This window comes from Nocardioides jensenii JCM 1364 = NBRC 14755, assembly GCF_001552535.1.
Lineage (GTDB): Bacteria > Actinomycetota > Actinomycetes > Propionibacteriales > Nocardioidaceae > Nocardioides > Nocardioides jensenii.
Map to the genome: position 1 here is coordinate 1 of NZ_BCRJ01000075.1, position 57,127 is coordinate 57,127.

At 69.2% G+C, this 57,127-nt stretch carries 51 protein-coding genes (1 of these 51 cut by a window edge); 24 read left to right on the top strand and 27 right to left on the bottom strand.

The window, feature by feature from the left end:
- Positions 1 to 32: 32 nt before the first annotated feature.
- Positions 33 to 800: a sigma-70 family RNA polymerase sigma factor gene (locus NJ4_RS16590; RefSeq protein ID WP_067437640.1), complete on the top strand. Its 768-nt coding sequence runs from the start codon at positions 33 to 35 to the stop codon at positions 798 to 800.
- 121 nt (positions 801 to 921) lie between these two features.
- On the top strand, positions 922 to 2,043 hold the full coding sequence (locus NJ4_RS16595) for a DUF5667 domain-containing protein (RefSeq protein WP_067437644.1): 1,122 nt from the start codon (positions 922 to 924) through the stop codon (positions 2,041 to 2,043).
- A 20-nt stretch (positions 2,044 to 2,063) separates the two neighbouring features.
- On the opposite strand, the gene NJ4_RS16600 is transcribed toward NJ4_RS16595, so the two are convergent.
- From NJ4_RS16600 to NJ4_RS16610, 4 genes are all read right to left on the bottom strand, one after another.
- The gene (locus NJ4_RS16600; RefSeq protein WP_067437646.1) at positions 2,064 to 3,182 is read right to left on the bottom strand and encodes a lysophospholipid acyltransferase family protein; all 1,119 of its coding nucleotides are present in this window, start codon (positions 3,180 to 3,182) and stop codon (positions 2,064 to 2,066) included.
- On the bottom strand, positions 3,175 to 4,212 hold the full coding sequence (locus NJ4_RS16605) for an NAD-dependent epimerase/dehydratase family protein (protein WP_067437648.1): 1,038 nt from the start codon (positions 4,210 to 4,212) through the stop codon (positions 3,175 to 3,177). Before NJ4_RS16605 ends, NJ4_RS16600 begins: the two co-directional genes overlap by 8 nt.
- A 15-nt stretch (positions 4,213 to 4,227) precedes the next feature.
- Entirely contained in the window at positions 4,228 to 4,329 is a 102-nt protein-coding gene (locus NJ4_RS25260; protein WP_008356322.1) for a 30S ribosomal protein bS22, read from the bottom strand.
- 149 nt (positions 4,330 to 4,478) lie between these two features.
- Positions 4,479 to 4,679, bottom strand: coding sequence for a helix-turn-helix domain-containing protein (locus NJ4_RS16610; RefSeq protein ID WP_056688692.1), 201 nt, complete (start codon positions 4,677 to 4,679; stop codon positions 4,479 to 4,481).
- Between the two features lie 392 nt (positions 4,680 to 5,071).
- Between NJ4_RS16610 and trpS the strand changes: the two genes are divergently transcribed.
- Both trpS and NJ4_RS16620 read left to right on the top strand, forming a co-directional pair.
- Positions 5,072 to 6,025 (top strand): tryptophan--tRNA ligase, encoded by a 954-nt coding sequence (gene trpS, locus NJ4_RS16615; protein WP_067437650.1) that lies wholly within the window; start codon positions 5,072 to 5,074, stop codon positions 6,023 to 6,025.
- A 190-nt stretch (positions 6,026 to 6,215) separates the two neighbouring features.
- Positions 6,216 to 6,935 (top strand): lipoate--protein ligase family protein, encoded by a 720-nt coding sequence (locus tag NJ4_RS16620; RefSeq protein WP_157551181.1) that lies wholly within the window; start codon positions 6,216 to 6,218, stop codon positions 6,933 to 6,935.
- A gap of 78 nt (positions 6,936 to 7,013) precedes the next feature.
- Here the strand turns inward: NJ4_RS16620 and proC are convergent, their stop codons facing one another.
- The 7 genes from proC to NJ4_RS16655 form a co-directional block, all read right to left on the bottom strand.
- A complete protein-coding gene (proC, locus tag NJ4_RS16625) occupies positions 7,014 to 7,817 on the bottom strand; it encodes a pyrroline-5-carboxylate reductase (RefSeq protein WP_067437752.1) in 804 nt (267 codons plus the stop codon).
- A 24-nt stretch (positions 7,818 to 7,841) separates the two neighbouring features.
- Positions 7,842 to 8,777, bottom strand: a complete 936-nt coding sequence (locus NJ4_RS16630; protein WP_217996899.1) for a proline dehydrogenase family protein — start codon at positions 8,775 to 8,777, stop codon at positions 7,842 to 7,844.
- Between the two features lie 93 nt (positions 8,778 to 8,870).
- Positions 8,871 to 9,608: an ABC transporter permease gene (locus tag NJ4_RS16635; protein ID WP_067437654.1), complete on the bottom strand. Its 738-nt coding sequence runs from the start codon at positions 9,606 to 9,608 to the stop codon at positions 8,871 to 8,873.
- Positions 9,605 to 10,318: an ABC transporter ATP-binding protein gene (locus NJ4_RS16640; RefSeq protein ID WP_067437656.1), complete on the bottom strand. Its 714-nt coding sequence runs from the start codon at positions 10,316 to 10,318 to the stop codon at positions 9,605 to 9,607. The genes NJ4_RS16635 and NJ4_RS16640 overlap by 4 nt, the downstream gene beginning before the upstream one ends.
- Before the next feature lie 84 nt (positions 10,319 to 10,402).
- Positions 10,403 to 11,011, bottom strand: a complete 609-nt coding sequence (locus NJ4_RS16645; protein ID WP_067437658.1) for a TetR/AcrR family transcriptional regulator — start codon at positions 11,009 to 11,011, stop codon at positions 10,403 to 10,405.
- Entirely contained in the window at positions 11,008 to 11,814 is an 807-nt protein-coding gene (locus tag NJ4_RS16650) for a sugar phosphate isomerase/epimerase family protein (RefSeq protein WP_067437660.1), read from the bottom strand. Before NJ4_RS16650 ends, NJ4_RS16645 begins: the two co-directional genes overlap by 4 nt.
- A 4-nt stretch (positions 11,815 to 11,818) precedes the next feature.
- A complete protein-coding gene (locus NJ4_RS16655) occupies positions 11,819 to 12,784 on the bottom strand; it encodes a Ppx/GppA phosphatase family protein (RefSeq protein WP_067437662.1) in 966 nt (321 codons plus the stop codon).
- A 39-nt stretch (positions 12,785 to 12,823) separates the two neighbouring features.
- On the opposite strand from NJ4_RS16655, the gene NJ4_RS16660 reads away from it, so the two are divergent.
- The 6 genes from NJ4_RS16660 to disA all read left to right on the top strand — a co-directional run bounded on the left by NJ4_RS16660 (position 12,824) and on the right by disA (position 19,216).
- Positions 12,824 to 13,600: a hypothetical protein gene (locus NJ4_RS16660; RefSeq protein ID WP_067437664.1), complete on the top strand. Its 777-nt coding sequence runs from the start codon at positions 12,824 to 12,826 to the stop codon at positions 13,598 to 13,600.
- An 80-nt stretch (positions 13,601 to 13,680) separates the two neighbouring features.
- Positions 13,681 to 14,319, top strand: coding sequence for a VOC family protein (locus NJ4_RS16665; protein WP_067437759.1), 639 nt, complete (start codon positions 13,681 to 13,683; stop codon positions 14,317 to 14,319).
- A 163-nt stretch (positions 14,320 to 14,482) separates the two neighbouring features.
- Positions 14,483 to 15,181 carry a class I SAM-dependent methyltransferase gene (locus NJ4_RS16670; RefSeq protein ID WP_067437667.1) on the top strand — a complete coding sequence of 233 codons (699 nt, stop codon included), beginning with the start codon at positions 14,483 to 14,485 and terminating at the stop codon, positions 15,179 to 15,181.
- A 237-nt stretch (positions 15,182 to 15,418) separates the two neighbouring features.
- Positions 15,419 to 16,486: a 3-deoxy-7-phosphoheptulonate synthase gene (locus tag NJ4_RS16675; RefSeq protein WP_067437670.1), complete on the top strand. Its 1,068-nt coding sequence runs from the start codon at positions 15,419 to 15,421 to the stop codon at positions 16,484 to 16,486.
- A 35-nt stretch (positions 16,487 to 16,521) separates the two neighbouring features.
- Positions 16,522 to 17,931 carry a DNA repair protein RadA gene (gene radA / locus NJ4_RS16680; protein ID WP_067437672.1) on the top strand — a complete coding sequence of 470 codons (1,410 nt, stop codon included), beginning with the start codon at positions 16,522 to 16,524 and terminating at the stop codon, positions 17,929 to 17,931.
- A 205-nt stretch (positions 17,932 to 18,136) separates the two neighbouring features.
- Positions 18,137 to 19,216 (top strand): DNA integrity scanning diadenylate cyclase DisA, encoded by a 1,080-nt coding sequence (gene disA, locus NJ4_RS16685; RefSeq protein WP_067437675.1) that lies wholly within the window; start codon positions 18,137 to 18,139, stop codon positions 19,214 to 19,216.
- 178 nt (positions 19,217 to 19,394) lie between these two features.
- Here disA and NJ4_RS16690 read toward each other — a convergent pair whose 3' ends face one another.
- Positions 19,395 to 20,168 carry a hypothetical protein gene (locus NJ4_RS16690; RefSeq protein ID WP_067437677.1) on the bottom strand — a complete coding sequence of 258 codons (774 nt, stop codon included), beginning with the start codon at positions 20,166 to 20,168 and terminating at the stop codon, positions 19,395 to 19,397.
- A gap of 71 nt (positions 20,169 to 20,239) precedes the next feature.
- On the opposite strand from NJ4_RS16690, the gene NJ4_RS16695 reads away from it, so the two are divergent.
- Positions 20,240 to 21,115 carry an HhH-GPD family protein gene (locus NJ4_RS16695; RefSeq protein ID WP_067437679.1) on the top strand — a complete coding sequence of 292 codons (876 nt, stop codon included), beginning with the start codon at positions 20,240 to 20,242 and terminating at the stop codon, positions 21,113 to 21,115.
- 69 nt (positions 21,116 to 21,184) lie between these two features.
- Here the strand turns inward: NJ4_RS16695 and NJ4_RS16700 are convergent, their stop codons facing one another.
- Together NJ4_RS16700 and NJ4_RS16705 are read right to left on the bottom strand one after the other, a co-directional pair.
- Entirely contained in the window at positions 21,185 to 23,770 is a 2,586-nt protein-coding gene (locus tag NJ4_RS16700) for an ATP-dependent Clp protease ATP-binding subunit (RefSeq protein ID WP_067437681.1), read from the bottom strand.
- Positions 23,771 to 23,950: 180 nt separating this feature from the next.
- The gene (locus NJ4_RS16705; protein WP_456093719.1) at positions 23,951 to 24,265 is read right to left on the bottom strand and encodes a histone-like nucleoid-structuring protein Lsr2; all 315 of its coding nucleotides are present in this window, start codon (positions 24,263 to 24,265) and stop codon (positions 23,951 to 23,953) included.
- A gap of 178 nt (positions 24,266 to 24,443) precedes the next feature.
- On the opposite strand from NJ4_RS16705, the gene NJ4_RS16710 reads away from it, so the two are divergent.
- The 5 genes from NJ4_RS16710 (at position 24,444) to NJ4_RS16730 (ending at position 32,866) form a co-directional block, all read left to right on the top strand.
- Positions 24,444 to 25,685, top strand: a complete 1,242-nt coding sequence (locus NJ4_RS16710; RefSeq protein ID WP_067437685.1) for a hypothetical protein — start codon at positions 24,444 to 24,446, stop codon at positions 25,683 to 25,685.
- 109 nt (positions 25,686 to 25,794) lie between these two features.
- Entirely contained in the window at positions 25,795 to 28,428 is a 2,634-nt protein-coding gene (locus tag NJ4_RS16715; RefSeq protein WP_067437687.1) for a bifunctional glycosyltransferase/CDP-glycerol:glycerophosphate glycerophosphotransferase, read from the top strand.
- Positions 28,425 to 29,585: a DUF6270 domain-containing protein gene (locus NJ4_RS16720; protein ID WP_067437689.1), complete on the top strand. Its 1,161-nt coding sequence runs from the start codon at positions 28,425 to 28,427 to the stop codon at positions 29,583 to 29,585. Before NJ4_RS16715 ends, NJ4_RS16720 begins: the two co-directional genes overlap by 4 nt.
- Positions 29,582 to 30,865 (top strand): nucleotide sugar dehydrogenase, encoded by a 1,284-nt coding sequence (locus NJ4_RS16725; protein WP_217996900.1) that lies wholly within the window; start codon positions 29,582 to 29,584, stop codon positions 30,863 to 30,865. Before NJ4_RS16720 ends, NJ4_RS16725 begins: the two co-directional genes overlap by 4 nt.
- A 63-nt stretch (positions 30,866 to 30,928) precedes the next feature.
- Positions 30,929 to 32,866, top strand: coding sequence for a glycosyltransferase family 2 protein (locus NJ4_RS16730; RefSeq protein ID WP_157551182.1), 1,938 nt, complete (start codon positions 30,929 to 30,931; stop codon positions 32,864 to 32,866).
- Positions 32,867 to 32,918: 52 nt separating this feature from the next.
- Here the strand turns inward: NJ4_RS16730 and NJ4_RS16735 are convergent, their stop codons facing one another.
- From NJ4_RS16735 to NJ4_RS16765, 7 genes are read right to left on the bottom strand one after another with little or no spacing between them, the layout of a single operon-like run.
- The gene (locus NJ4_RS16735) at positions 32,919 to 33,968 is read right to left on the bottom strand and encodes a sulfotransferase family 2 domain-containing protein (protein WP_169799283.1); all 1,050 of its coding nucleotides are present in this window, start codon (positions 33,966 to 33,968) and stop codon (positions 32,919 to 32,921) included.
- Between the two features lie 31 nt (positions 33,969 to 33,999).
- Positions 34,000 to 34,782 (bottom strand): type III pantothenate kinase, encoded by a 783-nt coding sequence (locus NJ4_RS16740; protein WP_067437695.1) that lies wholly within the window; start codon positions 34,780 to 34,782, stop codon positions 34,000 to 34,002.
- A complete protein-coding gene (nadC, locus tag NJ4_RS16745; RefSeq protein WP_067437697.1) occupies positions 34,779 to 35,693 on the bottom strand; it encodes a carboxylating nicotinate-nucleotide diphosphorylase in 915 nt (304 codons plus the stop codon). The genes NJ4_RS16740 and nadC overlap by 4 nt, the downstream gene beginning before the upstream one ends.
- Positions 35,690 to 37,447: an L-aspartate oxidase gene (locus NJ4_RS16750; RefSeq protein ID WP_082748793.1), complete on the bottom strand. Its 1,758-nt coding sequence runs from the start codon at positions 37,445 to 37,447 to the stop codon at positions 35,690 to 35,692. Before NJ4_RS16750 ends, nadC begins: the two co-directional genes overlap by 4 nt.
- Positions 37,448 to 37,456: 9 nt before the next feature.
- A complete protein-coding gene (gene panD / locus NJ4_RS16755; protein WP_067437699.1) occupies positions 37,457 to 37,876 on the bottom strand; it encodes an aspartate 1-decarboxylase in 420 nt (139 codons plus the stop codon).
- Between the two features lie 19 nt (positions 37,877 to 37,895).
- Positions 37,896 to 38,822, bottom strand: a complete 927-nt coding sequence (gene panC, locus NJ4_RS16760) for a pantoate--beta-alanine ligase (RefSeq protein WP_067437702.1) — start codon at positions 38,820 to 38,822, stop codon at positions 37,896 to 37,898.
- A complete protein-coding gene (locus NJ4_RS16765) occupies positions 38,819 to 39,727 on the bottom strand; it encodes a Rossmann-like and DUF2520 domain-containing protein (RefSeq protein ID WP_067437706.1) in 909 nt (302 codons plus the stop codon). The genes panC and NJ4_RS16765 overlap by 4 nt, the downstream gene beginning before the upstream one ends.
- A gap of 184 nt (positions 39,728 to 39,911) precedes the next feature.
- Between NJ4_RS16765 and NJ4_RS16770 the strand changes: the two genes are divergently transcribed.
- From NJ4_RS16770 to NJ4_RS16790, 5 genes are all read left to right on the top strand, one after another.
- Positions 39,912 to 40,667 carry a hypothetical protein gene (locus NJ4_RS16770; RefSeq protein ID WP_067437709.1) on the top strand — a complete coding sequence of 252 codons (756 nt, stop codon included), beginning with the start codon at positions 39,912 to 39,914 and terminating at the stop codon, positions 40,665 to 40,667.
- A complete protein-coding gene (locus NJ4_RS16775) occupies positions 40,660 to 42,630 on the top strand; it encodes a glycosyltransferase family 2 protein (protein ID WP_169799284.1) in 1,971 nt (656 codons plus the stop codon). The genes NJ4_RS16770 and NJ4_RS16775 overlap by 8 nt, the downstream gene beginning before the upstream one ends.
- Before the next feature lie 338 nt (positions 42,631 to 42,968).
- Positions 42,969 to 43,373, top strand: coding sequence for a hypothetical protein (locus NJ4_RS16780; RefSeq protein WP_067437711.1), 405 nt, complete (start codon positions 42,969 to 42,971; stop codon positions 43,371 to 43,373).
- Positions 43,374 to 43,813: 440 nt separating this feature from the next.
- The gene (locus tag NJ4_RS16785) at positions 43,814 to 44,902 is read left to right on the top strand and encodes a hypothetical protein (RefSeq protein ID WP_067437714.1); all 1,089 of its coding nucleotides are present in this window, start codon (positions 43,814 to 43,816) and stop codon (positions 44,900 to 44,902) included.
- Positions 44,895 to 45,326 (top strand): HNH endonuclease signature motif containing protein, encoded by a 432-nt coding sequence (locus NJ4_RS16790; protein ID WP_067437716.1) that lies wholly within the window; start codon positions 44,895 to 44,897, stop codon positions 45,324 to 45,326. The genes NJ4_RS16785 and NJ4_RS16790 overlap by 8 nt, the downstream gene beginning before the upstream one ends.
- Positions 45,327 to 45,447: 121 nt before the next feature.
- Here NJ4_RS16790 and NJ4_RS16795 read toward each other — a convergent pair whose 3' ends face one another.
- Entirely contained in the window at positions 45,448 to 47,586 is a 2,139-nt protein-coding gene (locus tag NJ4_RS16795) for an acyltransferase family protein (protein ID WP_067437719.1), read from the bottom strand.
- Positions 47,587 to 47,659: 73 nt separating this feature from the next.
- Between NJ4_RS16795 and NJ4_RS16800 the strand changes: the two genes are divergently transcribed.
- Both NJ4_RS16800 and NJ4_RS16805 read left to right on the top strand, forming a co-directional pair.
- Positions 47,660 to 48,754 (top strand): sulfotransferase family protein, encoded by a 1,095-nt coding sequence (locus NJ4_RS16800; protein ID WP_067437721.1) that lies wholly within the window; start codon positions 47,660 to 47,662, stop codon positions 48,752 to 48,754.
- A 91-nt stretch (positions 48,755 to 48,845) separates the two neighbouring features.
- Positions 48,846 to 50,246 (top strand): bifunctional cytidylyltransferase/SDR family oxidoreductase, encoded by a 1,401-nt coding sequence (locus NJ4_RS16805; protein ID WP_245644600.1) that lies wholly within the window; start codon positions 48,846 to 48,848, stop codon positions 50,244 to 50,246.
- Between the two features lie 3 nt (positions 50,247 to 50,249).
- Here the strand turns inward: NJ4_RS16805 and NJ4_RS16810 are convergent, their stop codons facing one another.
- The 4 genes from NJ4_RS16810 to NJ4_RS16825 form a co-directional block, all read right to left on the bottom strand.
- Positions 50,250 to 53,135, bottom strand: coding sequence for a CDP-glycerol glycerophosphotransferase family protein (locus NJ4_RS16810; protein WP_067437725.1), 2,886 nt, complete (start codon positions 53,133 to 53,135; stop codon positions 50,250 to 50,252).
- A 90-nt stretch (positions 53,136 to 53,225) separates the two neighbouring features.
- The gene (locus tag NJ4_RS16815; RefSeq protein WP_169799285.1) at positions 53,226 to 54,209 is read right to left on the bottom strand and encodes an ABC transporter substrate-binding protein; all 984 of its coding nucleotides are present in this window, start codon (positions 54,207 to 54,209) and stop codon (positions 53,226 to 53,228) included.
- On the bottom strand, positions 54,136 to 54,936 hold the full coding sequence (locus tag NJ4_RS16820) for an ABC transporter permease (RefSeq protein WP_082748801.1): 801 nt from the start codon (positions 54,934 to 54,936) through the stop codon (positions 54,136 to 54,138). The genes NJ4_RS16815 and NJ4_RS16820 overlap by 74 nt, the downstream gene beginning before the upstream one ends.
- Positions 54,933 to 55,631 (bottom strand): ABC transporter permease, encoded by a 699-nt coding sequence (locus NJ4_RS16825; protein WP_067437729.1) that lies wholly within the window; start codon positions 55,629 to 55,631, stop codon positions 54,933 to 54,935. The genes NJ4_RS16820 and NJ4_RS16825 overlap by 4 nt, the downstream gene beginning before the upstream one ends.
- Positions 55,632 to 55,634: 3 nt before the next feature.
- Between NJ4_RS16825 and NJ4_RS16830 the strand changes: the two genes are divergently transcribed.
- Entirely contained in the window at positions 55,635 to 56,630 is a 996-nt protein-coding gene (locus NJ4_RS16830; protein WP_407668074.1) for an ABC transporter ATP-binding protein, read from the top strand.
- 107 nt (positions 56,631 to 56,737) lie between these two features.
- Here NJ4_RS16830 and NJ4_RS16835 read toward each other — a convergent pair whose 3' ends face one another.
- Positions 56,738 to 57,127: the 3' portion of a hypothetical protein gene (locus NJ4_RS16835; RefSeq protein ID WP_067437731.1), read on the bottom strand. 198 nt of this gene lie beyond the right edge of the window; only the last 390 of its 588 coding nucleotides appear in the window; the start codon falls outside the window, past its right edge; the stop codon is at positions 56,738 to 56,740.

Sequence of the window (57,127 nt, forward strand, 5' to 3'; positions counted from 1 at the left end):
CAGGGAGAGGCTCCGCAGGAGGGTGCAACGGAATGGCTTGGGGAGAACGGGAATTCGCGCGCGGCATCGCCGCGCTACGTTCCGCGGTTCTCGCGACCCTTGCCGCCGAACCCGTCCTGGCCACCGCCGACGGCATCAGGCTCACCCAGGAGGTCCTGCCGGACGCCCGGGTCGAGAGCGGCCACGGCAGCCCCGGCGGCCCGTACGACGACGCCGACCAGGCCGCCTCCTCGGCCGAGAACGAGGCCGACCGCGAGCGCCTGATCGCGCTGGTGGAGCTGGCCCGTGGCGGTGACAAGGAGGCCTTCGGGCAGCTCTTCGACCACTACCACCCGGCGGTCTACCGGTTCCTCTATTACCGAACCCGGTCCCAGACCCTGGCCGAGGACCTCGCCTCGGAGACGTTCTTCCGGGCTCTGCGGTCGATGAACAACTTCCGGTGGCAGGGCAAGGACTTCGGCGCCTGGTTGATGACCATCGCGCGGAACCTGACCACCGACCACTTCAAGGCCGGTCGCACGCGCCTCGAGATGACCACCGAGGACATGGGCGCCCACGACGACGCCACCGAAGGTCCGGAGTCGGCGGTCCTGGCCTCACTGAACAACGAGTCTCTGCTCAACGCCCTGCACAAGCTGCCCAAGGAGCAGCAGGAGTGCCTGATCATGCGGTTCCTCCAGGGCATGAGCATTGCCGAGACCGCCCAGGTGCTGGCCCGCTCCGACGGCGCGGTCAAGCAGCTGCAGCTGCGTGGCGTCCGCAACCTCGCGAAGCTGCTACCGGCGGGGATGAGGGACTGATGTCGCCTGTGTCTCACCCCGTAACCTCCCTTCCTCCCGCGTCGTTGCTCCTGTCGACGGGGTCACTGCCGGCGGCCAACGCCGCCCGGCGTGACATGGACGAGCTGACGGGAAGCACACGATGATCTCGGTTCTTCCGGCACACCGGCGTGCCGAGGAATTCGCGGCCCAGGTCGAAGGACGGGGCGGCGCACACGACGCACGCCATGCCGACCTCCTCGAGGTGGTCTCGGCGATGCGTGAGATCCGGGCTCCGTCGGCCCGACCCGAGTTCGTCTCCGACCTCCGCGACGCCCTCATGGCCGAGGCCGACACCGTGCTCAAGCCGGTCAACAGCAAGCTCGCTCTCCCGTCGCACCCGCGGAGCCGCCGCGACCGGCGCATCGCCGTGGTCGCCGGCACCGCCGCCCTTCTCGGCGCCACGACCTCGGTGGCCGTGGCCGCGCAGGGAGCCCTGCCGGGGGACACCCTCTACCCGGTCAAGCGCGCGATCGAGGGCGTCCACACCTCGCTCACGTTCGACGACAGTGCCCGCGCCGAGACGGTTCTCGACCAGGCGACCGGGCGGCTCGAGGAGATCGAGCTGCTCGCCCGGCGCATCGACTCGACGAAGGCCGACCAGCTGCCCGAGACGCTCGACGACTTCTCCAGCCAGGCCGACAAGGCCGCCGACCTGATGATCGGCGAATACAACGACACCGGTCGCACCGAGCCGCTGACCGAGCTGCGCGGCTTCGTCGAGGACAGCATGAAGACGCTGATCAACCTCGATGCACTGCTCCCCTCCACGGTCACCGACTCCCTGAAGAACGCCGCCTCGGTGCTGACCGACATCGACGACCGCATCGGAGAGCTCTGCCCCCAGTGCGCCGGAGGCATCCTCGAGCTGCCGGCCCGGCTGACCACGGCTCTGGGCAGCGCCGCCCCCGGCGCCGTTGTCACCCCCACCCAGCAGCAGTCAACGAGCGGCGGCGACACCGCTCCGCCGAAGTCCAACGATCCCGTGCCCACCGGGCAGGAGCCTCCGGCCGATCTCAACCCGCCGAAGATCGACGACCCGGTCAAGAAGATCACCGAAGAGGCGCCCACGACGATCAAGAAGACGACCAAGACGGTCGACTCCACGATCAAGAAGGGCAACAAGGTTCTGCTCGGCGACGGCGGGCTGCTCGATCCGGTGACCGAGCCACTCGACCCGCTGCTGGGCCCCCTGCTCGGCGACGGCGGCCTGCTCAGCGACTGACGGATCGCCCCGCCGGGGGGTCAGTGGAAGACCGACTTGCGCTCCATGAGGAGCTTGTAGAGCGACTGCTGGATGGTCTCGCGCACCTGGTCGGTCACGTTGAAGACCAGCATCGGGTCGTCGGCGGCGAACTCGTCGTACTCGTCGGTGCGGATCGGCTCGCCGAACTCCAGCAGCCACTTCGACGGCAGCGGCACCAGCCCCAGCGGTCCGAGCAGCGGGAAGAACGGCGTGATCGGGATGTAGGGGATGCCGAGCAGCCGGGCCAGTGACGGCACGTTGCCGACCAGCGGGTAGATCTCCTCGGCGCCGACCACGGAGAGCGGGATGATCGGGACACCGGTGCGCAGCGCCGCCGAGACGAAGCCGCCGCGACCGAAGCGCTGGAGCTTGTAGCGGTCGGCGAAGGGTTTGCCGATGCCCTTGAACCCCTCGGGCCACACGCCGACGAGCTCACCTTGACGCAGCATGCGCTCGGCGTCCTCGCTGCAGGCCAGAGTGGCGCCGCCCTTGCGGGCCAGGCCGCCGACCACGGGGAGCTGGAAGACCAGGTCGGCACCGAGCGGGCGCAGGAAGCGGCCGGCGCGGTCGTGGGTGGTGACCATGGTCATCAGCCCGTCGACCGGGATCGTGCCGGAGTGGTTGGAGACCACCAGGGCTCCGCCCTCGGTGGGGATGTTCTCCAGACCGCGCACCTCGATGCGGAACCACTTCTCAGCGATCGGACGCAGTGCGGCCATGAAGAAGCGCTCGGTGACCTCGGCGTCGAAGCCGTACTCGTCGATCACGTAGTCACCGGTGACCCGGCGTCGCAGGAAGGCCAGGAACTGGGCAAGCCGGGGCTCCCAGTCGGTACCGAAGACCTCGAGCGCCGCCTGGTTGATCGCGGCCAGCCAGTCCCCGACTGGGATGCCCCCACCGGGTGCCCGGTCGACCGCACTGACCGACGACGTCTCGCGGGGCGCCACCGCCGGCTGCTCGATCACCGGACGCTCCGGCGTCTGCGGGGTGCCCTTGGACGTGGCTGCGGGCTTGCGGGTGGGGGCGAGGCCGCGCGCGGCGGCCGAGGGACGCAGGGTGCCGTTGCCGCGGCCGGGCCGACCCCGGGTACCGATCGGAATGATGTCCGCGTCACCCACGGGCGTCTCCTCGCGTGAGTTGGTGGGCGAGACCGGCCAGAACGGTGTCCGGGGAGGCCAGGCGGCCAGGGGACTGGACGCCGGGGGCCAGGGTGGAGGCGAAGTCAGCGAACGCCTCGGCCGTGGTGTGGCGCGGCTCGAAGCCGAGGTCGGTGCGCATGCGGGTCGTGTCGACGCCGCGACCGAAGGTGAGGAACGTGACCTGCTCGGGCGAGAAGTCGGCGCGGCCGGCCTTGCGCAGTGCGGAGCCGAGGCTCCCCAGAGCGACGGCGGGCAGCGGCAGCGTCGGGCGGCCCAGCCGACGGGACGCCTGGGAGAGCATGATGACGCCGTCGCCGGCCACGTTGAACGTGCCCCCGGCCTCGGAGAAGACGGTGTGGCGCAGCACGGCCATCAGGTCGTCGACGTGCAGGAACTGCAGGCGCGGGTCGAAGCCGAGCACCGTCGGCAGCATCGGCAGCCGGAAGTACTGCGTGATCGGCGACTGCACGCCGGGGCCGATGATGTTGGCCGCGCGCAGCGTCGCCACGCGAACGTCGGGACGCCGTCGGGCGAATCCACGGACGTAGCCCTCGACCTCGTAGGCGTCACGGGAGTAGCCCGTGCGTGGAGTTCGCTTGGGGTCCATCTCCTCGGTGAACATCGCCGGGTCGCGGCTGCTGGCGCCGTACACGGTGGTGGTCGACTTGACCACGAGGTGCTGCAACCCCGGGGCGCGCTGGCACGCCGCCAGGAGCTGCATCGTCCCGATGACGTTGAGTTCCTTCATGGTCGCCCGTCCGCCGACGCCACCGGGGGTGGCGATGACGCTCATGTGGACGACGGTGTCGACGTCTTCCTTGGCGATCACCTTGGCGATCACGGGCGTACGGATGTCCGTACGGATGAAGTCGACACCTGCCGTGTCACCACGAGGCGGGACGATGTCCACGCCGATGACGCGGTCGACGTCGGGGTCGTCGGCAAGCTCGCGCGCGAGCCGTCGACCGAGGTCCCTCGAGACCCCGGTGACCAGGACGACCCTGCCCATGACCCCGACCGAGCCCTACTTGCCGAGCTTGCGGCGCTGGACGCGCGTCTTCTTCAGCAGCTTGCGGTGCTTCTTCTTCGCCATACGCTTACGGCGCTTCTTGATGACTGAACCCACTGTGTTCCTTCCAGAGCGTGTGGTCGCACCCGACAGATCGGCCGGGGCGACCGGCACAGCCTATCCGGCAATGGGCAGGCTGCCGAAACCGGCGGTCGATTGCCCACGATCCGACTCTGGACGGCGGTGGCCGTCACTGAGCCCGAGGTTCAGCCGGCGTCGAAGAAACTACGCTCCAGATAGGCGTTGACGTCCTTCTCGGTGACCCGGAACGAACGACCGACGCGGACGGCGGGGAGCTCCCCGTTGTGCACGAGGCGGTAGACGGTCATCTTGGAGACACGCATCGTCGCTGCGACCTCTGCGATCGTCAGGAACTTCACCTCGGAGATGTCACCCGAGTTTGCCATGGCACACCACAACTTTCCTCAGACACGTCACCCACTTCCCCGCAGGTGATCTTCGTGCCTTGCTTCCGTGAGAATAGGGCCTGAAGTGACTCGTGGGGAAGAGTGGACGCAAAATTAGTCCTGATGTCTCGGCGTGTCGAATTGAAGTACCCAATTTTCGCCCTCGCTCCGGCGGTCGGGTCGTGCGGCGGAGCCATGCGGGTTCCCCGTTTGCCCCGGCCCCGCTTCGTGGCATCATGGGCGGGTGCTGACGAACCGCTCCACCCAGTGGTGGCCCGCCTGACCGGCGGACCATCCTTCGACGCACGCATCGAAATCGGCCGCCCTCGGGCGGCCGTTCCTGGATTTCGGGACCGTGGCCGCCCGCGGGCTCTCACCTCCCAGGAGTCACCATGATCAAGCTGTCCCTGTTCAAGCCCACCGGCCACCTGACCCTCGGCAACCACCTCGGCGCGTTGCGTCCGATGGTGGCCGGGCAGTCGGAAGGTCGCGGCTTCTACGGCATCGCCGACCTGCACGCACTGACCGTCCCACATGATCCGGCCACGCTGCGATCCCTCAGCGTCGAGATGGCCCGCCTACTGATCAGTGTCGGCCTCGACCAGAGCACGCTGTTCGTGCAGAGCCGGGTGCCCGCGCACTCGGAGCTGTCGTTCCTGCTCGAGTCGACGGTCCACACCGGCGAGCTGAACCGGATGATCCAGTTCAAGGAGAAGGGGCGCGACCAGCCCTCCACCCGCGCCTCGCTCTACACCTACCCGGCCCTGATGGCCGCAGACATCCTGCTCTATCGCCCCGAGCAGGTTCCGGTCGGCGACGACCAGCGCCAGCACGTCGAACTGACCCGCGACCTGGCTCTGCGGTTCAACCGCCTCTACGGCGAGGTGTTCACCGTGCCCGAGATCGTCACTCCCCCGTCGGGAGCGCGGGTGATGGACCTCCAGGACCCGACGACCAAGATGGGCAAGTCTCACGCCGACGGTGCCGGCATCGTCTATCTGCTGGACCCGCCCGATGTCATCCGGCGCAAGATCGCCCGTGCCGTCACGGACTCCGAAGTGGGCGCGACCGCCGTACGACCTGATCGGGACGCGAAGCCCGGTGTCACCAACCTGCTCGACATCCTGGTCGCGTGTGGCGGTTCGACCGACGGGATCACGACGTACGGCGCACTCAAGGCGGCGGTCACCGACGCGGTGGTGGCCGAGCTCGAGCCGATCCAGAAGCGGTACGCCGACCTCGACGACGCGTCCGTCTCGGCCGAGTTCGAGGCGGGTGCCGAACGTTGTCGGCACGTCACCGCGCCGGTGCTGGCCGCCGCCCGCACCGCCATGGGCCTCTCCTGACCCACGAGTTGTTGATTCTCGCGCGTCGAGTTGTTGATTCCTGTCCGTCGAGTCGTGCGGTTTCGACGGCCAGGCCGCTCCCGTGATCCGTGCGGCTGTTCGACCTCGACGTCACACAGCCGTGGATTGCAGTCACCTGGTGACTGCTGTCCACGGCTATGTTGCTGGAGTGGATCTCCTCCGTGGCCCCGTGACCGAGAACGACCCAGCCCTCGAGATGGCCGCCACGCACGCTCTGCTCCGGCGCGCCAGTCGGGGCGAGATCGACGCCGCTCTGCGCGTCTTCCGACCGACCCCGATGGTGGCCTTCGGGCGACGCGACACCAACCGACCCGGGTTCCCCGCCGCCGCGCAGGCCTGTCGCGACGCCGGGTTCACACCCGTCGTCCGCGCGTCTGGCGGCCGCGCCGTGGCGTGTACGACGAACGCGCTGATCATCGATCACGTGCAACGTGACCCCGGGTCGTTGGGCGGGATGGACGCCAGGTTCGAGGACTACGGCGCGATGCTGGCCGGCGTACTCGCCGACCTCGGGATCGATGCACGGGTCGGCGAGGTGCCCGGGGAGTACTGCCCCGGCGCGCACTCCGTCAACGCTCGGGGCGAGGTGAAGCTGATCGGCACGGCCCAGCGCATGGTGCGCGACGCGTGGCTGTTCAGCTCGGTGGTCATGGTCGGCGACGCACCGCTCCTGCAGCCCCTGCTGGTCCGGATCTACGACGCCCTGGAGCTTCAGTTCGACCCCGCGTCCGTCGGAGCGGTCACCACGGAGTCTCCGGCGGCCAGGATCGACGTACTCGAGGAGGCCTTCATCGGTGCGTACGACGACCGCTTCGGACTCGTTGAGGCACGCTTCGACGCCTCGGTGATCGACCTGGCGGAGACGATGCGCCTCGACCACGAGTCGTAAGTCCTCGGGGCGGCGAAAACCCCCGACTCGACCGACGAGAATCAACAACTCGCGGCGCCACACCCAACAAGTCGTGGGTCAGGAACCGGCGGCGAGCTCCTGGGAGCGGTTCCGTGCCGCCTCCATCGCGGAGAGGAACGCGGCGCGGACCCGGTGCACCTCGAGCTCGCGGATTGCGGCGGCGGTGGTGCCGGCCGGGGAGGTGACCTGCTCGCGCAGGACGGTCGGGTGGGTGCCGGTCTCGCGCAGCATCTTCGCCGAGCCGAACAGGGTCTGGATGACCAGCTCGGTGGCCGTGGCCCGGGGCAGACCGAGGTGCACACCCGCCTCGACCATCGACTCGACCACGTAGAAGATGTAGGCCGGTCCGGAGCCGGAGATCGCCGTGACGGCGTCCTGGTGCTTCTCGGGCACCCGGAGCACGTGGCCGGTGGCGCTCAGCAGCTGCTCGGCCTCGGCGAGGTGCTCCTCGTCGCAGTGCGACCCGGGCGAGATGGCGGCCATCCCCTCGTCGACCAGCGCCGGCGTGTTCGGCATGACCCGGACCACGGCGATGCCGTCGGGGATGCGCGACTCGATGAACGCGGTGGTGATCCCGGCGGCCAGCGAGACGATCAGCTGGCCGGGGCGCAGGTGCGGCTCGAGCTCGTCGAGCACCGCACCCATGTCCTGGGGCTTGACCACCAGGGCCAGGGTGTCGGCCTTCTGCGCGGCCTCGATGTTGGAGACCACCGTGACGGCGTACTTCTCCTCGAGCTCGCGGGCCCGGGCCTGGCGCTTCTCGCCGACGAGCAGCGTGTCAGCAGACACACCGGAACGCAGCAGCCCGGAGAGCAGGGTCTCACCCATGACGCCGGCGCCGATGATGGCGGTCTGTGCCATGCGGTCCACCTCTTCTTCGCAGACTTACTTCTTGGAAACCAGGGACTTCACGAAGAATGACAGGTTCTGCGGTCGCTCCGCGAGACGTCTCATGAGGTAGCCGTACCACTCCTGGCCGTAGGGCAGGTAGACCCGCATCGTCTCCCCGGAGGCGGCCAGACGCTTCTGCTCCTCGGGCCGGATGCCGTAGAGCATCTGGAACTCGTAGGTGCCCTTCTCGCGGCCGGCCTCGGCGGCGATCGACGAGGCGATCGCGACCATGCGCGGGTCGTGCGTGGCGATCATCGGGTAGCCGCTGCCGCGCAACAGCACCTTGAGGCACCGCACGTAGGACTTGTCGACGTCGAGCTTGTCCTGGAAGGCGACCGACTCGGGCTCGCTGTAGGCACCCTTGCACAGCCGCACGCGCGAACCCTGGTGCGCCAACGCACGGCAGTCGGCCTCGGTGCGGTGCAGGTAGGCCTGGAGCACGGCGCCGGTCTCGGGGAAGTCCTGGCGCAGCTCGGCCAGGATCGCCAACGTCGAGTCGGTGGTGGTGTGGTCCTCCATGTCGAGGGTCACGGTCGTTCCCGCGTTGCGCGCCGCGTGGCAGATGGTGCGGGCGTTCTCCAGTGCGGTCTTGTGACCCACCCCCGGCAGCGCCTGACCGATCGCGCTGAGCTTGACCGAGACCTCGGCCCTGCGGGCCAGCCCGCGCGCCGAGAGCTGCCCCAGCAGGTCGAGGTAGGCCTCGACCGTGGCGTCCGCCTGGGCCGCGTCGAGGGTGTCCTCGCCGAGGAAGTCGAGCGTCACGGTGAGGCCGTCGTCGACCAGCCGGGCGGTGGCGTCGACGGCGTCGCCGGTGCCCTCACCGGGGACGTAGCTGTGCACGATGCCCGCGGAGACCGGCATGGTGGAGACGAGTTTCTTGATCCGCTCGCTCCGGGCAAGGAGCAGCAGCGGTTGGCGCAACAACGACATGGCGTCAGGCTACGCCGTACGCCGGCCCGCGACCCAGTTGGTGTGCCGACCAGTCGGGCCGATGGGCCTTACCCCTGGCCCGCACACGAGACGTCAGGTCGTACGCCGGCTCAGGGTCGCCGCACCGAGTGCCAGTGCGGCGAGCGCGAACGCCACGACCACGGCGAGATCACTCCACACGTCACCGGTCGCGCTGGTCGTGGTCAGCGTGCCCATGGCGTCGACCGCGTAGGAGAGCGGCAGCACGTCGCTGATCGCTCCGAGCAGGTCGGGCAGCCGGTCACGGGCGACGAAGAGGCCGCAGAGCAGGATCTGCGGGATGACCAGGGCCGGCATGAACTGCACGGCCTGGAACTCGGTCTGCGCGAAGGCACTGACGAAGAGGCCGAGCGCGGTGCCGAGCACGGCGTCGGCGACCGCGACCACGGTGAGCAGCCAGACCGGGCCCTCGACGTCGAGGCCGAGCAGCCCGACGCTCAGCGCCACGGCGAGGATCGACTGGAGGGTGGCGATGGCACCGAAGGCCAGTGCGTAGCCGACCAGGAAGTCGCCCTTGCCCATCGGCATCGACAGCAGCCGCTCGAGGGTGCCACTGGTCCGCTCGCGCAGTGTGGTGACACTGGTGACCAGGAACATGATGATGAACGGGAACATCGCCAGCAGCGCCGGACCGAGGCGGTCGAAGGTGTTGCCGGGCAGGTCGTCGAACATCCACCACAGCAGCGACATCAGCAGGCAGGGCAGCACCAGCAGCATGGCCAGGGTGCGGTGGTCGCGGCGAATCTGGGTGAGCACCCGACCGGCCACGGCGAACGTGATGCGGGGATTCATTCGGCACCTCTCACGATGGTCAGGAAGGCCTGCTCGATGTCGTCGGCACCGGCCTTCGCGCGGATCTCGTCGGGGGTGCCGTCGGCGATGAACACCCCGTCACGCATCAGCAGCAGGCGGTCGCAGCGCTCGGCCTCGTCCATGACATGGCTGGAGACCAGCACCGCGGTGCCGTCGCCGGCGAGCCGGTGGAACATCGACCAGAGGTCCTCGCGCAGCACGGGGTCGAGGCCGACCGTCGGCTCGTCGAGCACCAGCAGGTCGGGCGTGCCCAGCAACGCCACGGCCAGGCTGGCCCGGGAGCGCTGCCCGCCGCTGAGGTTGCCGACGACCGCGTCGGCGTGCGACCCGAGGTCGACGGACTCGATGACCCGGTCGACATGCTCGGCGCCGACCCCGAGCACCTTGGCGAAGAAGCGCAGGTTCTCGCGCACACTGAGGTCGTCGTACACGCTCGCGGCCTGGGTGACGTAGCCGATCCGGTCGCGCAGGGCACGCGATCCGGCCTTCGCGCCGAACACGGTGACCTCGCCCGTCACTCCGGCTTGCACGCCGACCAGCACGCGCATCAGCGTGGACTTGCCGCAGCCGGAGGGGCCCAGCAGTCCGGTCACCTGACCCACGGGGATCGTGAAGTCGAGCCCGTGGAGGACCTCCTTGGAGCCGCGGACCACCTCGAGCCCGTGCACCTCAACCGCGTTATTCATCATCTGTTGAATTATGCGCGACGAGAGCGCACCGCACAACCCCTGCTCCGGATTTCCGGGTCGGGCGGGACAGTGGGGGCGCCAGAATCAGGGGAGGTCGCCGGTGAAGTAGCGCTGCAGCGTCGGGGCGTACGTCGCCACCACCTGCTCGGCAGGCATCGACGCCAACGGCTCCACCCGCAGCACGTAGCGCATGATGATGAACCCGAACACCTGCGAGGCCACCAACGGCATCCGCACGTCCGCACGATCAAGATCGAGCCCCTTCCCGACCGGACCGAGCACCAGGCCGAGGAACCCGTCACGAACCAAGGACTGGGTGTCGGAGTCGAAGACACCGCGGGCAATCCCCAACAGGGACAGGCGAATCTCGGGGTCGTCCCACACCTGCACGGCCACCCGCATGAGATTCTCACCGGCCGCGTCGGCACCGCCCGCGACCACCGGGGCCATCGCGGCACGCGGGTCGACCTTGATCTGCATCGCGGCCAGGAACAGGTCGTCCTTGGCCCCGAAGTAGTGGTGCACGAGCGCCGGGTCGACCCCGGCGGCCGCGGCCACGGCGCGGATCGTGGTGCCCTTCAGGCCGCGTTCGGCGAACAGGCTCCGGGCGGCGGACAGGATTCCGGCCCGGGTGTCGGGCGAGCCCGGACGCCGACCCGGACCACGCACGGCACCCGTGGGCTCATCGGTCATGTCGGGTCCCCCGCCTCATCACGAGCCACGAAGTGATCACGGACGAACTGCAGGGACTCGACGAGATCGGCGGTGCGGGCGGCCGTCGTACCCGACCGGCGGGTGTTGATCTCCACGACGATGTGGCCATCGAAGCCGACCTCGGCCAGGTGTCCCAGCAGCTCGGCGGCGGGCTGGTTGCCCCGCCCCGGCACGAGATGCTCGTCCTTGGGTGATCCGCTCCCATCGGTGAGGTGCAGGTGCCGCAGGCGCGGGCCCAGCCGCTTGGCCATCGCCAGCGGATCCGACTGCGCGGTCGCCGCGTGGGAGAGGTCGAGTGTGGTGTTCGCGTAGTCCTCCTCCGACGGGTCCCACCCCGGGGAGTAGACCTCGACCCCGCGCCGCGACGTGGCCCGCCAGGGATACATGTTCTCCACCGCGAACTTGATGCCCGTGGCCTGCTCCAGGCCCTCGATGCCCCACGCGAACTCGCGGGCGTAGTCCTTCTGCCAGCGGAACGGTGGGTGTACGACGACCACGTCGGCGCCCACTTCCAGCGCCATCTCGGCCGATCGTTCGAGCTTGCCCCACGGGTCGGATCCCCAGACCCGCTGCGTGATTAGCAGGCACGGCGCATGCACGGCACAGACCGGGATCGCGTGGTGGGCCGAGAGCTGCCGGATCGCCGAGACCTGCTGACTGAGCGAGTCGATGCCGACCATCACCTCGACCGCGTCGTAGCCCAGCTTCGCCGCATGGGCGAAGGCGTGCGCGGTCGACTCGGGGTAGACCGAGGCCGTGGACAGTCCGACGAGAGGAGACATGGCCTCAGACTGGTTCCGACCGGCCTGGCCAGACCCCTTCGAGCACGGAGATCTGGTCGAAGCGCTCGAGGATGACGCCCTCGCGCAACGCCCACGGGCACACCTCGAGCGCGGTCAGGTCGAAGATGTCCATGACCGCCTCGGCGACCAGGGCACCGGGCACGATCTGGTGTGATCGGCTCGGTGAGACACCGGGCAGCACGGCCAGCTCCTCGGGGGACATCGCGATCAGCTTCGGCAGCCACTCGGCCAACGCCGCGGCCGGGAGCTGGCGCGGCACGAGCGGACCGTCGGCGGACGGCGCGGCACCGCAGATGCGGGCCAGCGAGCGGAACGTCTTCGAGGTGGCCGCGGCCCGGTCGGGGGCTCCTGATCGGAGCAGGTTGCCGGCATCGCGGGCGATCTCGGCACGAATCTGGCGTCGCAGCGCGCGGATGGAGTCCTCGTCGGGGACCCCGGAGTCGAACCAGTCCTTGGCCAGGCGGGCCGCGCCGAGCGGCAGCGACCAGGCCACGTCGGGCGCCTCGTCCTGGCCGCCGGCGATCTCCAGGGACCCGCCGCCGATGTCGAAGACGGCCAGTCGACCGGCCGACCAGCCGAACCAGCGGCGTACGGCGAGGAAGGTCAGCCGCGCCTCGTCCTCACCGGGCAACACTTCGAGATCGACACCGGTGACCGATCGCACGTGCTCCAGCACGGTGTCGGAGTTCACCGCGTCGCGCACCGCCGACGTCGCGAACCCGAGCATCTCCTCGCAGCCCTTGTCCTCGGCGACCACCAGGGCCTGCCGGCAGAACTCGGTCAACGCGTCGATGCCGGCCTGCGTGACCGCGCCGTCCTCGTCGAGGTGCTCGGCCAGGCGGAGCGGCTCCTTGTAGGAGTACGCGGGCAACGGCGCTGCCCCGCCGTGGGCGTCCACGACGAGCAGGTGACCGGTGTTGGAACCGATGTCGAGCACTCCCAGCCTCATGGGGCAACGGTATCCCCGTCGGGCACGTAGGGTTGTGCAGTGCCCGAAGTACCCCTCGACTTTCCCCGCGCCTGGGTCGAGTTCCCCGACCCCACCGACGAGGACCAGGTCTTCCGTTGCGACCTGACCTGGCTGACCTCGAACTACACCTGCATCTTCGGGTCCGGGTGCTCCGGGATCTACCGCGACTCCCCCGACGTCGGCTGCTGCACGCTCGGCGCGCACTTCTCCGACGAGGACGACGAGAACCGCGTGGCGGCGTACGTCGACCAGCTCGACGAGACCAGGTGGCAGTTCCATCCGGGCCGCAAGGTGCGCAAGAAGGACTGGGTCGAGAAGGACGACGAGGGGGCCCGCAAGACACTGGCCATCGAGGTCGACGGCCAGAGCGCGTGCATCTTCCACAACCGCGCCGACTTCACGACCGAGAACTGGACCATCGGCGCCGGCTGCGCCCTGCACGGGCTGGCCCTCGCCCAGGGCAGGAACCCGCTGGAGACCAAGCCCGACGTGTGCTGGCAGCTGCCGATCCGGCGCACCTACCGCGATGTCGAGCGTCCGGACGGAACGACGTACTCCGAGGTGACCGTCACCGAGTACGACCGCCGCGGCTGGGGCCCGGGCGGGCATGACCTCGACTGGTACTGCACGGGCAACACCGAGGCCCACGTGGCGATGGAGCCGTTCTACGTCACCAACGCCGCCGAGCTCGTCGAGCTGATGGGCCAGGCGGCGTACGACGAGCTCGTGCGTCACTGCGAGCACCACCTGCGATCACGATCGCTGCTGGCGATCCATCCGGCCGACCCACGCTGACCGGCACACAAGCCTCTCGACGTCAAGAGACAGCACCCCCGATGTGACCGACGGATCATCGAGAGACCAGAATGCTGGGCATGCGCCTGGACCACCTCTCTTTCGCGGCCGGACCCGACGGTCTCGCGGCCACAGCTCAGCGGCTGGGGGATCTGCTCGGCAAGGAGTTCACCGATGGCGGGATCCATCCCCGCTTCGGCACCCGGAACCGCATCCTTCCACTCGCTGAGAACACCTATCTCGAAGTCGTGGAGGTCCTCGACCACCCGGCCTCCGACAAGGCTCCGTTCGGCCAGGCCGTCCGTGCCCGCTCCGCCCTCGGCGGCGGCTGGCTCGGCTGGGTCGTCGCGGTCGACGACATCGCCCCGGTCGAGCAGCGCCTGGGTCGTGCGGCCGTTGACGGCTCGCGTCACCGCCCCGACGGCAAGGCACTGTCGTGGAAGCAGATCGGCATCAACGGCCTGATCTCCGACCCGCAGCTGCCGTTCTTCGTGCAGTGGCTCTCCCCCACCGAGGACCACCCCAGCGCGGGCGCCTCCGGCGACTTCTCCCTTGCCTGTCTGGAGATCGCCGGCGACCCGCACCGCGTCAGCGAGTGGCTCGGCGAGACCGTCGAGTCTCCTCTCGAGGACGTCAAGGTCGAGTGGGTCGCCCCGCACGGCACCCCCGGTGTGATCGCCGCCCAGTTCCAGACCCCCAACGGCCTCGTCCGGATTTGAGGCGGCCAGCCCGGCGCGAGGAACGAGCGCCGGGAGTGGGGCCGACCAGGTCGAGTCTCGATACGCCCGGCTCGTCCCTCGCCGGGCTACTCGACCACCGAAAGCCTGACGTGACTGAGGAACGAAGTCACGCAAGCGCATCGAGACCAGGACCCGTGGGCCGGTGACCAAGCCCAGCCGGGGCGCGGTGCCCAGTCCGAACATCTGGCACCACCCGGCGACCTACGAGCTCGAGAACCACGCCGCCGACCCCGACGGTCTGATCGAGTCGGCCATGCGGTCCGTCGCGGACTGGTCCGGGCGCACGCTCCTCGACCTGGGCTGCGGCTCCGGCTTCCACCTGGCCCGGTGGGCCGAGACCTCTCGCCAGGTCATCGGTGTGGAGCCGCACCCCGACCTGGTCTCGATCGCACGACGCCGGACACGCCGGCTCGACAACGTGGTCGTGCACCAGGGCACCGCCCAGGAGATCCCGCTGCCCGACGCCTCGGTCGACGTGATGCAGGCCAGGTGGGCCTACTTCTTCGGGCCGGGATGCGAGCCGGGGTTGGCGGAGCTCGACCGCGTGATGCGCCGCGGGGGCACCGCGTTCGTCATCGACAACGACGCCTCCCGTTCCACGTTCGGCGGCTGGTTCCGTCGCGGCTACCCGATGATCGACCCCGATGAGGTCGAGCGGTTCTGGTCGCGGCACGGCTGGCACCGCCAGCCCCTCGACATCCGCTGGTCCTTCGCGAACCGCGCCGACTTCGAGGCCGTCGTACGCATCGAGTTCGACAAGGAGACCGCCGCGCACGTCCTCTCGACGTACGACGGGTTCGAGGTGGACTACGCCGTCAACCTCTGGAGTCGCACCTACTGAGCGTGCCTGCGGCGCGACCTCGATGCGACCGCCTGCCGTCGCGGTTGACGCCATGTCGTAGGCTGCTGCGCATGAACACCCGTTGGTATGCGTATTTTGCGTTGGCTCTGGAGGAGCCCGCGTTCGACTGACGCGCACCAACACCTTCAGAGCCACAGGGCGGAGAGCGATCTCTGCCCTTTCGCCATTTCATGGCGGGTTCTGACCGGATCCGCCTCCACCGGACAGGAACCCAGCATGAGCACCACACCAGTCACGAGCAGCGCCACCGCCGACCTGCGGGTCCGCCGCTTCGAGGCGCTGCCCACTCCCCGGGAGATCGCCGACGCGATCCCGTTGACCGCACAGCGCGCCGACGTCGTCGCTCGCGGACGCGAGGAGATCCGCGCGATCCTCGATGGCGTCGACGACCGCCTGCTGGTGGTCGTCGGCCCGTGCTCCATCCATGACACCGAAGCCGGCCTGGAGTACGCCGCCCGCCTGGCCGAGCAGGCCGAGCTCCACCGCGACCGCCTGCTCATCGTGATGCGCACCTACTTCGAGAAGCCGCGCACCACGGTCGGGTGGAAGGGCCTGGTCAACGACCCTCACCTGGACGGCAGCCACGACATCGCGACCGGGCTGAGCTCCGCGCGCCAGTTCCTCGCCGACGTGACCGACCTCGGCCTGCCCACCGCGACCGAGTTCCTCGAGCCGATCAGCCCGCAGTACCTCTCCGACCTGATCAGCTGGGGTGCGATCGGGGCCCGCACCACCGAGAGTCAGATCCACCGTCAGCTCGTCTCGGGGCTGTCGATGCCGGTCGGCTTCAAGAACGGGACCGACGGCGGCCTCCAGGTCGCGCTCGACGCCTGCGCCGCGTCCGGCGTACCGCAGTCGTTCCTGGGCATCGATCAGCAGGGACGGGCATCGCTGGTCGCCACCGACGGAAACCCCGACGCCCACCTGATCCTGCGCGGCGGCGCCGACGGGCCGAACTACTCCGCTGACCACGTGGCCGCCGCGAGCGCCCGGCTGGCCGAGACCGGCCTCAACCCCCGCTTGATCGTGGACGCCAGCCACGGCAACAGCGGCAAGTCGCACGTCCGGCAGGCCGAGGTCGCCGGCGAGCTCGCCGCCCAGGTGGCCGCCGGATCCCCGATCGCCGGGGTGATGCTCGAGTCGTTCCTGGTCGAGGGCGCGCAGAAGCTCGACGTCGCCGCGGGCCCCGGACACCTGGTCCACGGCCAGAGCGTGACCGACGCCTGCCTGGGCTGGGGCACCACGGTCGACGTGCTCGGACGGCTGGCCGCGTCGGCTGGCTGACCGAGGTGTCGGTGGCGTCGCCTAGGTTGTGAGACATGAGCACCAAGAGGGCAGCCCGTTCGACCTACCGGTGCAGCGAGTGCGGCTGGGAGACCGCGAAGTGGGTTGGCCGCTGCGGCGAGTGCCAGTCCTGGGGCTCGGTCAACGAGGTCGGCGCCGGGCCGGCGCGGGCGGTGAAGGCCACGCCGGTGACCACCGCTGCCGTGCCGATCGGCAAGGTCTCCGTCGAGGAGTCCACCACCCGCAGCAGTGGCGTGGCCGAGCTCGACCGGGTGCTCGGAGGCGGCCTGGTGCCGGGTGCGGCGATCCTGCTCGCCGGAGAGCCCGGGGTCGGCAAGTCCACGCTCCTGCTCGAGGTCGCCGCCCGCACGGCTCAGAACAAACGGCGCACCCTCTACATCACCGGCGAGGAGTCGGCCTCCCAGGTCAGGCTGCGGGCCGACCGCACTGACGCGGTCCACGACGAGCTCTACCTCGCCGCCGAGACCGACCTCGGTGCCCTGCTCACCCACATCGAAGACGTGCGGCCCGAGCTGTTGGTGATCGACTCGGTGCAGACCATCTCGGCCTCCGACGTCGACGGGGTGCCCGGTGGCGTCAGCCAGGTGAAGGAGGTCGCCGCGGCCCTGATCCGGGTGGCCAAGACCCGCAACATCACCACGGTCCTGGTCGGCCACGTCACCAAGGACGGCACCATCGCCGGTCCGCGAGTGCTCGAGCACGTGGTCGACGTGGTGCTCCACTTCGAGGGCGACCGCAACTCCCGCTTCCGCATGCTGCGCGCGATGAAGAATCGCTTCGGCCCGGTCGACGAGGTCGGTTGCTTCGACCTCTCCGCCGAGGGCATCACCGCGGTCACCGACCCCAGTGGTCTCTTCGTCGAGCACCACAACCAGCAGGTGGCCGGCACCTGTGTCGCAGTCAGCATGGAGGGCCGCCGGCCGATGCTGGCCGAGGTGCAGTCCCTGGTCACGCTCACCCCCTCCGACAAGCCACGGCGTACGACGTCCGGCCTCGACTCCTCTCGAGTGGCGATGGTGCTGGCCGTGTTGCAGAAGCACGGCAACCTGCGGATGCACCAGAAGGACGTCTTCGCCTCCACGGTGGGCGGGGCGAAGCTCAACGAGCCGGCCACCGACCTGGCGATCGCGATCAGCCTGGCCTCCGCGACCTACGGTCGGCCGGCACCGCAGGGCATCGTGGCGATGGGCGAGCTCGGACTGGCCGGTGAGCTGCGCCGGGTCCGCGATCTGCCGCAACGGCTGGCCGAGGCAGCTCGACTGGGCTTCAAGTACGCCATCGTCCCCAGCGACCGCACCGGCAACGGACCGCGCGGCACGACCGAGGCGCGCATGCTCGACGGCATGGAGGTCATTGACGTGCCCGACATCGGGTCGGTGCTGCAGCTGCTCGGCTTCCGCGGGCCGGTCGACGCGACCACCTGAGCGTCGATGCCCGGCACGGGTGGAGGTCGCCGGCCAGGCCCCCGAACGTGCGCCGTCGCGAGAGCGGTTCAGGACGTGGCTCGGCACGGTGGAGAGGGGAGCCCCGGCGGTGCCACGGCGACTGACGACGACGCGGTCCAGGATGGGTGCTGCGCCGCGCGCAGCAGGCGACTTCCGTTCGACAGGCGTGGCCTAGACTCGCGCCATGATCGAACGCTCCGAGGACTCCCTGCGCCTGCGCGTGACCCTCGCGTCGATCGCTCCCGGGACGGCCCTGCGTGACGGCCTGGAGCGAATCCTGCGCGGACGCACCGGCGCCCTGATCGTGCTCGGCTACGACAAGGTCGTCGAGTCGATCGCCACCGGTGGGTTCACCCTTGACGTGCCGTTCACCGCGACCGGTCTGCGTGAGCTGGCCAAGATGGACGGCGCGATCATCGTCGACTCCGAGCTCACTCGCATCCACCGGGCCGCCGTACACCTGATGCCCGACCACACCATCCACAGCGAGGAGACCGGCACCCGGCACCGCACCGCCGACCGGGCCGCGCGGCAGACCGGGTTCCCGGTCATCTCCGTCTCGCAGTCGATGCAGATCATTGCCGCCTACGTCGGCGAGACCCGTCACGTGCTCGAGGACTCCGCCCAGATCCTCTCCCGCGCGAACCAGGCCCTGGCCACTCTCGAGCGCTACAAGCTGCGTCTCGACGAGGTCTCCAGCACCCTGTCGGCGCTCGAGATCGAAGACCTCGTCACTGTCCGCGACGTGGCCGTGGTGGCCCAGCGTCTCGAGATGGTCACCCGCATCGCCCGCGAGATCGAGGACTACGTGCTCGAGCTGGGCACCGACGGCCGACTGCTCTCACTCCAGCTCGAGGAGCTGATCACCGGCGTCGACACCGAGCGCGAGCTGGTGATTCGCGACTACCTGCCGACCGGCCGCAAGGCCAAGACGCCCGAAGACGTCCTGGCCCGACTGGAGACTCTGTCCCCCACTGACCTGGTCGATCCGTCGGCGGTGGCCAAGGCTCTGGGCCTGGGCGCCAGCGAGCACCTCGACGGTGCAGTCGCTCCTCGCGGGTTCCGCCTGCTGGCCAAGGTGCCGCGGCTCCCGGCACCTGTCGTCGACCGGCTCGTCGAGCACTTCGGCACCCTGCAGAAGCTGCTCTCCGCAGGCATCGACGACCTGCAGGCGGTCGACGGTGTCGGCGAACTGCGGGCCCGCAGCGTGCGCGAGGGCCTCTCCCGACTGGCCGAGTCCAGCATCCTCGAGCGGTACGTCTGAGTTGAGACGCGCAAGCGGATCAACTGAAGGTGGTCGAGCGAGTAGTTGAGACGCGCAAGCGGATCAACTGAAGGTGGTCGAGCGAGCGGCACGCCTGAGGAACGAAGGCGTGACCCGCGTGTCGAGACCCGGTGAGCCGAGAGCAGACCCCAACCAAGGCCGAGAGCCGAGCAGACCCTCAGCCGTTGGGCTCCACGGCCCCCGACGGTGACGCCGACGACGAAGGCTTCTTCTCGTCAGAGGTCTTCTTCTTCGGCTTCGGCTTCGGCTTCTCGGTCTTGTAGACCTTCTTCGGCTGCGGGTTGACCAACTCGAACTTGTCGGAGGTCGGCTCGCCACCCAGGGCCGCGGCCTCGACGTGATACCAACCGGCCTCTGCCCACTTCGCCGACCGGCTGCAGTCGTCGTCGGAACGACGACCGTTCCACACCAGGGTCACCTTGGTGGTGGTCGCGGAGCGGACCACGACGTCCTGGCTGGGCACCGTGGCGCACTGCTGGCTGCTCCAGATCAGGTCATTGCCGGAGGTGATCTTGATGACCATGGTCGAGTTGGAGACCTGGAAGGTGCAGGCCTCCTCGACACCGGTCAGCAGGAACGGGATCTCGATGCGACCGCCCCCGACGCCACGGTCCAGATCCGGCTCGACGGTGACGTCCTCGGGCTTGCACGCACCGGTCGGCTGCGGCAGCGGCGTGCGGGTCTTCTTCGGCTTGGCCTTGCTGGTGTCGCTCGGGGTGGTCTGGGTGGTGGTCGTCGCCGACGGTTCCCCGGCCGCCTGCTCGGCGACCCCGGAGCCGGAGTCGCCGGCACTGTCCTCACCGTCGTTGCCCGACCCGAGGAGCCGGGCAAATCCGAAGATCAACAGGAACGCCAGACCGAGAACCAGGGCGCGCCGTACCCAGTAGACGCGGGCGGGCAGAGGACCCCGCGGCCGGGCGACGTTGCTCATGCGCCAACGGTATCCAGCGGCCGGCCCGGATCCGGGGAGCAACACCCACGCGCGGTTCGACAACCCGTAACATGCGCGGCGTGAGCGACCTCCATTCCCCGGTTCTCGCGTGGTACGACGAGCACGCGCGCGCATTGCCCTGGCGGGGCAACGGGGCCACCGCGTGGTCGGTGATGGTCTCGGAGTTCATGCTCCAGCAGACGCCGGTGGTGCGGGTGCTCCCGATGCATGCGCAGTGGCTGGAGCGCTGGCCCACGCCGACAGCTCTCGCCGATGACGACTCCGGTGAGGCGGTCCGTGCCTGGGGCCGGCTCGGCTACCCGCGCCGCGCCCTTCGCCTGCACGCGGCAGCCGTGGCCATCCGGGACCAGCACGGCGGCCAGGTGCCCGAGTCGTACGACGACCTGGTGGAGCTGCCCGGCGTCGGGGACTACACCGCGGCCGCGATCGCCTCCTTCGCCCACGGCCGACGCCACGTCGTGCTCGACACGAACGTTCGACGGGTGCTGGCCCGGGCGGTGAGCGGCGAGGAGTTCCCACCTCCATCCGTCCGCAAGGCCGAGCGCGAGCTCGCCACCTCGCTCCTGCCCGAGGACGCACCGACCGCTGCCACCTGGGCGGTCGCCACGATGGAGCTGGGCGCCCTGGTCTGCACGGCCACCAACCCCGACTGCGACCGCTGCCCGATCACTGACCGGTGCGCATGGGTGGCCGCCGGTCGGCCGGCGTACGACGGACCCGCACGGAAGGTGCAGAGCTGGGCCGGAACCGACCGTCAGGTCCGCGGCCGGCTGCTCGCAGTGGTGCGCGAGAGCGCCGGGGCGGTGCCGCGGCGGCGACTGGACCAGGTCTGGACCGACGACGCGCAACGGGAACGAGCCCTGGCCAGCCTGGTCGTCGACGGGTTGCTGGTGCGGGTCGAGCCCGACCATTTCGCCCTGCCCTGAAATGACGACAGTCCCCGACGCTGCCCGTCCGGAAGAACGGAAGCGTCGGGGACTGTCGCTCGGATCGGGTCAGTCGTCCGCGTGGGGGACGTCGACCGGGCCGTCGCTGTCGTCGGGACCCTCGGTGGTCTCACCGAGCACATCGCCCGAGACCACGTCGACCGGCTCCAGCGGAAGGCTGTCTGGCATGGCGCCCACCTTCTGGCCCTTGAACGTGAACGTTGCCGTGGGGCCTTCGCCCTCGACATCGACGAGCACGATCTGGCCGGGACCGACCTCTCCGAACAACATCTTCTCGGCGAGGACGTCCTCGATCTCGCGCTGGATCGTGCGACGCAGCGGACGCGCACCCAGCACCGGGTCGAAGCCACGCTCGGCGAGCAGGTTCTTCGCGTTCTGGGTGAGCTCGAGGGACATGTCGCGGTCCTTCATGCGCAACTCGACCGAGGCCACCATGTTGTCGACCATCGAGACGATCTGCTCCTGCGACAGCGGCGGGAAGACCACGATCTCGTCGACGCGGTTGAGGAACTCGGGCCGGAAGTGCTGCTTGAGCTCCTCGGTGACCTTCGCCTTCATCTTGTCGTAGGTGCCCTGGGTGTCGGACGCGTTGCCGAAGCCCAGGCTCACCCCCTTGGAGATGTCGCGGGTGCCGAGGTTCGTGGTCATGATGATGACGGTGTTCTTGAAGTCGACCACCCGGCCCTGGGAGTCGGTCAGGCGACCTTCTTCCAGGATCTGCAACAGCGAGTTGAAGATGTCGGGGTGGGCCTTCTCGACCTCGTCGAAGAGCACCACGGAGAACGGCTTGCGGCGTACCTTCTCGGTCAGCTGGCCGCCCTCTTCGTAGCCGACGTAGCCGGGAGGCGAACCGAAGAGTCGCGAGACGGTGTGCTTCTCGGAGAACTCCGACATGTCGAGCTGGATCAGCGCGTCCTCGTCGCCGAACAGGAACTCGGCCAGCGTCTTGGACAGCCAGGTCTTGCCGACACCGGAGGGGCCGGCGAAGATGAACGAGCCACCGGGGCGCTTGGGGTCCTTCAGGCCGGCACGGGTGCGTCGGATCGCACGGGAGAGCGCCTTGACGGCCTCCTCCTGGCCGATGACGCGCTTGTGCAGCTCGTCCTCCATCTTGAGCAGCCGGGTCGACTCCTCCTCGGACAGCTTCACGATCGGGATGCCCGTCGCGACGGCGAGAACCTCGGCGATGAGCTCCTCGTCGACCTCGGCGACGACGTCCATGTCACCGGCGCGCCACTGCTTCTCGCGCTCGGACTTCTTCAGGCTCAGCTGCTTCTCCTCGTCGCGCAGCGACGCGGCAGCCTCGAAGTCCTGGCCGTCGATGGCGGCCTCCTTGCGCTGACGCACCTCGGCGATCTGCTCGTCGAACTTGCGCAGGTCCGGCGGCGCGGTCATCCGGCGGATCCGCAACCGGGAGCCGGCCTCGTCGATCAGGTCGATCGCCTTGTCGGGCAGGAACCGGTCGGAGATGTAGCGGTCGGCCAGCGTCGCGGCCGAGACCAGCGCCTCGTCGGTGATGGTCACCCGGTGGTGTGCCTCGTAGCGGTCACGCAGGCCCTTGAGCATCTCGATCGTGTGCGCGATCGAGGGCTCGTTGACCTGGATCGGCTGGAAGCGACGCTCGAGGGCGGCGTCCTTCTCGAGGTACTTGCGGTACTCGTCGAGCGTGGTGGCGCCGATGGTCTGCAGCTCGCCACGGGCCAGCATCGGCTTCAGGATCGAGGCCGCGTCGATGGCTCCTTCAGCGGCGCCGGCACCCACGAGCGTGTGGATCTCGTCGATGAACAGCACGATGTCGCCGCGGGTGCGGATCTCCTTGAGCACCTTCTTCAGGCGCTCCTCGAAGTCACCGCGGTAGCGCGAACCGGCCACCAGCGCACCCAGGTCGAGGGTGTAGATGTGCTTGTCCTTGAGCGTCTCGGGCACGTTTCCCTTGACGATGTCCTGGGCCAGGCCCTCGACGATCGTGGTCTTGCCGACGCCGGGTTCACCGATCAGGACAGGGTTGTTCTTCGTGCGTCGCGACAGGATCTGCATGACACGCTCGATCTCCTGCTCGCGCCCCACGACGGGGTCCAGCTTGCCCTCGCGGGCCTGCTGGGTCAGGTTGCGACCGAACTGGTCGAGCACCAACGAGGAGGACGGGGCCTCCGAGCCGCTGCCCGAGGGGGCGCCTGCGGCGGCGCTCTCCTTGCCCTGGAAGCCGGAGAGCAGCTGGATGACCTGCTGGCGGACCCGGTTGAGGTCGGCGCCGAGCTTCTGCAGCACCTGGGCGGCAACGCCCTCGCCCTCGCGGATCAGGCCGAGCAGGATGTGCTCGGTGCCGATGTAGGAGTGACCGAGCTGCAGTGCCTCGCGCAGGGACAGCTCGAGCACCTTCTTGGCGCGAGGCGTGAAGGGGATGTGGCCGCTGGGCGCCTGCTGGCCCTGGCCGATGATCTCCTCGACCTGGGCGCGCACGGCCTCAAGCGAGATGTCGAGGCTCTCGAGTGCCTTCGCAGCGACACCCTCACCCTCGTGGATGAGGCCGAGCAGGATGTGCTCGGTCCCGATGTAGTTGTGGGAGAGCATGCGTGCCTCTTCTTGGGCAAGCACGACCACCCGACGGGCTCGGTCTGTGAACCGCTCGAACATGTACGCACTCCTCAAACTCAGGTACCAGCGCCCCGGGACGGGAGAGGCGCGGACATTGGTACCAACGTCTGGCTCCACCCTACGTGTTCCCGCCGAGAGTCATATCCGCTCTCAGCGAACAGGATCGCCTCAGACGAGCGCCGGCGGCCCCTGAAGGACCGCCGGCGCCGAAGCAGTTGCCTAGTGGGCGGCGGTGTAGGCCGCGCGCACGTCGGCCGGGATGCGGCCGCGATCGGGGACGTCGTGCCCGTTCTCACGCGCCCAGGCGCGGACCTCGGCCGCGTTGGACCCCGTCGCACCCGAGGAGGCTGAGGAGCCCGCCTTGCGACGGCCGGCGAGCTTGCGGCCATGGCCGACGTACGGCGCCAACGCCTCACGCAGCTCTGTGGCGTGAGCCTCGTTCAGGTCGATCTCGTAGGTCACGCCGTCGAGCCCGAACGTCACGGTCTCGCTGGCCTCACTCTCGTCGATGTCGTCGACCAGGATGATATTCACCTTTTGAGCCATGATCTCCTCATTCTCGTCAATTGCATTCCGATGCGCAGATCATTGCACAGAGATATTGTCGGGAGAATATCCGCGACCCGCATCCACAATTGTCTCCAAATGAATTCGATGTGAGCATTCCCGCCTGATTCTTTTTGCGCCGGGGAGCACGGGTAGTTTGGGGCGCATGTCCCAGCCCACTCCGGCGCTCCCCGAAGACGCCATCCTGCTGCACATCGGCCCGCACAAGACCGGCACCACCGCGATCCAGGGCATCCTCGCCGCCGCACGCGAGGACCTTCTGCAGCACGCAGTGACCTATCCCGGACGCCATGGCGCCCACCACGGCCACGCTCGCGCGCTTCGTCAGCACCCGGCGGGCTGGACCAACGACACCGAAGAAGTCCCGAGCGAGAAGCAATGGGCAAACTTCGCGCGCAAGGTCAGGAACACGCCCGGGCGGGTCGTGGTCAGCAGTGAGTTCTTCGCACAGTCCGAGCCTGAGGAGATTGCCCGGGCGGTCGCCGATCTCGACCCCGAGAGACTCCATGTCCTCATCGCCGCCCGCAATCCCGGTTCGATCGCCCTGTCGACCTGGCAGCAGGTTCTGAGGGACGGCAAGGCCGGGCACCTGTCCGAGTGGCTGGACAAGGGCTTCAAGCGGCCGAGTCCGGCGGTGGTGTCGAGAGGCTTCTGGTCGTGGGCCGACACCGCAACCCTGGTCGAGCGCTGGAGCGAGGTGCTCCCCGTCGACCGGATCCGGGTCGTCGTGATCGACGAAGCCGACCGAGCACTCCTGCCCGCCACGTTCGAGCAGCTCCTCGACCTTCCGCCCGAGTTCCTCTCCACCCGAACTCCCGCTTTCAGCAACCGTGGGTTGACGGCCCCCGAAGCCGAACTCTTGCGACAGGTCATTGAGGAGAACCGCGACCGGCTGACCTGGACCCAGTTCTCGCTGATGATCCGCTACGGGATGGTGGCGCGCATTCTCAAGGAGCGCCGCCCCGACTCGGATGAACCCAAGAGTGCCCTGCCTCCCTGGGCTGTCGAGCAGGCCCAGGTCGAAGCAGACTCCATCATCGATCGCCTCCGGGCCTCCGGTGTCGCCGTCAGCGGTGACCTCGAGAACCTGCGCCGACTTCCCGCCACCGGAGAGACGCCAGAGTTCGACCAGATCCCCATCTCCATCGCAGTCCAGGGAATCTCCGGTGCCATCACCTCGGCCCTCAAGGGCATCGACCAGGCCGATGCCCGTGGTCGCGAGGAGGCTCTCCGGGAGGTCCGGCTGGCCCGCAAGCCCCGCAAACCTGGCCGAAGGAAGCGGCAGGTCGACGAGATGAGCACTCGGGAGCTGATCACGGTTCTGAACTCGCGGGTCAAGGCTGGCCTCCGTCGTCGCCTCGATCCGCGGATCCGTCGCAAAGCCTGAGGCCAACGGTTGGGATCGGCCCCACATCACGCCCTAGGGTGATTTCCCTGCCGCCGACGCACCAGCTCGACCCGACGCACCCCAGATCAGACCGGAAGGAACCTCCACCATGAGCAACGAGGCGCGTCCCCTCTTCTCGATCGTGAGCGCCGTCTACAACGTCGCTCCCTATCTGCCCGACTTCATCGCCTCGATCGAGCGTCAGACCCACGAGCTCGACGACGTGGAGATCCTGATGATCGACGACGGGTCCACGGACGAGTCGCCCCGTCTCCTCGCCGAGTGGGCGAACAGTCGTCCCCAGACCGTGCGGGTCATCACCCAGGAGAACGCCGGCCAAGGAGCCGCTCGCAACGCCGGCATCAAGGCCGCCCGCGGCCAGTGGATCACGTTCCCCGACCCTGACGACGTCGTCAACGACAAGTACCTCCAGGTGGTGGCCGGCTTCCTCGAGGCGCACCCCGATACGCACATGGCCGCAACGCACCGACTGATCTGGAACGAGGCTGAGGACAAGCTCACCGACCGGCACCCGCTGCGCTCGATGTTCCACGCCAACCCGTACGTCGACCTGTCCCTCAACCCCGAGAGGTTCCACGGCAGCTCGCCTGCGACTTTCTTCCGGCTCGACCGGATCCGTGACCTCGACCTGGAGTTCGACGGTCGCATCCGGCCGAACTTCGAGGACGGTCACTTCAACTCCCGCTACCTGCTGAGCTTCGAGCAGCCGCGGGTCGGGTTCCTCGACGCCGCCCGCTACCACTACCGCAAGCGGGCCGACGACAGCTCCACCCTGCAGACCGCGCAGGCACATCCAGGCCGTTACAACGTCGTGCCCGAGCTCGGCTACCTCGACCTGGTCAAGCGAGCACGCGAGCTGCACGGCCAGGTGCCGCGCTGGCTGGAGTCCTTCCTCCTCTACGAGCTGCACTGGTACTTCAAGGCGACGGACTCCCACGCGGCCTCCACGGGCCGCCCGCAAGGGGGGCCGATCACGGATGAGTTCCACGCCGTGGCCGCCGAGATCCTCGGACAGATCGACGTCGACGAGGCGTTGCGCTACGTCCCGCCGTCGGTGCCCGGGCAGACCCGGCTGATCCTCGCGCACGGCTACGACGACCAGCCGTGGCACGACCCGTTCGTGCACCTCAAGAAGTTCGATGTCGACCAGGTGATCGTCAAGGCGTCGTACTTCTACACCGGCGAGCTTCCGACCGAGGTGTGGCGTGCCAACGGTGAGCCGATCGAGCCGCTGCACTCCAAGATCCGCGACCTCGAGTTCTACGGGCGCACCTTGATGCACGAGCGTTCGGTGTGGCTGCCCGCCAACCGATCCCTGCAGCTCGACCTCGACGGCGCCGCCGTCGACATCGTCTACGAACGCCCTTACGGGCCGACCAGAGTCGCTCCACCCGGTCAGATCCGCTGGTTCGGCAGCCCGCTGTCCCAGCGCGCTCGCAGCCGGATCCCGAAGCACCTGCAGGTCAAGAAGCCCGAGTCCAGGCAGGGCAAGATCGCCCAGAAGCTGATGCGGACGCCGCAGGTTCGCAAGAAGTATGCCGACGCCTGGGTCCTGATGGACCGAGTGCACGACGCGGCCGACAGTGGCGAGATCCTGTTCCGCTACCTGCGCGCCAACCACCCCGAGATCAACGCCTGGTTCGTCCTGGAGAAGGGCGGCAAGGAGTGGGAGCGGTTCCGCAAGGAGGGCCACGGCGACCGTCTCGTCGCCTACGGCTCGCTCCAGTGGCGGCTGCTGCTCGCACACGCGAAACACCTCTTGTCGTCCCACGCGGACGCGGCTGTGGTGGCGCCGGCGGAGATCACTGAGTTCACGCCCCGCAACTGGCGCTTCCACTTCCTGCAGCACGGCGTCATCAAGGACGACATCTCATCGTGGCTGGACCCCAAGGAGATGGACACCTTCGTGGTCAGCACTCGCCAGGAGATGGCCTCGATCGCCGGCGACCACACGCCGTACGTCTTCACCACCCGCGAGGTCGCCCTGACCGGACTGCCGCGGTTCGACCGGCTGCGCGAGGTCGGCCTGCGGTTCCCCCCCGACAAACGCGATCTGCTGCTGGTCACCCCGACGTGGCGAAACGGCTTGCTGCCCCCGGTGATCAAGGGCAGCCAGCGTCGCGAACTCGACAGCTCGCTGCTCGAGTCCGACTTCGTGCAGCAATGGATGTCCTACATCTGCGACGAGAAGCTGGCCGAGGCGTGCACCCGACACGGGCTGAAGCTCGGATTCCTGCCGCACCCGAACCTCCAGCCACTGCTGCCGATGATGGAGCTGCCCGACCACGTGCTCCCGCTCTCCTACGAGGGTGGTGACCCGCAGGAGCTGTTCGCCCGCGCCCGCGCCGTGGTCACCGACTTCTCCTCGATCGCGTTCAACGCCGCCTACCTGCAGCGTCCCGTCGTCTACTTCCAGTTCGACGCCGACACCGTGCTCGGAGGTGGCCACGTCGGCCGGGCCGGCTACTTCGAGTACCCCCGGGACGGCTTCGGCCCGGTCGAGGAGGACAAGGACTCAGCGGTGGCCGCCACCATCGAGGCCCTCGACCACGGCCCGGACCCGCTGCCGGCGTACCAGGCCCGCATCGACGCCAGCTTCCAGGAGCGCGACGGCAAGTGCTGCGAGCGGGTCGTGGCCCACGTGCGGCTGACCGAGGGCAACCGGTCCCGGTTGCCCGCCGAGCCGACCCCGGCGATGCCCGAGACGGCATCGCGATCATGAGCGAGCCCCGCGTCGTCGCGGTGATGGGCAGCTGCATCACCCGCGACAACTTCAACTCCCGGTTCAACCCTGACTACAAGGCGTGGTTCCAGGTGGGGGCGACCACCAACCAGAGCTCGATGATCGCCTTGATGTCACCGCCGGTGGACACGCCGTGGGAACCGCTCGAGCCGATGAAGCCCTACGGTCTGTGGAACGTCGCCTCCGACCTCAACCGCGAGATCCTCGACCTCATCGCCGAGAACCCGCCGGACCTGCTCATCCTCGACTTCTTCGGTGACGTGCACTTCGGCGTCCTGCGCATGGCCGACGGTCGCTTCGTGACCAACAACCGGTGGCGGATCCACAAGACCGACCTCTATCAGCGGCTGATCGACGACGAGCGCACCGAGGCGCTGAGCTGGCAGACCGACGCGGACGCCTACTTCGACCTGTGGACCGAGGCGATGGACCGCTTCGCAGCCTTCGTCGTCGAGAACTGCCCCACCACGCGGGTTGTCGTGCACTGCGGGTTCAACGCCACCGAGGTGATGCGGCCCAACCTGCCGATCCCGGGACGACTGCACCCCGGCAACCCCGCGGCCCAGCGCACGACCAAGCGGGGCAACGCCTTCTGGCGACGACTCAACGACCACGCCCGTACGACGTACGGCTGGGACCACATCGACCTCGGCGCTGAGTCCTACACAACGTTCAAGGAGCACCCGTGGGGGCCCTTCGACGTGCACTACACGATGGACTACTACCACCGGTTCCTCGGCGAGCTGCACCGACTCGCGCTGCGGGACGACCTGCCCGGCGACGTGATGGCGAAGGTCGACGAGATCGCCGACGCGTCCGCGGACCGGGTCCGCACCGAGCTCGACCAGCTCAGCACGGCCTTCGACGCGGTGGTGAATCCTCCCGAGCACGAGGCGCCCTCCGGATGGCGGAAGCTGCTGCCGACCAGGCCCCGTCCCGACTCCGTCCCGGGTCTGCCTGCCGAGGTGGCTCGGCTCGACCACGAGCTGCTCGAGACCCTGCGCGGCACCGTCGACGACGAGACATTCGATCGCGTTGCGCAGCTGCCGGCCAGCGCCGACGAGCACGTCACCGCTCTTCGCAGCATCTGGCTGGCGCGGATCGAACGCAGGCGCGACACGGACGGATCCCCATGATCGAGGCACAGGAGGACATCAAGATGACCACAGTGGCCGTCGTCGGTCAGGGGTACGTCGGACTCCCTGTCTCCATGGGCGCGGTGCGGGCGGGTTGCACCGTGATCGGGATCGACATCGACACCGCTCGGGTCGAGCGCCTGCGTGCGGGCGACTCGTTCATCGAGGACGTCAGCTCCGGAGAGCTCAGCGACGCGCTCGCCTCGGGCCGCTACACCGCGACCAGCGACTGGTCCGGGATCGGCGCGTTCGACGTCTGCGTGATCACGGTGCCGACGCCGCTGCGCCAGGGGGCGCCCGACCTGACCTACGTCGAGGAGTCCGGCCGCGCGATCGCGCCGCACATCAAGCCGGGCGCCACGATCATCCTCGAGTCGACCACCTATCCCGGCACCACCGACCAGCTGCTCCTGCCGATCCTCGAGGCCGGCAGCGGCCTGAGCGCCGGCAAGGACTTCTTCCTCGGCTACAGCCCGGAACGGATCGACCCCGGCAACCAGACCTTCGGCCTGGCCAACACCCCCAAGGTGGTCTCCGGCATCGACAAGGAGTCCCTGGCCAGGGTGCGGCAGTTCTACGACCTGTTCGTCGAGCAGACCGTGCCGGTCTCGAGCACCCGGACCGCGGAGATGACCAAGCTCCTCGAGAACACCTTCCGACACGTCAACATCGCGCTGGTCAACGAGATCGCCACGGTGTCGCGGGATCTCGGCGTCGACGTCTGGGAGGCCATCGACGCGGCCGGCAGCAAGCCGTTCGGGTTCATGAGGTTCACCCCCGGCCCGGGGGTCGGCGGGCACTGCCTGCCGATCGACCCATCCTACCTCCTGTGGCAGGTGCGCCAGACCTCACGGGGCGACATCCGGATGATCGCCGCGGCCAACGACATCAACGACCACATGCCCGACTACGTCGTGGCCCGGTTGCAGGCCGGACTGAATCGGCGCCGGCTCGCGGTCAACGGTGCCAAGGTGCTGGTGCTCGGTCTGGCCTACAAGAAGAACGTCGGTGACATCCGGGAGTCCCCCGCCCTCACGGTGCTCCAGCAGCTGCAGGCCCTGGGAGCCGACGTACGGGTCGCTGAGCCGTTCACCGAGGACGCCCAGATGCCTCGGGGTGTCCTCCGGGCCGAGGCGGACGCCGACGGCCTGGCGTGGGCCGACGCGGCCGTGCTGCTCACCGACCACGACCAATTCGACTACGACCTGTTGTCGACCTCGGAGACCTACGTCCTCGACACCCGCAACCGGTGTGCCGGCCCGCAGGTGGAACTGCTCTGAGCCCCCGAGGTCTCTGAGTCCCGGGCCGCTACTCTTGCTGCTCCATCCCGCAGTGAGGTGTTCATGACGGTGCCCGATGTCAGTGTGATCATCCCGGCGTACAACGCGTTGCCCTGGTTCCACCGTTGCCTGGACTCGCTGGAGGCACAGACCATCGGCACCGACCGGATGGAGATCATCGTCATCGACGACGGGTCCACCGACGGGACCGCGGAGGAGATCGACCGGCGGGCGCGGGCCACGGAAGCGCTCTACCGGGTCGAGCACCACCCCGCGTCCGGCGGCCCCGCTGGGCCGCGCAACCGTGGTCTGGACATCGCCACCGGCCGCTACGTCTACTTCGTCGACGCTGACGACTACCTCGGCGTCGAAGCGCTGGAACGCCTGGTCGCCGTCGCCGACAGGGAGGGATCCGACGTCGTCGCGGGCAGCCTGGCCAGTGACTCCGAACGCGGCGTCGGCGCATCGGCATTTCGCAAGACGGATCTGGACGCCGACCTCTTCACCTCCCAGGCCTACTGGTCCATCTCTGTCCTCAAGCTCTACCGGCGGAGCATGCTGGAGGAGCACAAGATCAGGTTCCCCACCGAGTTCCCGGTGCTCAGCGACCAGCCGTTCGCGGTCCTCGCCTACCTGCGCGCCGCCAAGATCAGCCTCCTCGCCGACTACGAGTACTACTGGGTCGTCCTGCGGGATGACGGTGGCAACATCACCTACTCCGGCAAGGCCGCCAGCCGGGTCGACGTCATCGAGTCGATGTGTGCCCTGCTGGTCCGCGAGGTGCCCGATCCCGAGAACCGGGGCCGCCTGCTGGCCCGACACTTCCAGCTCGAGCTGCAGCGCGTCCTCCTGGCTCTTCCTGAGCTCGACCCGGCCGAGCAGCGAGAGCTCATGGCCCGGATCCGCGCCCTCGTCGAGGAGCACCTCACCCCGCCCGTCGCGACGTGGCTCAGCCCCGACATGAGACTGCTCTACCACCTGGTCGGCCGCGGCCTTCACGACGAGGTGGTCACCGCCGCCGCCGACGAGTCGGTGCGGAACAGGTCCTGGAAGGTCGGCATCAGCGACGGTCGGGCTCACGCCCTGCTGCCCTTCTTCCGCGATGCAGCCGTCGGGGTCCCCGACGAGGTGTACGACGTCACCGAGCGGTTCGGGTTCAGACAGCACCTGACGTCCGTCTCCTGGAGCGGGGCGACCCTGCATCTGGAGGGCGTAGCAACCTGGGACCGGGCACCCGCCGATTCCGTGGGCACCGTGACGGTGCGTCTGCACAGTCGCGACGATCCCGGGACCGACCACCTCGTGACGGCTCGACGAGGGGAGGACGACACGTTCCGAGCCGACCTCGACACCCTCGCTCTCGACGGCGACCGGCTGCATGACGCGATCTGGGACGTCTACACACAACTGACCCACGAGGGCCTCACCCGGGAGCAACAGGCACGGCTCGACGAAGACGCGATCTCCGGAGACCAGCCCTTCCTGCACTGGGAGACCACGGACGGCTGGACCGTCGCGTCCTACCTCAGTCCCGGCCGGCGCCTGAAGCTGGACGTCGGGCAGCAGAAGCACCGCGTCGGCAAGATGCTGCGTGACTGGCAGGTCTCCTGGCAGACCGGGGACCTGGTGGTCGAAGGCCGGCTCGACCTCGACCTGGATGCGCCGTTGAGTCTGATCGCCCGGGGTGACGCCGGCTCGGTCGAGCACGAGGTGGCGCTCTCCGCCGGGGAGTTCAGCGGACGGATCCCGGTCGGCGGCCTCGAGCCCGGCAGATGGACGATTCGGCTCCGTGCCGGACTGCCCCCGCACCACGAGAGGTTCCCGGTTCCGGCGCCCACCGGGCTGGGCAGCCACACCACGGGCAAGGGGCTGCGACAGGTCGTCACGGAGGCGGTCACCCTGAAGGGTGGCAAGCTCGCCCTTGACGTCGCTGCGTCGAGCCCACTGCGATCGGTGACCCAGGCGCTCCGCCAGCGGGGCGCGGGCCAGGAGAAGCCCTAGTGCACACCGGCAGTCCGGGTCAGACTGGACGCCCTGACCGGACCCTTCGAGTTCAGTCCCTGCGGGCCTCGACCACACGCCTGCGGATTCGACCAGCCGACCTGCGGGCCCGGCTTCCGGCCCTGCGGAGCGGGCTGACCGACAAGCGGGCGACGTCCTTCTCGAGGGCGGCGATGCGCTTGCGGGATTCGATGTTCTCCGCGTGCGCGGTGCGGGCGAGCCGGTGAAGCTCGTCGATCCGCCGGCCGAGCTGCGACTCGGTCTCACAGGCGGCCAGATCCTTGTCACTCCACGGCTCAGCGGCCTCCGTGCGGGAGAAGTCCCAGAGATGACCGAAGCGGTCGAAGTCATCGGCATACAGCTCTTCGATGCGCTCGCGTACCCCGTTCTCGAAGAGCGCCCCGATGGGCCGTAGTGGCGTCGGGTTCGCACGTGGGACGTGCACCTCACCGTCGTATCCGACCTTCTCCACGTGCTCGGAGAGATCGCTCGTGAGCTGCTTGAACTCGCCGATCTCATAGATGCGGGTGTAGGGGATCGCGTGCTCGATCAGCATGTCGACCTGCCCACGGAAGTGCGGGTCTCGACGGAGCATGTGCTCGGGTTCGTTCTCGAAGAAGGCAACGAACTTTGCGAAGTCCTCGATGACGCTCTCGCGGGTGAGTGGATGACGCGGGTACCAGTCCCGGTTCCTGAACTGCGTGATGTGCGGGTTCTCCATCAGGACCTTGTTCTGCCAGGCGGAGAACAGGCGGAGCCTCGGGTCACGCACGACCGCGAAGATGAACCAGTCGTTGTCGGGGCGAATCTCGGCCCGCTGTTCTGCGGTCAGCTGGTTCAGACGTGGAGACACCTGCCACAGGTCACGGTTGTGCACAGCCTCCGAGTCCGCGATGTAGCCGCTCCAGCCGGCCTTGAAGGTGGAGAGGTCTTCCCCTGCAAGGTCCGCCATCATCCACTTCAGACTGGTGCAGGCGTTCTTGTTCAACGACTCGAACATCACCTTGGCCTCGGGTGCGAGGTAGGTCCGCAAGACCGCGCCGGGCACGTCACGCATCGCTTGGAACATCGCGTCGTCCGGCGTTGACAGTTCCTCGCTCATGACCGAAAGCATAGGCTGAGGCTATCTGGCGCTACGCCGGGGCGTTGCGGTGGAAAACGATTTCGAGACCGATGAGCGTCAGGTGCGGCGCGAACGAGGTCAGGGTGCCGCACTCGTCGAGCACGATCGGCGCCATGTGGCCCGTCGCCACGACGTTCACCGATCCGCTCGGCTCGCCCAGCTCGGCGAGCATGCGGGTGGTCAGGCCGTCGACCATGCTGGAGTAGCCGTAGAGCATGCCGGACTGCAACGCCTCGACGGTGTTCTTGGCGATCACGTTGCGCGGCCGCAGGATCTCGACCTTGCGCAGCTGGGCGCCCCGTCGGCCGAGCGCCTCGAGGGAGATCTCGAGCCCGGGGGCGATGGCGCCGCCGATGTACTCGCCCCGGGCGCTGACCACGTCGAACGTGGTGGCGGTGCCGAAGTCGACCACCACCGTGGGCCCCTCGAAGAGGTGTGCCGCGGCGAGCGCGTTGATGATGCGGTCGGCGCCGACCTCGCGGGGGTTGTCCATCAGCACGGGCACCCCGGTGCGGATGCCGGGCTCGACCACGACCGCAGGCACGTCGGCGAAGTGGGCGGTCAGCATCTCGCGCCACTCGTGCAGCACCGCCGGAACGGTGGAGCACACCGCGATGCCGGTGAGGTCCGCCTCGTCGAGTGCGCCCGCGACGAGGCCGCGGACCAGCACTGCCCATTCGTCCGACGTACGTCGTTCGTCGGTGGAGACCCGCCAATCGGCGGCCACCTCGCCCTGCTGCAGGATCCCGATGACGGTGTGGCTGTTGCCGATGTCGGCAGCCAGGACGGTCACGGCCGCAGGTCCATCGCGATGTCCATGACCCGTGCGGAGTGGGTCAGAGCGCCGACGGCCAGGAAGTCGACCCCGGTGGCGCCGTATGCGGCGGCGTCCTCGAGGGTGAGCCCGCCGGAGGACTCGAGGGTGGCCCGGCCGGCGGTGAGCGCCACCGCCTCCCGCAGGGTGGCCGGGTCCATGTTGTCGAGCAGGATCTGGTCGACCCCGATCTCGAGCAGCTGGCGCAGCTGGTCGAGCGAGTCGACCTCGACCTGCACGGGCACCTTGGGATAGCGCGCACGGATCAGGTGGTAGGCCTCGACGACGCCGCCGGCGGCCACGACGTGGTTGTCCTTGACCAACGCCATGTCGGAGAGGGAGTGCCGGTGGTTCACGCCGCCACCGGCACGGACGGCGTACTTCTCGAGGTCGCGCCAGCCCGGGATCGTCTTGCGGGTGTCGCGCACCCGGGCACCGGTGCCCTCGAGCGCACGCACCCACGCGGCGGTCGCCGACGCGACACCGGAGAGGTGGCAGGTGAAGTTCAGGGCGGTCCGCTCGGCGGTCAGCAGGAGAGCGGTCGGCCCGGTCACGGAGAGCAGCACGTCGCCCTTGCTGACCCGGGCGCCGTCCTTGACCGGCCGCTCGACGGTGATGTCGTTGCCCATCACGTAGCGGAAGACCAGCTCACCGAGGGCCAGGCCGGCCACGGTGCCGTCCTCGCGGGCCACGAAGTCGGCCGTCTCGACCTGGTCGGCGGGTATCGTCGCCCAGCTCGTGACGTCGTCACCGGGCAGATCCTCGGTCAGGGCCGCGACAACGGCGGCGTGGACCTCACGGGCGTCGAGCCCGGCCTCGCCGAGCTCGTGGGCCAGGCCGGCGGGAACGTCGTCGCAGGCGAGAGCGACGATGTGGTCGATGGCGTTCATGGGCGGGCTCCTGCCGGCTCGACGGGGTGGGACGGGTCGGTCGACGGCGCCGGGTGGAAGGCGACGTCGAGCTCGTCACCGATGAACCTCGAGTCGTCGGCGGAACTCGCGTTGCCAACAAACCTCGAGTCGCCGACAAACCTTGAGTCGAAGTGCCCCGACCAGGCCTCGTCGCGCTCGGGGAAGTCCTCGCGCCAGTGAGATCCGCGGGTCTCTCCGCGGCCCAGCGCCGCACCGGCCAGCGCGGTGGCGATCGTGAGCAGGTTGGTGGCCTCCCAGGCCTCGACACCGAGAGCGCCGGTGGTGGTGACGAGCGCCGGCAGCTCGTCGAGGGCCTTGCGTACGCCGTCCTCGGTGCGCAGCACCCCGACGTAGTCGGTCATCAGCGTCTGCATCGTGGCCCGGACATCGGCGTCGGCGATGCGGGGAGCCCGCTGGTCCTCGACCGGATCGGCCCAGGACCGCAGCTCGCCCGGGAGTACGTCGGCGATGCGGCGCGAGAACACCAGGCCTTCCAGCAACGAGTTGGAGGCCAGGCGGTTGGCACCGTGCACGCCGGAGCAGGCGACCTCACCGGTGGCGTAGAGGCCCGGCAGGCTGGAGCGACCGAACAGGTCGGTGGCCACGCCTCCCGAGGCGAAGTGGTGGGCGGGCGCGACCGGGATCAGCTCGGTGACCGGATCGACGCCGTGGGAACGGCAGACGCCGAGGATGGTCGGGAAGCGCTTCTCCCAGAACTCCGCCCCGAGGTGGCGGGCGTCGAGCCACATGTGCGCCTTGCCGGTCTCGTGCATGCGGCGGGTGATCGCCTTGGCCACCACGTCACGGGGCGCGAGGTCGGCCAGCTCGTGCTGGCCCTGCATGAATCGGTTGCCTTCGAAGTCGACCAGGAACGCGCCCTCACCGCGGACGGCCTCGGAGATCAACGGTTGCTGGCCGCGGGAGTCGGGGCCGAGATACATCACGGTGGGGTGGAACTGCACGAACTCGAGGTCGCGCAGCACGGCACCGGCGCGCAGGGCCAGGGCCATGCCGTCGCCGGTGGAGACCGACGGGTTGGTCGACTGGGCGAAGACCTGCCCCAGTCCTCCGCTGGCGAGCACGACCGCACGGCAGTGCACGGCGCCCACGCCGTCTCGCTGGCCTTCTCCGATGACGTGGAGCGTCACGCCGGCGACGCCACCGTCGGCTGCGTGCAGCAGGTCGATGGCCAGCGCGTGCTGGATGACCTCGATCTCGGGGGCGGCCTCGACGGCGGCGATCAACGCACGCTGGATCTCGGCACCGGTCGCGTCGCCACCGGCGTGGGCGATGCGGTCGCGGTGGTGGCCACCCTCACGGGTCAGCGACAGCACGCCGTCGTGGTGGTCGAAGTTGGTGCCGAGGGCGATCAGCTCGCGGACGGCGTCCGGCCCCTCGGTGACCAGGACCCGCACGGCGTCGGTGTCACAGGCGCCGGCACCCGCGACCAGGGTGTCGCGCTCGTGCTGCTCGGGGGTGTCGCCCGGACCGAGCGCTGCGGCGATGCCACCCTGGGCCCATTGGGTGGAGCCGGCGTTGAGGACGTCCTTGGTGACCACGAGGACCGTGGCCCCGTCGTCCTCGGGGCGGGCGCGGAGCGCGGCGTGGATGCGCAGGGCGGCGGTCAGCCCGGCGATGCCGGACCCGATGACCACGACGTCGGAGCGCGTGGTCCAGCCGGGCTCGGGTGCGCTGAGGCGTCCCGGGAGACCGGCATTCTCGATGAGGGCCATTCGGGCAGATTAGCGGCTGGCGGTGACGTCGCCGCGCAGCAGGCCGGAGCCCTCGGGTGCCTCGGCCGGGTCGAACCCGGTGGCCAGCACCTTGTTGTCGGAGTCGACGAAGACGACGGACGGCTGGTATTCCTTGGCCTCCGCGGTGTCCATCTGCCCGTAGCCGATCAGGATCACCACGTCGCCGGGGTGCACGAGGCGGGCGGCGGCGCCGTTGATGCCGATCACGCCCGAACCGCGCTCGCCGGCGATCGTGTAGGTCTCGAGGCGGGCCCCGTTGGTGACGTCGACGATGTGGACCAGCTCGCCGGAGAGCAGGTCGGCGGCGTCGAGGAGGTCCTCGTCGATGGTCACCGATCCGACGTAGTGCAGATCCGCCTGGGTGACGGTCGCGCGGTGGATCTTGCTTTTCATCATGGTGCGCAGCATGTGCTGTCTCCCTTGTTGGTTACGGAGTTCGGAGAGCCACGGTGGGCTCCGGGTCGGTGGCGCCCAGGCGTGTCGTTCCCAGGTGCAGTGGCATGTTGTCGATCAGGCGGGTGGCGCCCACGCGGGCGGCGATGAGCACCCGGGCCTCACCGTGGTCGGGGGCGGGGCCAAGGTCGGTGCCCGTGACCACGAGGTAGTCGAGGTCGACGCCCTCGGAGGAACGCAGCTCGGCACGCGCCGCCGCCAACGCCGAGTCCACGCCGTGCGCCGCATTGTGCCGAGCCCGCAGCAAGGTGCGGGACAGGGCGACCGCGTGCTCGCGCTGGGTCGGGTCGAGGTAGCGGTTGCGGGAGCTCAGCGCCAGCCCGTCGGCCTCACGGACCGTCTCGGCCCCGACCACGTCGATGCCCATGCAGAGGTCGTCGACCATGCGCCGGATCAGGGTGAGCTGCTGGTAGTCCTTCTGCCCGAAGACAGCCACGTCGGGACGGACCAGGCCGAACAGCTTGGCCACCACGATCAGCACTCCGCGGAAGTGGCCGGGGCGGGTCGCGCCCTCGAGGATCTCCGCGAGCGGCCCGGGTTCGAGCGTCACCTGCGGTTCGATGACGCCACCCGGGCCGGAGCCGGGGTAGACCTCGTCGACCGCGGGAGCGAAGACGATGTCGACGCCGTGCTCGCCGCACAGCGCGAGGTCGGACTCGAGGGTGCGGGGGTAGCGGTCGAGGTCCTCACCGGCGCCGAACTGCAGGGGATTGACGAAGATCGAGACCACGACGGGCCCGTCGCCCACCTCGGCGCGGGCGGCGTCCATGAGGGAGGCGTGGCCGACGTGCAGGGCTCCCATGGTGGGCACGAAGCCGACCCGCCGACCGGCGCCACGGGCGTCGGCGAGCAGGCTGAGGAGCTCCTCGCGGGTGTTCGCGAGAACGGGCGTGGACGTCATCGTCGAACGGCCCCGGGCGACGGGATCGTGGGGGCGGCGGCACCGTCGAGGATGCGGGTGAGGGTGGCCGCCCGGATCGGCAGCAGACGACCGTCGGCCACCGCGCGGGAGAGCGTGGCGCGCGCCATGGCGACGTACGACGGCACGGTCTGGGGCGCGGAGACGAGCAGGTCGGCCAGGTGCGCACGAACCGTGTTCACGTCGCCACGCACGATCGGGCCGGTCAGTGCGGCGTCGCCGTGGTTGAGCGCGTTGTCGAGGGCCGCCTCGAGCAGTGGGCGGAGAGTTCCGGCGGGGTCGTCGCCTCCCGCCGCGGTCAGCATCTCCATCGCCTCGGCAACCAGGGTGACCAGGTGATTGGCACCGTGGGCCAAGCCCGCGTGGTAGAGGATCCGCTTGTCTTCGGCCACCCACATGGCGCGACCACCGAGGTCGGCCACCAGGGACTCGGTGAACCGGCGCTCGGCCGGACCCGCAGTCACCCCGAACACGATGTCGTCCAGCCGGTCGAGGTCGAGGGCAGTGCCGGTGAAGGTCATCGCCGGGTGCATGGCCACCGCACGGGCGCCGACGTCGGTGGCCGGCGCGAGCACCTCCAGCCCGTGGCGTCCGGAGGTGTGGACGACGAACTGGCCGTCGCGCAGCGAGCCGCTCGCCGCCAGCATCTGCGCGACGTTGCCGAGCATGTCGTCGGGCACGGTCAGCAGGAGGACGTCGCAGGCGCGGGCCACGGCACTGGGCTTGTCGACGACGACACCGGGCAGCAGTGCATCGATGCGGGTGCGGGAGGCGTCGGACTCACCGGCCACGGCCACGATCTCGTGGCCGGCGGTGCGGAGCGCGGAAGCGAGTACGGCGCCGACGCGTCCTGCGCCGACCACGCCGATACGGAGCGGTTCAGACATGGTGCTGCAAGCCTTTCGTTCCAGTCCCTCCGATTTCCAGCTCCTCGCGGACGAGGGGCTGGCCGGTGTGGGTACCAGACGGTGTGCCTTCAGTTGGTTTCCACCAAAAGCGTACGCCGACCGAATCCGGCTGGGAACCGGCCGCTCGGTGGGATGGATCACAGGCCGCGTAGCCTCAGGACCCATGAGCACCACCAGTCTCGGCATGCCCGCACTGCCGCCGCGCACCGCGCAGCCGACCTGGAAACAGGCCTGGGACACCGCGCTCTACGGCCCCGACGGCTACCTCCGCGCCCACCCGGTGACGCTCGAACGCGACCGCGACGAGCTGGTGGAGTTCCTGCTCCCCCGGCTGCGCGACCACGCGTCCGTCGCCCTGCTCGGGGCCGCCGGCACGCTTGCCGCGACACTCTCCGGCCTGCTGCCCGACGTCTCGCTCCGCCCCGACGTCCCCACCGGTTTCACCGGCGTCGTGATCGCCGTCGACTGGCTCTCGCACGTGCCCACCCACGTCGTACAGGCAGATGACGACGGGCGCCCGCGGATCGTGCACGTCGACCCGATCTCCGGCCAGGAGTCCCTGGGCCTGCTGCTCTCCGACCCCGGCGTCCCGCCGACGCTGCGCGAGTGGCAGGAGCAGCACTGGCCGCTCAAGGCCGACTTCGCCCGCGCCGAGATCGGCACCACCCGCGAGGCCGCGTGGCGCGACGTGCTCCGCTGCCTGGAGTCCGGGGAGGCGATCGCGATCGAGAACGGGCACCTGAGCGGCGGTCGCCCCGAGGCCGGCTCACTACGCGCGGCCGGCGACCTGCCGACGATTCCCGACGGCACGCGTGACCTGTGGGCCGACGTCGCCCTCGACGCCCTCGTCGATGCCTGTGGCGGCACGCCGGTCACCGGCGACGGCCCCGAGCGCGTCGAGTGGGTGGCCCATGGTTGATCCGGGCAGGCTACGACGAGTCGTACGCCGACGCCGGGCCGCGGGCAGTCCCGTACTCACCGTGGTGATCCCGGTGCACAACGTGGAGGCCTACCTGCCCGAGTGTCTCGACAGCGTGCTGGGCCAGGCGTTGGACGAGATCGAGGTGATCGCGGTCGACGACGGCTCCACCGACGGTTGCCCTGAGATCCTGCGGGAGCGGGCCCGGAAGGACCCTCGCCTGGTCGTGCTGACCCAGCCGAACGCGGGTCAGGGTCCCGCCCGCAACCTGGCCGTGACGCGGGCACGCGGCGAGTTCCTCACCTTCTGCGACGCCGACGACACCGTGCCGCCCAGAGCCTGGGCGCACATGGTCGAGGTGCTCCGTGAGACCGGATCCGACTTCGTGGTCGGCGCCGCGCGACGCGTCGCCAACGGCGAGAACATGGGGATCGCCTTCCGCGCTGCTCACGAGGTGACCCGACTGCGCACCACGATCGAGGAGTCCCCGGTCGCGATGCAGGACATCATCGCCTGCAACAGGGTCTTCCGGACCCGTTTCTGGGTCGACCGGGTGCCGCCGTACCGCGGTCACATCGCCTATGAGGACCACGTGCCCGGGCTGGCCGCCTACGTGCGCGCCAAACGTTTCGACCTGATCACCAACGTCACCTACCTGTGGCGGGTCCGCGAGGACAACACGTCCACCGGCCAGCAGAAGGCGAAGCTGGAGAACCTTCTGGACCGCATCGCGGTCAAGGAGGAGGCCAGTGACCTGCTCCGGGAGGAAGCCTCCCCCGCCGTGTACGCCGCCTGGGTGGCCCGTTGTCTCAGCGTCGACTTCCCGCCCTTCATCACCCACGGCATCGACGGTTCGCCGATGTATCGCAACGTCCTGAGCGCGACCTACCGCACGTTCCTCGACCGTACCGACGAGGCGACGCTCCAGTCCGTGCCGCAGTTGAACCGGCTCCGGGCCCGACTGTGTGCCGACGGGCGGTGGGACGAGCTCGCCACGATCGGCGAGCGTCTGGAGACCCAGGGGCGGCTCCCTCGCACGCAGGCACGCGACGGCGAGGTGTACGCCGTCCGGGACGCTCTCGGCGCCGATCTTCCCGACGCGCTGTGGCGGATGGCCGACTCCGAGTCGGGTGTGATCGCCGGGGTGCGGTCGGTCTCTGCTGCCGAGGGTCGCCTGCGGATCTCGGGGTTCGCCGCGATCCGTACGCTCGACTGCTCGCTCGAGGTGCCCAGGATCGAGGCGTGGCTCCAGGAGGCGTCCGGCGACGCAACGGTCCCGCTGTCGGTCTCCGGATTCCGCGACCCCGCGGCCAACGTGTGGACCCGGCACCGCAACGCCGGCTACGACAACGCCGGGTTCCGTGCCGAGCTCGACGCGGCTGACCTCACGGGCCGAGTCGCCGTCGACGCGATTCCGTGGGTGTTGCACGTGCGCGTCACCCAACACGGTGTGGTGCGTGAAGGCGTCGTGCGGGCGCCCGTCGAGGGCTCAGCGGGCAACCATCTCTCCACGCTGGCCGTCGGCGAGGTGCTCGTGACCCCCGCGTTCTCGGGCGACCTGGGCTTCCACCTCACTGCCGCGGCCGCCTCAGACCGACCCGACTCGGGCACCCCCGGCCCGGCGATCGTGGCGGACGCCGTGATCGACGCAGAGATCGATGCGGGAACGGTCTGGCTGACGACGGACCGCCCTGATCACCCCCGCCCCGGAGTGCTGCGAGGAAAGGCCGGTGAGATCGAGGCGGCAACCGTCGAGGACGACACCGAGGGCCGACCTCGCGCGGGCTACCGCGTCGCCGACCTCGCCGACGGCGACCATCGCGTGGTGTTCCAGGGCGCCGAGGCGGTTGCCGGGCCCGGACTGTGGGAGCAGCTTCCTGTCGTGTCCATCGACGATGCCGAGCGTGTGCAGGTGCTGGTGCGCCGCGACGGCGCCCTCGTGGTTCGCGTGACTCGCCCCTGACTCTTGGTGGTGGTCGAGCGCGGTGTGGTGGTGGAGGAGGTCCCGATCCTTGGTGGTCGAGCCTGTCGAGACCACCCCGGTCGGCGTCATCGGTGGTTGAGGAGGTCGCGGCGCGACCGTCTCGAAACCTGTCGAGATTGACGGGTCCCAGGCAGGCAACTTTGACAGATCAGGGCTCGGCTGAGCCGAGAGCAAAGTGCGCGCAATGCGGCAGATCCGTGCGCGCTGCCGCACTATGCGGCAGTTGCGGACGTTCGCGAGGCTACGCGTACGCCCGATTCCGGCCGGTAGCATCGACTCTGCACAGAGACCGGTGAGACTGTCGAGGTGATGCCCGCATGACCAACTACTTCATGGTGGGGACGATTCACGGTGGTTGGCACGGCGACGGAGCACGGGAGGGGCTCGCCGACTGGATCGAAGCGGGCGAGTGGGTCTTGGGCTGGCACAACATGGAGTCGGACCCGAGCTACCAGAAGCAGGCCCCGAACCTCGACCTCATGGAGCACGGCGACGTGCTCGTCGCGAAGCAGATGAACAACGACTTCCGCACGATGCTCGTCAAAGCCATCGGTGTCGTGACCGAGCCTTCAACTGACGGCCACCGGGTCGGTGTGGATTGGGTGCGTGACCTTCGATCAGCGCCCGTCACGCTTCCGTCGTCGTACCGCCAGACCTTGACCAGGGTGTCCGACACACACCTGCGTCGAGGACGCTCATCAGGGACCACATTCTCCCGCTGATTAGTTGGGGGCTGGCTTCCACCAGCCACATCGTCGGCGTCGCGGTGTGCCTCTGACCGCCAGCGATGACTCGATGGCGGCGATTGCGTGCTCCCGGGAGCTGAGTCACGGCTCCGCGGCGGCGGCTCGGTGACCCTCTGCGGTGAGACGCTGGCGCTCTCTCATCGGCATGAGCGCGCGGTTCGACGGCACCGATCGGGAGCCGCCCAGGTACGCCGAGGCACGAGCCAATCGGTAGCCAACTTCTCGCGTCCTCACAGACCAATCAGCACGACATAGCGTCAAAAGACCATCTATGCCGACGATCCGACAATCCGACAATCTTCGCTGCATCTCGACAAAACCGCCCTCGGAACCTTCGTGAAAATAGTTTCCCCGGGGGCTGTGGATACGCCGTTTTCGGGTCCCGGGGTGTCGGTGGTCTCTGGTGCAATGGGGTCATGATCGAAACCGATGCCAGCCACCAGCCGTTCGAGGTCGAGGACCTCGAGGGTGAGTGGCTGCTCGATGTGATCACCGACTCAGCGACCCTCGAGAAGACCGCCGCCCGCCGCCGACTCCGCCTGGCCTACCAACTCTGTGTCACTCACCCCGTCACCCCCGACGGAGAGGCCGCCACGTGGGGGGACGGGATCCCCGGGCTGGGTGACTACGACCAGACCCTGGGTGGGCAGGGGTGCCCCGGGGTGGCGGCGTTCACCACCGAGCTGTGGGCCACTGCCACCGAGGTCTCCTCGTGGTCGGCGAAGAAGACCCTGGCCAACACCTTGGACCTGCACCACCGCCTTCCCAGGACCTGGGCCGCGGTCGAGGCGTTGGAGGTGGAGGCGTGGCGGGCCTGCCGGATCGCCGAGGACACCCGTCACCTCTCCGCCGAAGCCGCCGCCTGGGTCGATGACCAGCTCGCCGAGACCGGCCGCTACGGGCTCCCCACCATCGAGAAGACGATCCGGTCCGCGGTCGCGAAGTTCCACCCCGACCAGTTCGGTGGCCCGGCCCCGGTGCCGGGCAAGGACCAGTGGGGGGTCCACCTCGACCACACCGTCGGTGCCGGCAACGGCACCAGCCGGTTGGACGCGTTGGGGGACTCGCTGGACCTGGCCAAGCTCCACGACGCACTGTGTGACGAGGCCACCACGATGGGTCGCCTGGGCGATGGTGACTCCTTCGAGCAACGCAAGGCCAAGGCCCTGGGTCGGATCGCGGACCGGCAAGCCACCCTGGATCTGATCGGCCTCACCGGAAACCACCTCACCGACACCATGACCGGCACCGCGACTGGGGACGGTTCGGATGCGGGGACCGGCACCACGGGCGACCACGAGAGCACTCGCGGCGACGAGGCGGATGAGGCTGCCGAGGCAGCGCCCGGCCCGAGGCTCGATGCGGAGGGGAACCTGATCCACCCGACCACCGGGGCCGTGGTCAAAGGTCCGGAAGTCGTACCTGCAGACCCGGCTCTACATCCACGTGAACCTGGCCGACCTCGCCACCACGGGCACAGCAACAGCAGGCGCGGGGATGGGTGAGACGAACCGGTTCGGTGCGGTCACCCTCGCCACGATCCAGACCTGGCTCAAAGACCTCGGCGCAACCGCCAAGGTGACCCCGGTCATCGACACCACCCACCAGTGGGGCATCGACGCACACGACCCTCCCGAGGCGATGCGTGAACAGGTCATCGCCCGCGACCGACACTGTGTCTATCCCAACTGCACCACCGACTCGAGGTCCTGCGACCTGGACCACATCGAGGCCTACGACCCCAACGGGCCACCGGGCCAGACCACCCCGGAGAACCTCGCCCCCCTCTGTCGGCGACATCACCTGGTCAAGACCCACGGCCGGTGGACCTACGCGCGGAACAAGGACGGCACCTACACCTGGGCCAGTCCCTACGGGAGGACCTGGCTGGTCACCACCTTCGGCACCGTCGAACTCCCCACCAATTGAGCTGATCAGCGCCAGCGAGCAGAAGCCCCACACCGGACACCGGTGCCTGGGGCTACTGTCACACCCAGACCCGGGACACGAAGCCGGCCGGACGCCGAACTCACGACAGGTCGGCCCGCGCTCAGCGTTTGGCGACGGCCTTCTGGACCATCGGCACCAGGTCCTGACCCAGGAACGGGCCGAGCGTCTCGGCGTACGTCGCGGTGATGTGCGAGGCGTCGAAGTAGACCCCGACTCCGCCGACGGCGACGTCGCAGAACTTCGGGCCGCAGATGTAGTCGGTCAGGTCGATCACCGACACCAGTGGATCGTCGAGCTTCTCGGCGGCGTTGACCAACGCGTCGTTCGGCACCCAGTCATCGCGCAGCCCCGTGCAGGCGCCCAGCCCGTCCTCGTTCTCGGCAATGCACTCGGGACCCCGGACGTCGTCGACTCCGGGCGTCGGCGTGTCATGGATGACCACGACCCGCTGGCCCTGGTCGATCCAGTCGGCGAGGTAGTCCTGGTAGCCCTGCTCCCACAACTCCTGCTCGTTGCCGTCCACCGCATCGACGGGCTTGCGCCCGTTGCGTTCGGAGGTGACCACGACGTCGAAGTCGCCCTCGGCGGTCAGGTCGAGGACCCGCTGACCCCAGTCGAGACAGCCCTGGGAGTCCTCGTCGGTCTTGAAGTCGACCTTCGTGCGGGTCGCGGTGCACTCGGAGGCAAGGATCGTGGTGATGTGCCAGCCCTGGTTCTCGGCGACGACCTGCAGGGCCGGCAGCCAGTGGCCGGCGTGGGAGTTGCCGACCAGGGCGATGTGAACGTCGGAGGACTCGTCACCGTACTCACAGGTCTTGACCCCGTCGAACGGGACCCATTCCCAACAGCCGTCACGGTAGGCGTCGGACTTGTCATCGATGGCCAGGTTGGGCGCGGGGACCACCGGGCCCTCCTTGGTGCGCGGGCAGTCCTCCTCGCGGTTGGCCAAGGTCTTGGCACCGAAACAGGGGTCGTCACTGTCCTTCGCGGCGATCAGCTCCTGGCGGGCCAGGTCCTGCTGCTTGTCGAAATAGCGGTCGAGCGTGTGAGCCATGCCCCAGACCAGTCCCATCGCGAGCACCATCGCGACGTACGGCTTCCACAAGGGCGTGCGGAACCTGGCCCGTCGGAAGACGTCCTCGATGAAGAACTTCGTCAGCGTCGCGAGCACGAGGGTGGCCACGAGGATCGCGAGCTTGTTCTGCAGCGTCAACTGGTGACCGGTGGCCTGCGGCACCAGCACCACCATCGGCCAGTGCCAGAGGTAGACCGAGTAGGAGATGTCACCGAGGAACTGGATCGGCTTCCACGCCAGGATCGGACCGGGCGAGTGCCGCTTCAACGGGGCGTCGACAGCGATCACGGCGACCGTGCCCAGCACGGGCAGCAAGGCCTGCCACCCCGGGAACGGCGTACCGCCGGTGTAGGTGAACGCGGTCAGCGTGATCGCCCCGAACCCGATCCAGGCCACCGCCGACCGCGCCGCCTCGGGGATGAGTACGTGCTCGTGGTCGACATCGCGGCCGAACGCGCGCCGTGACAGCAGGCCGGCGAGCAGGCCGCCGAGCCCGAGCTCCCAGATGCGGGTGGGCGTGACGAAGTAGGCACCGGCCGGGTTCGAGGCGGTCTCGGTGATCGAGTAGACCAGCGAGGCGGCCACGGCCAGGGCCAGGCCGGGTACGACGACGCGGGTGGCCGGCCGCTTGAGCACGCGGGCCAGCAGGAAGAGGAGCAGCAGCAGGACCGGCCAACCGAGGTAGAACTGCTCCTCGATCGAGAGCGACCAGTAGTGCTGCACGGGCGAGGGTGCCGCCTCGGCGCCGAGGTAGTCGACCGAGCTGGAGGCGAGGTTCCAGTTGACGTAGTAGAGCGTCGCGGCCTTGATCTCGGCGGCCGTGCTGCCCCACTCGGTCTCGGGGGCGAACATCCGGCTGCCGACGACGGTCAGCGCCAGCACCAGCAGCGACGCCGGCAGGAGTCGTTGGATCCGTCGCGCCCAGAATCCCAGCAGGTCACCGGCCTTGGTGGGCGGGTGCGCCAGGAGGTGCGAGGTGATCAGGAATCCCGAGATGACGAAGAAGACGTCGACACCGACGAAACCACCGGTCATCCGGTTCGGCCACAGGTGGAAGAGGAACACCAAGCTGACCGCGAGGGCCCTCAGCGCCTGGATGTCGGTGCGGACCGTGGTGGTGGTCGACTGCGCCGACTCTGCTCGCGAGCTCAGGGTGTCGGACACAAACAGCCTTCCGGCGGGACAAAAGAACGTCGGTCAGGATAACCGCCGACCCCGGCATGCCACTATTCAGTGCGTGTCGACCCAGAACGAGATCCCCGGATCCCCACCCGCCTCCAGCGTCACCAAGCGTCTGCTGCTGGTGACGGGCTCCGGGCGCAGCGGAACCAGCACCGTGGCCGGGGCGCTCAACCACCTCGGCATGCACGTGCCGCGCCCGGTGCTCAAGCCGAACGACTCCAACCCTCGCGGATTCTTCGAGTCGACCTGGCCGCTGCGGTTCCACCGACGGCTGATGGACGACGCCGGGATCGCGCAGACCGACGCCCGGCCCGAGGCGCTGGCCCTGATGCAGTCCAGCGTGACTCCCGAGGTGAGGGCCGAGCTGGTGTCCTGGCTCCGCAGGGTGGCCGACAAGGCCGACCAGTCCGTGGTCAAGGATCCACGCTCGGCGTGGGTCCCGGACCTGTGGCGCGAGGCCGCCGCCGAGGCTGACATCGATCTCTCCTTCGTCACGATGCTGCGCCACCCTGCCGAGGTGGTCGGCAGCCGCAGCACGCACTACACGAAGTCCGAGGAACGCGTCGGGGCCTGGAAGTTCGCGGTGATGAACCTCGCGGCCTGGGTGAACCAGAACCTCAACGCCGAGAGGCTGACCCGCGGCCACCACCGCGCCTGGTTGCGGTACGACGACCTCCTGGACGACTGGCGCCGTGAGATGGAGAAGGTGCGCCGCATGTCCGGCGTCGAGTTCAACCACTCGCTGGAGCGCGGGGTCCCGCACGAGGTGGACTCGTTCATCGATCCGGCCCTCCAGCGGCACCGGCTGCGCTTCGAGGACCTCGATCTGCCCGACTCGCTGTGTGCCATCGCCGAGGAGATCTGGTCCGCCGGCGGCGTGTTGGCTGACCGCAACGGCCAGGACGCCGATGCGGAGGCCCGCTTCGACGCGGCGGCCGCTGCCTATGCCGGCCTGTTCCGCGCCTCCGCCGCCATCGCCGGCGACGAGACGGCGGCACGGGTACGTCAGGCCCGCGAGCATCTGACCGCGAAGCTGTCCCGGGAGGCAGACGCAGCCGAGCCGTCGGCCGATGAGGCGCAGTCCCGTCCCCGGCGAGAGCCAGGTGTACGCAGTCGGCTGCGGCGATGGCTCCCGCGCCCGCGTCGCTGAACGCGCTGGCTGGCTGCACCGGGGCGGTCAGCGTCTATCCTGTGACCCGTCGCCCGGGGACGGCGGCGTGGGTCCGACCTCGAGGAGCTTGGTGAAGAACATCGCAGTACTCCTGGCCGGAGGCGTCGGCGCACGCGTCGGTCTCGACATCCCCAAGCAGCTGATCAAGATCGCGGGTCGGCCGATCATGGAGCACACGCTCGCCACCCTCGACGCCCACCCGTTGGTCGACGAGATCATCATCCTGATGGCCCAGGGCCACCTCGACGCGGTGCACGCGATGATCCGCACCGGCGGCTACACCAAGGTGACCCAGGTCCTCGAGGGCGCCGAGACCCGCAACGACACCACCCTGCGGGCGATCCGTGCCCTGCCCGACGAGGAGGCGAACCTCCTCTTTCACGACGCGGTGCGCCCGATGGTCACCGACCGGATCATCACCGACTGCTTCAAGGCCCTCGAGACCTACGACGCCGTCGACACCGCGATCCCCTCGGCCGACACGATCGTCGAGCTCGACGAGCACGGCATCATCAGCAACATCCCACCGCGAGCCCGCCTGCGCCGCGGCCAGACTCCGCAGTGCTTCAAGGCATCGGTGATCCGCCGGGCGTACGACGAGGCCGGGCGCGACCCGAACTTCGAGGCCACCGACGACTGCACCGTCGTGCTGCGCTACACCCCCGACGTACCGATCGGGATCGTCGCGGGCGACGACCGCAACATGAAGGTCACCGAGCCGATCGACGTCTACCTGGCCGACAAGCTCTTCCAGCTGACCTCGACCGACCTGCCCGCGCCGCGCACCGACGACGAATACCGTGAGGCCCTGGCCGGCAAGACCCTGGTCGTCTTCGGGGCGTCGTACGGCATCGGCCTCGACATCGTCGAGCTGGCCCGCTCCTACGGCTGCACCGTGCACGGGTTCAGCCGCTCCGGCAGCCGCACCCACGTCGAGCGCCGGGAGGACGTCGCCAAGGCCGCCCGGCAGGTGATGGAGTCCGAGGGCCGCATCGACTTCGTGGTGAACACCGCCGGGGTGCTCCCTCGTGGCGACCTCGCCGAGACCTCGGAGGAGACGATCTACGCCGCCACCGAGATCAACTACCTGGCCCCGATCCTGATCGCCCAGGAGTTCCACCCCCATCTGGTCGCCTCCGGTGGGTCACTGCTGCTGTTCACCTCGTCGTCCTACACCCGCGGGCGCAGCGGCTACTCGCTCTACTCCTCCGCCAAGGCGGCGGTGGTGAACCTCACCCAGGCGCTGGCCGACGAGTGGGCCGGGCAGGTGCGGGTCAACTGCATCAACCCCGAGCGCACCGGCACCCCGATGCGCACCAAGGCGTTCGGCGAGGAGGACCCCTCCACCCTGCTGGAGTCCACCGTCGTGGCGACCGCCGCCCTCGACGTGCTGCTTGCCCGCCAGACCGGACACGTCATCGACGTGCGCAAGTCCGACCCCCTGGCCGGTCTCACCGACGACGAGATCTGACGCCTACGGGAAGAGCAGGTCGACCGCACGAGCCGCCGAGCGACCGTCCTGCCACGCGTTGTAGGTCGCGTTGAACTCGTCGATGGCCGGCGCCCACTCGGTGGCCAGCGCCGCCACGTCCCGCACCAGCTCGATCACCTCGTCGGTGGTCTCCACCAGCGGACCGGGCGCCGAGTTGGTGAACGGGAAGAGGAAGCCCCGCTTCTCGTCGGAGTAGTCGACCAGGTCGGGCACCAGGAACACCATCGGCTTGCCGGTCAGGGCCATGTCGAAGCGGAGCGACGAGTAGTCGAGCACGGCCACGTCCGCGGCCAGGATCAGGTCGTTGATCTCGGGGTACGCCGACACGTCGAGCACCCGGGCGCCCGAGCCCGGCGGCTGGTGGAACCGGTGGCCGCGCAGGAGCACGACGTGATCGGGCCCCAGGCGGTCGGCCAGGCGGGCCACGTCGAGGTGCTGGTGCAGGGGTGCGGCCCGGTAGTTCGTGGCCAGGTCGTCGCGCCACGTGGGGGCGTAGAGGATCGCGTTCTGCCCCTCGCCGATGCCCAGTCGTTCGCGGGCCTGGTCGCGCAGTGCGGCGGCCTCCGGTCCCACGAGCACGTCGTCACGCGGATAGCCCTGGTTGAGGTAGGTGCCGTCGAAGCCGTACTGCTCGCGATAGTGCAGCTCCATCTCGGGGCTGGGCACGCACGCGACGGTCCACTGGTGAGCGGTGTTCTCGAGCTGTTGCTCGATGCGCAGGGGTGAGAAGTTCTTGTCGCGCCACAGGCCGACGCCCATCGCCTTCGACGGGTAGCCGTGGAAGGTCTGCACCAGGCGTTGACCGGGTCGGGTGCGGAAGAACCGGTTCATCTCGATGTTCGTCACGACGGTCCCGGCTCGGGCGAGGGCGTCGTACCAGGCCCGGCTGCGGATCAGCACCGCCCGGCTCCCCGAGGGCGCGGGCACGCTGTGGTCGGCCACGCCCCACACCGGACGCAGGTCGGGCCGACGCCTGCGCAGCTCCTCGAAGATCGCCCGCGGACTGTCCGTGGTCCCCGAGCCGGCATAGGAGTGGAAGACGACCAGATCGGGGTCGATCGGCCCCCGCGAGGCTGCATGGGCGGCGCGCAACCGGGTCTGGGCCCAGGGGCCGAGCTCGTCCTCCCGCAACGGCGCGGCCAGCTCCACCAGCACCTGGTCGCGCAGGCCGCGCAGCAGCCGGACCCGGTGGCTGCGGGTGATCCGCTCCCGCGGCGTCTGCGAGGCGACCTTGGGAGGCATGGGCAGGTCGCCGCTCGCGTGCGCCGAGGCCCACACGAAGTGCCAGGTGCCGCTGGGCAGCGGGCGGGGCGGCAGCTTCCACGGTCGGTGCCGCAGAGGTACGACGGCCGTGAAGTCACGGCCGTGGGTGGTGACCTTGGCCTCGACCCTCCAGTCGCCGTGACGGAGCTCGAGGGAGAAGTCGGCCGAGGTCATGCCGTGCAGCACCAGCGTCTCGCCCAGCTCGACCGACGTCACGACAGGTGCCGGCTCGGGCTCGGGCCGCGGGGCCGCCTTCTCCCCGCGGATGATCCGGAACCCGTGGCGGGTGTCGAACGCGGCGCGTGCGGTGAGCCCGATGTCGGGCACCCCGGCCGAGCCCCGGGGGTCACGGTGCGTGGCGCGTCCCCACAGGGTGACCCCTCCGACCGTGACGCCGATCTCCAGCGCCCAGGGCCCGTCGATGGTCAGCCAGGCCGGGTCGACGGCGATCTCGAGGCCCGCGGCGTCGTGGTTCTGGTGGGCCTGACGGAAGAAGCGGGTGGCGGCCCGGTCGGGCCTGCTCTCGGGGGTCAGTGCCACGCGCGCACCGGTGCGCGCGTGGGCCATGCGGGCGCGGAACTGGGGCGGGTGCTCGGAGAAGTCGATCCACCGGCAACCGGCGAAGACGGTCAACCGCACCAGGTGCCCGTCACGACGCACCCGCCGCAACGAGACCTCGAGCCGCGGTCGGATCTCGAGCACGTCTTGAGGGACGTCGACTCCCGGCACCGGGAGGAGTGCGAAGACCCGCTCCCCCACCAGTCGGGTGGGGTGCTGCTCCTCGTCGAACCAGCGATCGGCGGTGAACCGGCTCATCGCCTCACGGTGGCCGTGGGCGACCAGCCACAGCCGGACCCTGGTCTCCACGGGAACGTCGAGGTGACGCGCGCGAGGCAGGGCACGCCACGCTGTCGCCACCGCCTGGCCGAACGCGTCCGCGTCGGCCGCCGAGGCGTGCTCCAGGTCGTCGAGGAACGCCCCGGACTCATCGCGCAGGACCTGCACCAGGACGTCGGCCGAACTGAGCCCGGAGAGCATCCAGGAGAACGCGACGATCTCGTCGGCCGTTGCCGGCACCGTGCCGAACGGTGTGGCCCACGTGCGATCGGTGTTGCGGGTGGTCACCTCCGCAAGCTCGCGGGCCGCGGACTCGAGGGCCGACTGGCCGAACCGGCCGTGCACGTCGAGGAACTCAGGGGCACTGCGTCGTCGCCACAGGCGGGAGCCCAGGGTTCCGCCGCGCCCCGAGACCGACTCCTCGGTCGCGGTCAGCTCCCCCAGCAGCAGGGCGAGAGCTCCGTGCTCGAGGGTCTCGGTGGCCTCCAGATGGAGGAGCGTGTCGCTCACGGTGGCCGCCGTACCGGAATTTCGGGCACCGTTGCCGGTCTCGGCGGTGGCCAGGACGCGTGCCCCCTCGATGGCCTGGAGGTCGTCGGCCCGGACGCCGCCCCACGGACAGAGCACGATCTCGTCGGCGGCCTCGTCCTGGGCAGCCAACGATGCCATGGCCTCCCCGAGGTGCCGAACCTGACGCGGACCGACGGTGACCACGACCGCCACGGACGTGCGCCGACGGCGCACCGCGCGGCGCACCCGATCCAGCACGTAACCCTCCCACTGCTCGCCCGACCCAACGGCTTTCCGACGAGCCTAGTGGCCATCGTCGGAAGTTCGTCGGAGGTGGCCGGGGACCGATCAGAGCAGGTCGTTCTCCTCGAGGTAGTCGCGAGCCACGTCGGAGGCCTTCTGCCGCTCGCCCGTGACGCGGCCGTTGAGCTCGACCAGGTCGTCGGTGGTCAGGATCGCCATCAGCGGGTCGAGCACGTCGGCCACGTCGGGGTGCGCCTTGAGGAACTTCGTGCTCACCGCGGGCACCAGGTTCTGCACCGGCTGAACCGCCTTGTCGTCCTTCAGGAGCAGCATGCCGCGGGCCTCGAGCGAGCCGTCGGTGGTGCTGGTCAGGCCCAGTTGTGACTCGTCGTCCTTGACCGACTTGAAGGTCTGCGCACTGGCGAAGCCGAGCGGCAGGATCTCCTTCAGCTTGATGCCGTAGACCTCCTCCAGGCCCTTGCCGCAGTCAAGACGCTCCGCGCAGTCGGGGTGGGCGGCCAGGGTGACCGTCTCACCCTCGAGGTCGGAGAGCTTGCTGACCGAGTGTTCGTCGGCGAACTCCTGGGTGACGAAGAAGGCGTTGGTGTCCGCGGCCTCGGCCGGGTCGAGGAGCGTGATGCCCTTCTTCTTCAGCACCTTCGCGCCGGCGGCGAGCGTCTCGTCGAGGTCTCCGGTGCTCAACGGCTTGGCATCGACCCCGTTCTGCGTGGTGTTGAGGAACTCGATGGTGCCACCGACGTACTCGGGTGCCACGTCGACGCCGTCAGCGAACTCGTTCATGTAGATGTCGCGACTGGTGACCAGCTTGGTCTCCACGTCATAGCCGGCGTCGTCGAGCAGCAGCTCGTACATGCTGGCCATCAGCGCGGCCTCGTCGAACTGTTGACCCGACAGCCGGAGCTCGCCCTTCGCCGAGGTGTCGGGGCTGCCGCTCGTGTCTCCGCTCGGAGTGCTGCTCGAGCTCTCGTCGTTCTTGTCGTCCTCCGCGAGGTCATCACCCGCGCAGGCCGATGCTCCCATCAGTGACGTCGCCATCAACACCGCCACGACCAGCCGTCGTACCCGCATGGTTTCCGCCTTCTGTGTCCCGTGGCGCATCGCCACGCGTGTCCGGTCGTGCATTCTGGAGGGAACGCTGCACCATCGCGGCGGAGACTTCAAGGATCAGGGCCACGACCGCGACGACAACCGCGCCGCCGAGGCCCTTCGGGTAGTCGCCGTTGTAGAAGCCGGCGGTGATGACGTTGCCCAGGCCGGGACCGGCCACGAGAGCCGCGATGGTGGCGGTGGCCCACACCTGCACCAGGGCCAGGCGTACCCCGGCCGCGATCAGGGGCAGTGCCAGGGGCAGCTCCACCCGGGTGAACTTCTGCCAACCGCTCATCCCCATGCCGTCCGCGGCATCGCGCACGTCGCGCGGCACCTCGTCGACCCCCACGTAGGCGTTGGTGATGATCGGCGGCAGCGCGAACGCGGCCAGGGCGATCAAGGTGGCCAGGCCGGCGCGTCCGTAGGGTCCGAGGTGGTCGGTGCCGACCGGCTCCCACATCACCAGCAGGGCGAGTACGGCGAACGTGGGCACCGCCCGACCCACGCCGGCCACGTTGATCGCCAGGAAGCCACCTCGACCCAGGTGACCCAGCCACAGGGCGACCGGCAGCCCCACGACCACAGCGATGCCCAGAGCAGTGAAGGTGAGCAGGAGCTGTTGGAGCATCAGGTGCCACAGACCGCCGGAGCCGCCCCAGTTGGCGCCGTCTCCGAGCCACGCCATGGTGTCGATGACGAGCTTCATCCGCGGACCCCCCGGGACCACGGGGTGGCCAGCCGCTGGACGACCAGCAGCAGCAGATCGAGCACGAGCGCGATCGCCACACAGATCAGGCTCGCCGCCATCACCTGGGCACGGAAGTCTCCGTCGACCCCGGTGAAGAGCAGGTTGCCGAGGCCGCCGTACGACACCAGGGCACCGACGGTGGTCAGGGCGACGGTCGAGACCGTGGCGATCCGCAACCCGGCCATGATCGGTGGCAGGGCCAGGGGCAGCTCCACTCGCCAGAGGAGTTTGCTGCGCGAGTAGCCCAGACCGGTGGCGGCCTCGATCACGTCGTCGGGCACCGCGCGCAGGCCCTCGACCATGTTGCGCACCAGGATGGTCAGCGAGTAGAGCGCCAGACCGAGGACGACGGTGGTGCGGGTCAGACCGGTGAACGGCACCAGCAGCGGGAACAGCGCCAGCGAGGGCAGCGTGTAGATGCCGGTGCAGACTCCGAGGACCGTCGCCTCCATCCGCGGGAAGCGTCGGGCCAGGAGGGCCAGCGGCAGGGCCATCGCCAGTCCGAGCAGCACGGCGAGGGCCGTGATGGTGAGGTGGTCGATCGTGGCGTCGATGAGCTCCTGCTTGCGGTCGACGTAGTAGTCGCCGCAGAACCATTCGTTGACGTAGAGGCTGTAGCAACTCGGTTCGTCGGCGCCGGTCGATAGGGTCACGCCATGGACGGTATCGAAGATCCGATGATCCGGCTCTCAGGCGTCAGCAAGACGTACGCCGACGGCACCCCCGCCGTCCACGAGCTCGACCTCGACGTGGCCCGCGGCGAGATGGTGACCCTGGTCGGCCCGTCCGGGTGCGGCAAGTCGACGACCCTGAAGATGATCAACCGCCTGATCGAGCCGACCACCGGCTCGATCTTCATCGACGGCGTCGACGTGACCCGGGTCGATCCGGTCAAGCTGCGCCGCGGGATCGGCTACGTGATCCAGCAGGTCGGCCTGTTCCCGCACCAGAAGATCATCACCAACGTGATGACGGTGCCGCTGCTCTACGGCGAGTCCAAGGCGACCGCGCGGTCGCGGGCACGCGAGCTGATGGAGCTCGTCGGCCTGGACCCCGACCAGCAGTCCGACCGCTATCCGCACCAGCTCTCGGGCGGGCAGCGCCAGCGCGTGGGCGTGGCGCGGGCCCTGGCCGCCGACCCGCCGGTGCTGCTGATGGACGAGCCCTTCGGCGCCGTCGACCCGGTGGTGCGTGGGCGGCTCCAGGAGGAGTTCCGCCGGTTGCAGCGCGACCTCGGCAAGACCGTCGTCCTCGTCACCCATGACATCGACGAGGCGGTGCGCATGGGTGACCGGGTCGCGGTCTTCGCCGACGGCGGACGCCTCGCGCAGTACGACGTACCGGCGGCGGTGCTGGGCGCGCCGGCAGACGACTTCGTGGCCGACTTCGTCGGGTCCGCGCGCGGCCTCCGACGCCTGGCGGTCACGCCCATCGACCCGACGCTCCTCGAACCGTTGGACGGCGTGCGGGCCAGCGACCTGGCCGCCGCGATCGACGTGAGCGCCACGCTCGAGGAGGCCCTGTCGGTGTTGATGCGCGAGGACAAGCCGGTGATCGGCGTCCGTCGCGGGGCACAGTTCCTCGGTGTGCTCACCCCCAACGGCATCCACCGCGCGCTGCGCGCCTCGGTCAACCACTCCGCCGACGCCTGAGCCCCACCGCCCCGCGCAACGCGGGGTCACAGTCGCTCACACGCGGTGTGCGGCCCGGAGATGTCAACAACCCCGCACACGTCGCGTGCGGGGCTGTCGCAGGTGGATCAGGCGTGCTTGCGCACCGGCATCGTCGCGGCGTCTTCCCAGGCGGCCAGCTCGACCTTGAGGTCGGTCACCTGCTGCTCGAGCTCGGCCACCAGCACGATCGCCTCGGCGGCGCGACTCTCGGACGCCTCGAGACGCGTCGACTCGGTGGCCAGTCGGGCCTCGGCCTGATCGGCACGACGGGACTCGTTGCCCAGCTTGAGGGTCGACTCGGCGACCTTGCGCTGAGCCAGTGCCAGCTCGCCCTCGAGCTCGTGGATCAGCTTCTGACGCGCCGCGATGCGCTCGGTCATCGTGTCGGCGAACTTCTTCGACTCGGTCGTACGCTCGTCGGTCAGGACCGCGTAGGCGCGGGCCTGGTCGGCGCGGTCGCGAGCGGCGTCACGGCG

Excerpts from the sequence above, each read along its gene's own strand:
- NJ4_RS16710 (WP_067437685.1), top strand. The coding sequence starts at position 24,444 with ATGTCCCAGCCCACTCCGGCGCTCCCCGAAGACGCCATCCTGCTGCAC.
- disA (WP_067437675.1), top strand. The coding sequence starts at position 18,137 with ATGATCGAACGCTCCGAGGACTCCCTGCGCCTGCGCGTGACCCTCGCG.
- NJ4_RS16590 (WP_067437640.1), top strand. The coding sequence starts at position 33 with ATGGCTTGGGGAGAACGGGAATTCGCGCGCGGCATCGCCGCGCTACGT.
- NJ4_RS16770 (WP_067437709.1), top strand. The coding sequence starts at position 39,912 with ATGAGCACCACCAGTCTCGGCATGCCCGCACTGCCGCCGCGCACCGCG.
- proC (WP_067437752.1), bottom strand. The coding sequence starts at position 7,817 with ATGGCACAGACCGCCATCATCGGCGCCGGCGTCATGGGTGAGACCCTG.
- NJ4_RS16595 (WP_067437644.1), top strand. The coding sequence starts at position 922 with ATGATCTCGGTTCTTCCGGCACACCGGCGTGCCGAGGAATTCGCGGCC.
- radA (WP_067437672.1), top strand. The coding sequence starts at position 16,522 with ATGAGCACCAAGAGGGCAGCCCGTTCGACCTACCGGTGCAGCGAGTGC.
- NJ4_RS16730 (WP_157551182.1), top strand. The coding sequence starts at position 30,929 with ATGACGGTGCCCGATGTCAGTGTGATCATCCCGGCGTACAACGCGTTG.
- NJ4_RS16635 (WP_067437654.1), bottom strand. The coding sequence starts at position 9,608 with ATGAATCCCCGCATCACGTTCGCCGTGGCCGGTCGGGTGCTCACCCAG.
- NJ4_RS16640 (WP_067437656.1), bottom strand. The coding sequence starts at position 10,318 with ATGATGAATAACGCGGTTGAGGTGCACGGGCTCGAGGTGGTCCGCGGC.
- NJ4_RS16645 (WP_067437658.1), bottom strand. The coding sequence starts at position 11,011 with ATGACCGATGAGCCCACGGGTGCCGTGCGTGGTCCGGGTCGGCGTCCG.
- panD (WP_067437699.1), bottom strand. The coding sequence starts at position 37,876 with ATGCTGCGCACCATGATGAAAAGCAAGATCCACCGCGCGACCGTCACC.
- NJ4_RS16785 (WP_067437714.1), top strand. The coding sequence starts at position 43,814 with ATGATCGAAACCGATGCCAGCCACCAGCCGTTCGAGGTCGAGGACCTC.
- NJ4_RS16720 (WP_067437689.1), top strand. The coding sequence starts at position 28,425 with ATGAGCGAGCCCCGCGTCGTCGCGGTGATGGGCAGCTGCATCACCCGC.
- NJ4_RS16690 (WP_067437677.1), bottom strand. The coding sequence starts at position 20,168 with ATGAGCAACGTCGCCCGGCCGCGGGGTCCTCTGCCCGCCCGCGTCTAC.
- NJ4_RS16665 (WP_067437759.1), top strand. The coding sequence starts at position 13,681 with ATGCGCCTGGACCACCTCTCTTTCGCGGCCGGACCCGACGGTCTCGCG.
- NJ4_RS16820 (WP_082748801.1), bottom strand. The coding sequence starts at position 54,936 with ATGAAGCTCGTCATCGACACCATGGCGTGGCTCGGAGACGGCGCCAAC.
- NJ4_RS16780 (WP_067437711.1), top strand. The coding sequence starts at position 42,969 with ATGACCAACTACTTCATGGTGGGGACGATTCACGGTGGTTGGCACGGC.
- NJ4_RS16610 (WP_056688692.1), bottom strand. The coding sequence starts at position 4,679 with ATGGCAAACTCGGGTGACATCTCCGAGGTGAAGTTCCTGACGATCGCA.
- NJ4_RS16815 (WP_169799285.1), bottom strand. The coding sequence starts at position 54,209 with ATGCGGGTACGACGGCTGGTCGTGGCGGTGTTGATGGCGACGTCACTG.
- NJ4_RS16750 (WP_082748793.1), bottom strand. The coding sequence starts at position 37,447 with ATGGCCCTCATCGAGAATGCCGGTCTCCCGGGACGCCTCAGCGCACCC.
- NJ4_RS16735 (WP_169799283.1), bottom strand. The coding sequence starts at position 33,968 with ATGAGCGAGGAACTGTCAACGCCGGACGACGCGATGTTCCAAGCGATG.
- NJ4_RS16605 (WP_067437648.1), bottom strand. The coding sequence starts at position 4,212 with ATGGGCAGGGTCGTCCTGGTCACCGGGGTCTCGAGGGACCTCGGTCGA.
- NJ4_RS16775 (WP_169799284.1), top strand. The coding sequence starts at position 40,660 with ATGGTTGATCCGGGCAGGCTACGACGAGTCGTACGCCGACGCCGGGCC.
- NJ4_RS16765 (WP_067437706.1), bottom strand. The coding sequence starts at position 39,727 with ATGTCTGAACCGCTCCGTATCGGCGTGGTCGGCGCAGGACGCGTCGGC.
- panC (WP_067437702.1), bottom strand. The coding sequence starts at position 38,822 with ATGACGTCCACGCCCGTTCTCGCGAACACCCGCGAGGAGCTCCTCAGC.
- NJ4_RS16675 (WP_067437670.1), top strand. The coding sequence starts at position 15,419 with ATGAGCACCACACCAGTCACGAGCAGCGCCACCGCCGACCTGCGGGTC.
- NJ4_RS16630 (WP_217996899.1), bottom strand. The coding sequence starts at position 8,777 with ATGTCGTTGTTGCGCCAACCGCTGCTGCTCCTTGCCCGGAGCGAGCGG.
- NJ4_RS16725 (WP_217996900.1), top strand. The coding sequence starts at position 29,582 with ATGATCGAGGCACAGGAGGACATCAAGATGACCACAGTGGCCGTCGTC.
- NJ4_RS16700 (WP_067437681.1), bottom strand. The coding sequence starts at position 23,770 with ATGTTCGAGCGGTTCACAGACCGAGCCCGTCGGGTGGTCGTGCTTGCC.
- nadC (WP_067437697.1), bottom strand. The coding sequence starts at position 35,693 with ATGAACGCCATCGACCACATCGTCGCTCTCGCCTGCGACGACGTTCCC.
- trpS (WP_067437650.1), top strand. The coding sequence starts at position 5,072 with ATGATCAAGCTGTCCCTGTTCAAGCCCACCGGCCACCTGACCCTCGGC.
- NJ4_RS16830 (WP_407668074.1), top strand. The coding sequence starts at position 55,635 with ATGGACGGTATCGAAGATCCGATGATCCGGCTCTCAGGCGTCAGCAAG.
- NJ4_RS16650 (WP_067437660.1), bottom strand. The coding sequence starts at position 11,814 with ATGTCTCCTCTCGTCGGACTGTCCACGGCCTCGGTCTACCCCGAGTCG.
- NJ4_RS16695 (WP_067437679.1), top strand. The coding sequence starts at position 20,240 with ATGCGCGGCGTGAGCGACCTCCATTCCCCGGTTCTCGCGTGGTACGAC.
- NJ4_RS16655 (WP_067437662.1), bottom strand. The coding sequence starts at position 12,784 with ATGAGGCTGGGAGTGCTCGACATCGGTTCCAACACCGGTCACCTGCTC.
- NJ4_RS16790 (WP_067437716.1), top strand. The coding sequence starts at position 44,895 with ATGGGTGAGACGAACCGGTTCGGTGCGGTCACCCTCGCCACGATCCAG.
- NJ4_RS16715 (WP_067437687.1), top strand. The coding sequence starts at position 25,795 with ATGAGCAACGAGGCGCGTCCCCTCTTCTCGATCGTGAGCGCCGTCTAC.